The 54,764-nt window shown below is 61.1% G+C and carries 59 protein-coding genes and 1 pseudogene (1 of these 60 running past the window's edge); 34 read left to right on the forward strand and 26 right to left on the reverse strand.

The window, feature by feature from the left end:
- Positions 1-79: 79 nt before the first annotated feature.
- From speB to J2Y83_RS06890, 5 genes are all read left to right on the forward strand, one after another.
- Positions 80-1,054, forward strand: coding sequence for an agmatinase (gene speB / locus J2Y83_RS06870; RefSeq protein WP_253394029.1), 975 nt, complete (start codon positions 80-82; stop codon positions 1,052-1,054).
- A 67-nt stretch (positions 1,055-1,121) separates the two neighbouring features.
- Positions 1,122-1,979, forward strand: a complete 858-nt coding sequence (locus tag J2Y83_RS06875; RefSeq protein WP_253394030.1) for a transporter substrate-binding domain-containing protein — start codon at positions 1,122-1,124, stop codon at positions 1,977-1,979.
- A gap of 30 nt (positions 1,980-2,009) precedes the next feature.
- Positions 2,010-2,684 (forward strand): amino acid ABC transporter permease, encoded by a 675-nt coding sequence (locus tag J2Y83_RS06880; RefSeq protein ID WP_253394031.1) that lies wholly within the window; start codon positions 2,010-2,012, stop codon positions 2,682-2,684.
- The gene (locus J2Y83_RS06885) at positions 2,681-3,346 is read left to right on the forward strand and encodes an amino acid ABC transporter permease (RefSeq protein WP_253394032.1); all 666 of its coding nucleotides are present in this window, start codon (positions 2,681-2,683) and stop codon (positions 3,344-3,346) included. Before J2Y83_RS06880 ends, J2Y83_RS06885 begins: the two co-directional genes overlap by 4 nt.
- A complete protein-coding gene (locus J2Y83_RS06890; RefSeq protein WP_301294908.1) occupies positions 3,343-4,128 on the forward strand; it encodes an amino acid ABC transporter ATP-binding protein in 786 nt (261 codons plus the stop codon). The genes J2Y83_RS06885 and J2Y83_RS06890 overlap by 4 nt, the downstream gene beginning before the upstream one ends.
- A gap of 92 nt (positions 4,129-4,220) precedes the next feature.
- On the opposite strand, the gene J2Y83_RS06895 is transcribed toward J2Y83_RS06890, so the two are convergent.
- Together J2Y83_RS06895 and J2Y83_RS06900 are read right to left on the reverse strand one after the other, a co-directional pair.
- Positions 4,221-5,873, reverse strand: coding sequence for a methyl-accepting chemotaxis protein (locus J2Y83_RS06895; protein ID WP_253394033.1), 1,653 nt, complete (start codon positions 5,871-5,873; stop codon positions 4,221-4,223).
- Positions 5,874-6,059: 186 nt separating this feature from the next.
- Positions 6,060-6,848, reverse strand: a complete 789-nt coding sequence (locus tag J2Y83_RS06900) for an EAL domain-containing protein (protein WP_373423729.1) — start codon at positions 6,846-6,848, stop codon at positions 6,060-6,062.
- Positions 6,849-7,151: 303 nt separating this feature from the next.
- Between J2Y83_RS06900 and J2Y83_RS29675 the strand changes: the two genes are divergently transcribed.
- Positions 7,152-7,493 (forward strand): helix-turn-helix domain-containing protein, encoded by a 342-nt coding sequence (locus tag J2Y83_RS29675; protein WP_367399734.1) that lies wholly within the window; start codon positions 7,152-7,154, stop codon positions 7,491-7,493.
- 243 nt (positions 7,494-7,736) lie between these two features.
- On the opposite strand, the gene J2Y83_RS06905 is transcribed toward J2Y83_RS29675, so the two are convergent.
- Positions 7,737-8,675, reverse strand: coding sequence for a LysR family transcriptional regulator (locus J2Y83_RS06905; protein ID WP_253394034.1), 939 nt, complete (start codon positions 8,673-8,675; stop codon positions 7,737-7,739).
- A gap of 158 nt (positions 8,676-8,833) precedes the next feature.
- On the opposite strand from J2Y83_RS06905, the gene J2Y83_RS06910 reads away from it, so the two are divergent.
- The 5 genes and pseudogenes from J2Y83_RS06910 (at position 8,834) to J2Y83_RS29780 (ending at position 14,648) form a co-directional block, all read left to right on the forward strand.
- On the forward strand, positions 8,834-10,153 hold the full coding sequence (locus J2Y83_RS06910) for an MFS transporter (RefSeq protein ID WP_253394035.1): 1,320 nt from the start codon (positions 8,834-8,836) through the stop codon (positions 10,151-10,153).
- 13 nt (positions 10,154-10,166) lie between these two features.
- Positions 10,167-11,396 carry a Zn-dependent hydrolase gene (locus J2Y83_RS06915; RefSeq protein WP_253394036.1) on the forward strand — a complete coding sequence of 410 codons (1,230 nt, stop codon included), beginning with the start codon at positions 10,167-10,169 and terminating at the stop codon, positions 11,394-11,396.
- An 88-nt stretch (positions 11,397-11,484) separates the two neighbouring features.
- On the forward strand, positions 11,485-12,510 hold the full coding sequence (locus J2Y83_RS06920) for a histone deacetylase family protein (protein ID WP_253394038.1): 1,026 nt from the start codon (positions 11,485-11,487) through the stop codon (positions 12,508-12,510).
- 512 nt (positions 12,511-13,022) lie between these two features.
- A pseudogene (locus J2Y83_RS29775) lies at positions 13,023-13,790 on the forward strand (MCP four helix bundle domain-containing protein); the annotation flags it as partial.
- Positions 13,785-14,648, forward strand: coding sequence for a methyl-accepting chemotaxis protein (locus J2Y83_RS29780; RefSeq protein WP_373423734.1), 864 nt, complete (start codon positions 13,785-13,787; stop codon positions 14,646-14,648). The pseudogene J2Y83_RS29775 and the gene J2Y83_RS29780, both read left to right, overlap by 6 nt.
- Positions 14,649-14,684: 36 nt before the next feature.
- Here the strand turns inward: J2Y83_RS29780 and J2Y83_RS06930 are convergent, their stop codons facing one another.
- On the reverse strand, positions 14,685-14,894 hold the full coding sequence (locus J2Y83_RS06930) for a cold-shock protein (RefSeq protein ID WP_253394042.1): 210 nt from the start codon (positions 14,892-14,894) through the stop codon (positions 14,685-14,687).
- Positions 14,895-14,963: 69 nt separating this feature from the next.
- Positions 14,964-15,176, reverse strand: coding sequence for a cold-shock protein (locus J2Y83_RS06935; protein ID WP_017848713.1), 213 nt, complete (start codon positions 15,174-15,176; stop codon positions 14,964-14,966).
- Between the two features lie 268 nt (positions 15,177-15,444).
- On the opposite strand from J2Y83_RS06935, the gene J2Y83_RS06940 reads away from it, so the two are divergent.
- Positions 15,445-16,347, forward strand: coding sequence for a LysR family transcriptional regulator (locus tag J2Y83_RS06940; RefSeq protein ID WP_253394044.1), 903 nt, complete (start codon positions 15,445-15,447; stop codon positions 16,345-16,347).
- Here J2Y83_RS06940 and J2Y83_RS06945 read toward each other — a convergent pair.
- Both J2Y83_RS06945 and J2Y83_RS06950 read right to left on the reverse strand, forming a co-directional pair.
- Positions 16,339-17,097 (reverse strand): substrate-binding domain-containing protein, encoded by a 759-nt coding sequence (locus J2Y83_RS06945; RefSeq protein WP_253394046.1) that lies wholly within the window; start codon positions 17,095-17,097, stop codon positions 16,339-16,341. The two genes, J2Y83_RS06940 and J2Y83_RS06945, sit on opposite strands and share 9 nt — an antisense overlap.
- Entirely contained in the window at positions 17,094-18,401 is a 1,308-nt protein-coding gene (locus J2Y83_RS06950) for an MFS transporter (RefSeq protein WP_253394048.1), read from the reverse strand. Before J2Y83_RS06950 ends, J2Y83_RS06945 begins: the two co-directional genes overlap by 4 nt.
- A 198-nt stretch (positions 18,402-18,599) precedes the next feature.
- Here J2Y83_RS06950 and J2Y83_RS06955 point away from each other — a divergent pair, with 198 nt between their 5' ends.
- Positions 18,600-18,746 (forward strand): hypothetical protein, encoded by a 147-nt coding sequence (locus J2Y83_RS06955; RefSeq protein ID WP_253394050.1) that lies wholly within the window; start codon positions 18,600-18,602, stop codon positions 18,744-18,746.
- Between the two features lie 127 nt (positions 18,747-18,873).
- Here the strand turns inward: J2Y83_RS06955 and J2Y83_RS06960 are convergent, their stop codons facing one another.
- Complete coding sequence (locus J2Y83_RS06960) at positions 18,874-19,053, reverse strand: hypothetical protein (RefSeq protein ID WP_253394052.1); 180 nt, start codon at positions 19,051-19,053, stop codon at positions 18,874-18,876.
- A gap of 128 nt (positions 19,054-19,181) precedes the next feature.
- Here J2Y83_RS06960 and J2Y83_RS06965 point away from each other — a divergent pair, with 128 nt between their 5' ends.
- Positions 19,182-20,105 carry a LysR substrate-binding domain-containing protein gene (locus tag J2Y83_RS06965; protein WP_247402885.1) on the forward strand — a complete coding sequence of 308 codons (924 nt, stop codon included), beginning with the start codon at positions 19,182-19,184 and terminating at the stop codon, positions 20,103-20,105.
- A gap of 55 nt (positions 20,106-20,160) precedes the next feature.
- Positions 20,161-20,523 carry a 5-carboxymethyl-2-hydroxymuconate Delta-isomerase gene (locus J2Y83_RS06970; protein WP_253394054.1) on the forward strand — a complete coding sequence of 121 codons (363 nt, stop codon included), beginning with the start codon at positions 20,161-20,163 and terminating at the stop codon, positions 20,521-20,523.
- Between the two features lie 47 nt (positions 20,524-20,570).
- Here J2Y83_RS06970 and J2Y83_RS06975 read toward each other — a convergent pair whose 3' ends face one another.
- The 4 genes from J2Y83_RS06975 to J2Y83_RS06990 all read right to left on the reverse strand — a co-directional run bounded on the left by J2Y83_RS06975 (position 20,571) and on the right by J2Y83_RS06990 (position 26,132).
- Complete coding sequence (locus J2Y83_RS06975) at positions 20,571-21,506, reverse strand: LysR family transcriptional regulator (RefSeq protein ID WP_253394056.1); 936 nt, start codon at positions 21,504-21,506, stop codon at positions 20,571-20,573.
- 137 nt (positions 21,507-21,643) lie between these two features.
- Positions 21,644-22,831, reverse strand: coding sequence for a cyanate transporter (locus tag J2Y83_RS06980; RefSeq protein WP_253394058.1), 1,188 nt, complete (start codon positions 22,829-22,831; stop codon positions 21,644-21,646).
- Between the two features lie 236 nt (positions 22,832-23,067).
- Positions 23,068-24,510 carry an aldehyde dehydrogenase family protein gene (locus tag J2Y83_RS06985; RefSeq protein WP_253394060.1) on the reverse strand — a complete coding sequence of 481 codons (1,443 nt, stop codon included), beginning with the start codon at positions 24,508-24,510 and terminating at the stop codon, positions 23,068-23,070.
- Complete coding sequence (locus J2Y83_RS06990) at positions 24,507-26,132, reverse strand: 5-guanidino-2-oxopentanoate decarboxylase (protein WP_253394062.1); 1,626 nt, start codon at positions 26,130-26,132, stop codon at positions 24,507-24,509. The genes J2Y83_RS06985 and J2Y83_RS06990 overlap by 4 nt, the downstream gene beginning before the upstream one ends.
- 113 nt (positions 26,133-26,245) lie before the next feature.
- On the opposite strand from J2Y83_RS06990, the gene J2Y83_RS06995 reads away from it, so the two are divergent.
- Positions 26,246-27,118 (forward strand): LysR substrate-binding domain-containing protein, encoded by an 873-nt coding sequence (locus tag J2Y83_RS06995; protein ID WP_253394064.1) that lies wholly within the window; start codon positions 26,246-26,248, stop codon positions 27,116-27,118.
- A gap of 61 nt (positions 27,119-27,179) precedes the next feature.
- Here the strand turns inward: J2Y83_RS06995 and J2Y83_RS07000 are convergent, their stop codons facing one another.
- Entirely contained in the window at positions 27,180-27,794 is a 615-nt protein-coding gene (locus tag J2Y83_RS07000; protein ID WP_253394066.1) for an NAD(P)-dependent oxidoreductase, read from the reverse strand.
- A gap of 34 nt (positions 27,795-27,828) precedes the next feature.
- Positions 27,829-28,695, reverse strand: coding sequence for an MBL fold metallo-hydrolase (locus J2Y83_RS07005; RefSeq protein WP_253394068.1), 867 nt, complete (start codon positions 28,693-28,695; stop codon positions 27,829-27,831).
- A 105-nt stretch (positions 28,696-28,800) separates the two neighbouring features.
- Here J2Y83_RS07005 and J2Y83_RS07010 point away from each other — a divergent pair, with 105 nt between their 5' ends.
- Complete coding sequence (locus J2Y83_RS07010) at positions 28,801-29,706, forward strand: LysR family transcriptional regulator (protein ID WP_253394070.1); 906 nt, start codon at positions 28,801-28,803, stop codon at positions 29,704-29,706.
- A 99-nt stretch (positions 29,707-29,805) separates the two neighbouring features.
- Entirely contained in the window at positions 29,806-29,988 is a 183-nt protein-coding gene (locus J2Y83_RS07015) for a hypothetical protein (protein ID WP_253394072.1), read from the forward strand.
- Positions 29,989-30,013: 25 nt separating this feature from the next.
- On the opposite strand, the gene J2Y83_RS07020 is transcribed toward J2Y83_RS07015, so the two are convergent.
- Positions 30,014-30,901: a helix-turn-helix domain-containing protein gene (locus J2Y83_RS07020; protein ID WP_253394074.1), complete on the reverse strand. Its 888-nt coding sequence runs from the start codon at positions 30,899-30,901 to the stop codon at positions 30,014-30,016.
- A gap of 189 nt (positions 30,902-31,090) precedes the next feature.
- On the opposite strand from J2Y83_RS07020, the gene pobA reads away from it, so the two are divergent.
- Complete coding sequence (pobA, locus tag J2Y83_RS07025) at positions 31,091-32,275, forward strand: 4-hydroxybenzoate 3-monooxygenase (RefSeq protein WP_253400353.1); 1,185 nt, start codon at positions 31,091-31,093, stop codon at positions 32,273-32,275.
- Between the two features lie 65 nt (positions 32,276-32,340).
- Positions 32,341-33,858: an MDR family MFS transporter gene (locus J2Y83_RS07030; protein WP_253394076.1), complete on the forward strand. Its 1,518-nt coding sequence runs from the start codon at positions 32,341-32,343 to the stop codon at positions 33,856-33,858.
- Between the two features lie 9 nt (positions 33,859-33,867).
- Here the strand turns inward: J2Y83_RS07030 and J2Y83_RS07035 are convergent, their stop codons facing one another.
- Entirely contained in the window at positions 33,868-34,707 is an 840-nt protein-coding gene (locus tag J2Y83_RS07035) for a cache domain-containing protein (RefSeq protein ID WP_253394078.1), read from the reverse strand.
- Positions 34,708-34,758: 51 nt separating this feature from the next.
- A complete protein-coding gene (locus tag J2Y83_RS07040; RefSeq protein ID WP_253394080.1) occupies positions 34,759-35,532 on the reverse strand; it encodes a transporter substrate-binding domain-containing protein in 774 nt (257 codons plus the stop codon).
- 409 nt (positions 35,533-35,941) lie between these two features.
- On the opposite strand from J2Y83_RS07040, the gene J2Y83_RS07045 reads away from it, so the two are divergent.
- The 5 genes from J2Y83_RS07045 to J2Y83_RS07065 all read left to right on the forward strand — a co-directional run bounded on the left by J2Y83_RS07045 (position 35,942) and on the right by J2Y83_RS07065 (position 40,599).
- Complete coding sequence (locus J2Y83_RS07045; RefSeq protein WP_253394082.1) at positions 35,942-37,312, forward strand: glutamine synthetase family protein; 1,371 nt, start codon at positions 35,942-35,944, stop codon at positions 37,310-37,312.
- A gap of 101 nt (positions 37,313-37,413) precedes the next feature.
- The gene (locus J2Y83_RS07050) at positions 37,414-38,013 is read left to right on the forward strand and encodes a class I SAM-dependent methyltransferase (RefSeq protein ID WP_253394084.1); all 600 of its coding nucleotides are present in this window, start codon (positions 37,414-37,416) and stop codon (positions 38,011-38,013) included.
- Between the two features lie 122 nt (positions 38,014-38,135).
- Entirely contained in the window at positions 38,136-39,269 is a 1,134-nt protein-coding gene (gene rnd, locus J2Y83_RS07055; RefSeq protein ID WP_253394085.1) for a ribonuclease D, read from the forward strand.
- Positions 39,266-39,559 carry a YcgL domain-containing protein gene (locus J2Y83_RS07060; RefSeq protein ID WP_017848744.1) on the forward strand — a complete coding sequence of 98 codons (294 nt, stop codon included), beginning with the start codon at positions 39,266-39,268 and terminating at the stop codon, positions 39,557-39,559. The genes rnd and J2Y83_RS07060 overlap by 4 nt, the downstream gene beginning before the upstream one ends.
- A gap of 107 nt (positions 39,560-39,666) precedes the next feature.
- Positions 39,667-40,599: a D-2-hydroxyacid dehydrogenase gene (locus J2Y83_RS07065; RefSeq protein WP_253394086.1), complete on the forward strand. Its 933-nt coding sequence runs from the start codon at positions 39,667-39,669 to the stop codon at positions 40,597-40,599.
- Between the two features lie 51 nt (positions 40,600-40,650).
- On the opposite strand, the gene J2Y83_RS07070 is transcribed toward J2Y83_RS07065, so the two are convergent.
- Positions 40,651-41,244, reverse strand: a complete 594-nt coding sequence (locus J2Y83_RS07070; protein WP_253394087.1) for a nitroreductase family protein — start codon at positions 41,242-41,244, stop codon at positions 40,651-40,653.
- A gap of 153 nt (positions 41,245-41,397) precedes the next feature.
- Here J2Y83_RS07070 and J2Y83_RS07075 point away from each other — a divergent pair, with 153 nt between their 5' ends.
- A complete protein-coding gene (locus J2Y83_RS07075; protein WP_110624195.1) occupies positions 41,398-41,847 on the forward strand; it encodes a YcgN family cysteine cluster protein in 450 nt (149 codons plus the stop codon).
- 13 nt (positions 41,848-41,860) lie between these two features.
- Positions 41,861-43,081: a hypothetical protein gene (locus J2Y83_RS07080; RefSeq protein ID WP_253394088.1), complete on the forward strand. Its 1,221-nt coding sequence runs from the start codon at positions 41,861-41,863 to the stop codon at positions 43,079-43,081.
- Between the two features lie 69 nt (positions 43,082-43,150).
- Here J2Y83_RS07080 and J2Y83_RS07085 read toward each other — a convergent pair whose 3' ends face one another.
- The 4 genes from J2Y83_RS07085 to J2Y83_RS07100 all read right to left on the reverse strand — a co-directional run bounded on the left by J2Y83_RS07085 (position 43,151) and on the right by J2Y83_RS07100 (position 45,331).
- Positions 43,151-43,501, reverse strand: coding sequence for a YgaP family membrane protein (locus J2Y83_RS07085; protein WP_253394089.1), 351 nt, complete (start codon positions 43,499-43,501; stop codon positions 43,151-43,153).
- Positions 43,502-43,569: 68 nt separating this feature from the next.
- A complete protein-coding gene (locus tag J2Y83_RS07090; protein ID WP_247406491.1) occupies positions 43,570-44,037 on the reverse strand; it encodes an RNA methyltransferase in 468 nt (155 codons plus the stop codon).
- 172 nt (positions 44,038-44,209) lie between these two features.
- The gene (locus J2Y83_RS07095; RefSeq protein WP_003210675.1) at positions 44,210-44,584 is read right to left on the reverse strand and encodes a YajD family HNH nuclease; all 375 of its coding nucleotides are present in this window, start codon (positions 44,582-44,584) and stop codon (positions 44,210-44,212) included.
- Positions 44,585-44,644: 60 nt separating this feature from the next.
- On the reverse strand, positions 44,645-45,331 hold the full coding sequence (locus J2Y83_RS07100) for a spermidine synthase (RefSeq protein WP_247406490.1): 687 nt from the start codon (positions 45,329-45,331) through the stop codon (positions 44,645-44,647).
- A gap of 78 nt (positions 45,332-45,409) precedes the next feature.
- Between J2Y83_RS07100 and J2Y83_RS07105 the strand changes: the two genes are divergently transcribed.
- The gene (locus tag J2Y83_RS07105) at positions 45,410-45,688 is read left to right on the forward strand and encodes a hypothetical protein (protein ID WP_253394091.1); all 279 of its coding nucleotides are present in this window, start codon (positions 45,410-45,412) and stop codon (positions 45,686-45,688) included.
- A gap of 48 nt (positions 45,689-45,736) precedes the next feature.
- Here the strand turns inward: J2Y83_RS07105 and J2Y83_RS07110 are convergent, their stop codons facing one another.
- Positions 45,737-47,791, reverse strand: coding sequence for a S9 family peptidase (locus tag J2Y83_RS07110; protein WP_253394093.1), 2,055 nt, complete (start codon positions 47,789-47,791; stop codon positions 45,737-45,739).
- Between the two features lie 21 nt (positions 47,792-47,812).
- Here J2Y83_RS07110 and J2Y83_RS07115 point away from each other — a divergent pair, with 21 nt between their 5' ends.
- Genes J2Y83_RS07115 through J2Y83_RS07125 form a run of 3 tightly spaced genes read left to right on the forward strand, consistent with a single transcriptional unit; the run spans position 47,813 to position 49,707 of the window.
- A complete protein-coding gene (locus tag J2Y83_RS07115; RefSeq protein WP_247406487.1) occupies positions 47,813-48,346 on the forward strand; it encodes an MFS transporter in 534 nt (177 codons plus the stop codon).
- A 30-nt stretch (positions 48,347-48,376) separates the two neighbouring features.
- Positions 48,377-49,153, forward strand: coding sequence for a class II glutamine amidotransferase (locus J2Y83_RS07120; protein ID WP_105696746.1), 777 nt, complete (start codon positions 48,377-48,379; stop codon positions 49,151-49,153).
- A gap of 11 nt (positions 49,154-49,164) precedes the next feature.
- The gene (locus J2Y83_RS07125; RefSeq protein ID WP_017848756.1) at positions 49,165-49,707 is read left to right on the forward strand and encodes a DUF2937 family protein; all 543 of its coding nucleotides are present in this window, start codon (positions 49,165-49,167) and stop codon (positions 49,705-49,707) included.
- 79 nt (positions 49,708-49,786) lie between these two features.
- Here J2Y83_RS07125 and J2Y83_RS07130 read toward each other — a convergent pair whose 3' ends face one another.
- Complete coding sequence (locus J2Y83_RS07130; RefSeq protein ID WP_253394095.1) at positions 49,787-50,701, reverse strand: LysR family transcriptional regulator; 915 nt, start codon at positions 50,699-50,701, stop codon at positions 49,787-49,789.
- Between the two features lie 175 nt (positions 50,702-50,876).
- On the opposite strand from J2Y83_RS07130, the gene J2Y83_RS07135 reads away from it, so the two are divergent.
- The 3 genes from J2Y83_RS07135 to J2Y83_RS07145 are packed head-to-tail and all read left to right on the forward strand — an operon-like array spanning position 50,877 to position 53,229.
- Entirely contained in the window at positions 50,877-51,617 is a 741-nt protein-coding gene (locus tag J2Y83_RS07135) for a 5-oxoprolinase subunit PxpA (RefSeq protein ID WP_253394097.1), read from the forward strand.
- Positions 51,614-52,318, forward strand: coding sequence for a 5-oxoprolinase subunit B family protein (locus J2Y83_RS07140; RefSeq protein WP_253394099.1), 705 nt, complete (start codon positions 51,614-51,616; stop codon positions 52,316-52,318). Before J2Y83_RS07135 ends, J2Y83_RS07140 begins: the two co-directional genes overlap by 4 nt.
- Complete coding sequence (locus J2Y83_RS07145; protein ID WP_253394101.1) at positions 52,315-53,229, forward strand: biotin-dependent carboxyltransferase family protein; 915 nt, start codon at positions 52,315-52,317, stop codon at positions 53,227-53,229. The genes J2Y83_RS07140 and J2Y83_RS07145 overlap by 4 nt, the downstream gene beginning before the upstream one ends.
- Before the next feature lie 138 nt (positions 53,230-53,367).
- Here J2Y83_RS07145 and J2Y83_RS07150 read toward each other — a convergent pair whose 3' ends face one another.
- Together J2Y83_RS07150 and J2Y83_RS07155 are read right to left on the reverse strand one after the other, a co-directional pair.
- Positions 53,368-54,546 carry a vWA domain-containing protein gene (locus tag J2Y83_RS07150; RefSeq protein ID WP_253394103.1) on the reverse strand — a complete coding sequence of 393 codons (1,179 nt, stop codon included), beginning with the start codon at positions 54,544-54,546 and terminating at the stop codon, positions 53,368-53,370.
- Positions 54,547-54,557: 11 nt separating this feature from the next.
- Positions 54,558-54,764 carry the 3' portion of an AAA family ATPase gene (locus J2Y83_RS07155; protein ID WP_253394105.1) on the reverse strand. It continues 639 nt past the right edge of the window, so the window shows 207 of its 846 coding nt (coding positions 640-846); the start codon falls outside the window, past its right edge — the gene reads right to left on this strand; its stop codon occupies positions 54,558-54,560.

Raw genomic sequence — 54,764 nt, forward strand, 5'->3', positions numbered from 1 at the left:
GTCGACAACTTGCATTGTTGCTCACCAGGAGCGAGGCACCGGCTCCCTCAGCACTTGAACACATCGCCTAGGAATTTCCATGCAAGAAAAGCCATTTGCACCTGCAACCGGGACTGTGATCCCCCGCTATGCCGGCATCGCCACATTGATGCGCTTACCCTATACAGAGCTGACAGACCCTCGTATCCATGAAGTCGACATCGGTTTAATCGGCGTGCCGTGGGATGGCGGAACCACCAACCGGCCCGGTGCTCGACATGGCCCAAGGCAAGTCCGGGACATTTCTACCATGGTGCGCAATATCAACCGGGCCAGCGGCATCAACCCGTTCTCGCTGTGTGCCTGTGCTGACTTGGGTGACACGCCGGTCAACCCGATTGACCTGGTGGACTCACTTAATCGCATTGCCGGTTTCTACGACCAGGTCGTGCAAGCCGGCATTGCGCCGCTGTCCGTAGGTGGCGACCACCTTGTCACCTTGCCAATCATGCGGGCCCTAGCCAAGGACGGCCCCATTGGCATGGTGCATTTCGATGCCCACACCGATACCTGGGATCGCTATTTCGGCGACTGCAAATACACCCATGGAACGCCGTTCAGAAGAGCAATCGAAGAAGGCCTGCTGGACCCTAAGCGAACGGTGCAAATCGGTATTCGCGGGGCCCTGTACAGCGACGCCGATAACGACTGGGGCGCCCGGCAAGGTATCCGGATCATCGACATCGACGAGTTCCAGACCATGGGCGTCGAGAACGTTATCAAAGAGGCCCGAAGAGTCGTCGGCGACGGTCAGACCTATGTGTCATTCGATGTCGACGCCTTGGACCCAGTGTACGCCCCAGGTACAGGTACCCCCGAAATTGGAGGGCTTACAACTCTGGAAGCACAACACCTTATTCGCGGGCTCAGGGGCTTGAACCTGATCGGAGGCGACGTTGTCGAGGTCTCCCCACCGTTCGACGCCAGCGGCAATACCGCCCTGGTCGCATCCACGTTGCTATTCGAAATTTTGTGCGTACTGGCTGACAGTCTTGCCACTCGGAATGCGCGCTAAACGGAGCTCAGGCACAGCCTGAGGCATTGAGTTCGATGACGTTATCAATGAGCGTTTTACATCACCCATGGAGCTTTTTATGAAAACTTTCCTACGCTTCACGGCACTTTCCTTGATGGGCGCCATTGGCCTTGGCCTCTGCACCCAAAGCTATGCACAAACGCCCGATCTGCTTGAGCGCATCAAGGCCAAGAAAGAAATAGTGATCGCCACCGAAGCTCGTTACGCCCCGTTCGAATATATCGAAAACGGTAAAATCGTCGGCTACGACGCCGACTTGATGCGCGCCGTCATGGCACAGATCCCGGATGTCAAAGTTAAGCAATTGGACCTACCATTTCAGGGCTTGCTGCCCGGCCTGGACACCAAGGCGTTCGATATCGTGGTGACCGCCATCACCATCAATAAAGAACGCGCCAGCCACTTTTCGTTTACCTCGCCAGTGGCCATTTCCATGACCGGGTTACTAGTCAAAGAACGAGACAGCACGCTTAATGCTGCCGTCGACCTTGACAACAAAACCGTTGGTTCGCAAACCGGCTCGGTACAGCTGCAAGCCTTGGTCGCACTCGACAAGCAACTGAAGGACAGCGGCAAGCCTGGCTTTAAAGCCATCAAACAATACGTCAGCTTCGACGAGGCTTATGCCGACCTTGGCTCAGGGCGACTCGACGCAGTGGCGCAATCGGTGGCCAACCTCGGCCCACTGCTCAAATCGCGCCCAGGCCTATTCAAGGTGCTCCCGGGTTCAATAGGTGAACAAAGCTACTTCGCCTGGGCGGCCCGAAAGGATGCCGACAGTGAAACCCTGGTCAAGTTGTTCAACGACGGCATTGCTCGCGCATCGGCAGATGGCACCCTCAAGCAACTGCAAACGAAGTGGTTCGGTAGCACCATGGACATTCCGTCCAGCGTGACGCCCTGAGTCCATAGCCCATATCATCAGGTAGCCGACATGAATCTGACTGATCTTATCGCCCGATGCGTAGCCTATGCACCGCAACTGTTAGAGGGTGCGTTCACCACGCTGATGTTATCGGGGGTGGCCGTTGTCTGCGGGTTCTTTGCCAGCATCCTGATTCATACCCTGTCCACCCACGGTTGTCGCCCGATCGTTTGGGCGACAAAGGCTTATATCAGTGTGTTTCGTGGCACACCGGTGCTCGCGCAACTGTTGGTGCTCTACTACGTGCCGTCGGCGCTGGGTTTGAGTTTTCCCGGCATCGTCGTCGCGGTCATCGGGTTGACACTGAACACAGCGGCTTATCAGTCGCAAATATTACGCGCCGGCTTCCGATCAATCCCGCAAGGGCAAATCGAAGCGGCACTGACCTTCAACCTGACGCGCCGCCAGCGACTTTGGCACATTGAAATCCCGCAGGTCGTCGCTTCGACGCTTCCGGCGCTCATCAGCGAAATGATCGACATCGTAAAGGCCTCTGCCGTGGTCTCGGTAATCGCCGTGACCGACCTGATGAGGGTCGGCCAGCAACTGTCCTCGTCTAGCTACCGACCACTGGAGGTTTATACCCTGACGGCCGTCTTCTACCTGGTCATTACCTCGTTGCTATCGCTGGCCGGGTACTGCTTCGAACAACGAATGATGCGTCGTAATGGAGCTCAAGGATGAATGTCATCAGCCCCGAAACCATGGAACTGCTGTGGCGGTATGTCAACGCTATGCTTGTGACCCTTGGGGTCAGCTTGCTTGCCGCATTCATTGGCATGGTCATTGGATTCACCCTCAACGCCTTGCGCATTTGCTATGCACGTCAGTTGAGCATTCCTTACCGATTGCTGGTGTGGCTCATACGTGGAACACCCTACTTTTCACAGCTGATGATTGTCTATTTCGGCTTGCCTGTGATTGGCCTCACCCTGAGCGCCGCGCAAGCAACGGTAGCCTCCCTAGCACTTTACTCGGCGGTCTACTTCGCGGAAATCTTCCGTTCTGGTTGGAACAGCATCGCGCCGGGTCATCTGGAAGCCGCTCAAGCCTTCGGTATTAACCGCTGGCAGTCCCTGCGTCATATCGAAATGCCCCAGGCGCTGATTTTCGCGCTGCCGCTGTTGGGCAATCAGACGGTCCTTGTCATCAAGGAAAGCGCCGTGGCGTCTGTCATCACGCTGCCCGAACTGACCATGACTACCGGAGAAATCGTGTCCTCCACCTACAACTACGTCGGCCCCTACGCACTGCTGATCCTTGGCTATTGGCTACTTGCCCAAACCATTGCGTTGGCAGTGCGCGGCTGCGCAACCTTCGTGACCTCACCGCAGAGAACCCTATGACCCTACCCATCTTGCAACTGCGTACTGTTGGCAAGTCTTATGGCGCAGCCCGCGTTCTCAAAGGTGTTGACCTGGACGTCAAGCGCGGCGAAATCGTTTCACTCATAGGTCCCTCCGGCTCCGGAAAAACCACCTTGCTGCGCTGCATCAACTTCCTGGAGGCTTATGATGAAGGTGAAGTCTGGATCAAGGGCCAGTTACTCGGTTACCACTCCAAGGGCCGCACGCCGCGGGACCGCGACAGTGAAGGCGCGATTGCCGAAGTGCGTCGTCCGGTCTCTATGGTCTTCCAACAGTTCAACCTATGGCCCCACATGACCGTGCTGGGAAATGTTGCCGCCCCTCTGGTGTTGGCCAAGAAAATCAAAAAGACCGAGGCACACCGTCTGGCGGGTCTTGCCTTGGAGCGCGTTGGCTTGGCGGCCAAGGCTGATGCCTATCCTGCGCAATTGAGTGGAGGTCAGCAGCAACGAGTCGGCATTGCCAGAGCACTGGCCATCGAACCGGAAGTTATGCTCCTCGACGAGCCCACTTCAGCGTTGGACCCAGAGTTGGTCGAAGAAGTACTCAGCGTGATTCGTGGACTTGCACACGATGGCATGACAATGGTCATGGTCACCCATGAAATGAGCTTTGCCGCGAAAATCTCAGACCATGTGGTGTTTATGGAATCCGGACGAATCGTCGAAGCCGGGCCACCCGCGCAGTTGTTTGGGAAGTCGGCCACTCCACGCATTCAACAATTTTTAAAGCCCTGGCTTGACCGCAGCCTCTCTATCTAACATATCGCACTACAATAAAAAGGCGATCCGAGATATTGGATCGCCTACAAAACGGACTATAGCTGTCTTGCCCTTAAACCGGTCCTAGGTCATCAGATTTGAAATCTTTCTAGTTGTTGTCTCAACGTGCCACCAAGCTTTGCCAGATTAGTGCTAGATGCGGCCGTCTGCTCGCTCGAGGCGGCAGACTGGTCTGAAATATCACGAACACGGGTTACACTGCGACTGATCTCTTCAGCCACTGCGCTTTGTTCTTCTCCCGCCGTCGCAATCTGTCTCACCATTTCCTGAATATTGCTAATCATTGTGGTGATGACCGTTACAGTAGCGTCTGTGTCGGATATCTGAATCACAGCTTTATCGGTAAGGCCTCGACATGCTTCCATCCGTTCAACGGCTTCCCCTGAAATGACTTGTAAGCTGGCAATGAGCGTTTCAATCTCTTGGGTGGCGCCTTGTGTATGCTTGGCCAGGTTGCGTACTTCATCAGCTACCACTGCGAAACCACGACCCGCTTCGCCAGCCCTGGCCGCTTCAATTGCAGCATTTAGAGCAAGAAGGTTGGTTTGATCAGCTACAGACTTGATTACATTAAGCACGCCGCCAATATGCTCACTCTCCTGCTTAAGTCGAAGCATAGCAGTAGCCGTGTTCGAGACCTCTATGGCCAGATGCTCAATCTGAACTACCGCTTGCTTGGCCATTATTCCGCCTGTCTGCGCCTGTTGATCGGCTGTCGCTGCTGCATTGGCCGCACTCTCGGAATTATGCGCAACTTCCATTACAGTGGCTGCCATTTCATGAATTGCCGTAGCAACCTGATCAATTTCCAAGCGTTGTTGACTAACCCCTACACGGGTTTGCTCCGTTGCCGCTGATAGTTCCTCCGCAGAACCTGATATCACGTTGGATGAGCTATGAACCTCACTAATTAGCCTGCTGAGGTTGGATTGCATTTGGCCAAACGATGCAAGCACGCTTCCAGGTTTAGCTGCTTTAGTTTCAGCAATGGCTCGAATATCGCCGGAGGCGATTCGCTGGGCAATACCGGAAAGGATTGATGGCTCCGTTCCTAATGCTCGGTCCAGTCCGCGAGTGATTACAAGTGTAAGGGTTAATGCGATTGTTGCAGCAATGAGACTAAAAATAATCAATTGATTGCGTTGCAGTTCATACTCTTCCTGCGAATGTATTATATTGGCTAGGCTGGTCTTTTCCTCAAGCTCAATAAATTGAGTGACAATCACAATCAGTTTCTTGAGGAGTGGTTCGCAATCGTTGTTGATTTTTACAATTGCCGATTCGTTGTCCCCCTTCAGCGCTAGATCGACAATATTTAAAGCGACAGGCCCGTATAAAGCCTCTATCTGTTGAATGTTGGAAATTAAACGTTGAGCATCGACTTTTTCTTCATTAGGCGACATGCCATCTACCGATGTGGTCAGCTCGCGTAATAATGCACCCACTCGTTGGTGCGCATTGTGTACAGTATTTTTTTCATCGGCTCGAACGGTAGGGGAGTTTGTTATAACCAGGTTTCTTGCCGAAATAGCTCGTTGTTGAGCCGCCAGTAATAATTCTGAAGAAAGCTCTTTTCGCTTGCCGATACCATTAATGTAACTGGAAAATCGACTGTTGGAGTCGCCAAGTGAAAGAATGGAGATTGCTGAAGTCATCAGAACAAGTAAAAGCAATAAGCCAAAGCTGAGGCCCAGTTTGGCTTTTACGGAAAAGATATCTTTCATTGTCTAAAATCTGCATTGGTTTTAGTGGTGTATTTTTTCGAAAGTTGTGCCTGTGTGATCAGGGAGGGTCGTTACTTTCAGTATGATCAGTTTCGACGATATTACTGAGTTTAGACATTAAAAAGACCTTGCGAAGTCTGAATTTTGATCAGTCCTCGATAATATTATTGACGTGCCGCGAGTAATTTAGTTTTCTTTAAGCCAGTTATTTATGTGTGAATGATGCATGGGGCGCGAAAAGTAATACCCTTGGACAAAAAAACAACCTAAATTAATCAAGGTTTCCAACTCCTCGCGAGTTTCCACTCCCTCGATTATGCATTCAAGTTGCATGTCGCTACTCAAGGCAACTAGAGATTTTACGATTTTGTAGCTGGTCGGGTTTTTATTAATGCCAGTGACAAAGGTTCGATCTATTTTTATTTTAGTGAACGCTAACGAAAGTAATTGGCTGAGACTGGAGTACCCAGTGCCGAAATCGTCAAGAGCAACACCGCAACCCAACTGACAGAACCTATCAATAGTATGTTGCACTTGAACAACATCCTGCATGATAGCTGTTTCGGTTATTTCCAGGTCCAGGCGCCGGGCGTCAAAATTGCTGACCTCAATAATGTCGACTATTTGTCTGGCGACTTTTTCTGAAGCACAGTCGTGTGTGGACAAGTTAAAAGAAAGGCAAATATGGGCGGGCCAATGAGAGGCAATCATCAAGGCCTTGCCAAGCAGATGAGCGGTCAAGCGATTTATTAGGCCGATCCGCTCGGCAATCGGAATGAATTGGCCGGGAGGGACGTCACCTAGCTCTGGGCTGCTCCAACGTGCCAATGCCTCGAACGCTACAGTCCGCCGGCTACGCAAATCAATCACTGGCTGAAAAACCAGGCTGAATTCGTGCTCAATATCGACCTGGCGCAACGCCTGTTCGATCATGCCTTGTCGTATCAGTTGTTGATTATGGGAAGGTGTGAGCATAAACGTGACTCCCCGGTTACCCAACCATAGGCAATAGGAGCCGTTTTTTTCGACCTGTAATGACAAATACACGCTTGGTGCTTCCCAAGCGCTGACGGCTGCCGGGACCAAAAATCAATCGCATTTTCCTGCAGGCATAATTTTCGGCGTCCATGGGAAAATTCCTTAGCAATTCAACATCGTTCAGATAGTCAAAAAATGACTATACTGAAATTGGCTAGAAAATAATAGCAATCTAGCCTTTTTATGATCTTCCTGGGGAGGTGATTAGGTGTAAGCATTTGATTTTAAGTGATATTTCCCATGAAGCAGAGTGCCACTATCAGTATAGGCAAGCGAATCAAGCACTTACGACTAGACAATAAATGTACACAGGCTGCGCTTGCTGAAGCATTGGGGTGCGAGTCGATGACAGTGAGTCGTTACGAGAGGGGCGAATACGCCCCAAGCATTGAGATGTTGGAGCGAATCGCTAACGTCCTGGGCGTGGGACTGGATGCTTTTTTCACGAACCGGGATCACGCTGAACCAACCACAGCGAACCTTCGCCACTGCCTATGCGACATTGCCTATCAGGCTGATGAAACGTCGCTGAAGGAAATTCTTGGCGCCGCAAAAAGGATCCTGAAAAATCGAATGCAATAGACGTACTCGGTTCAATTCACCTAATAGCGAATACGCTCTTTTCAAGTTTGATCTTGGCAGGTGTGATAGATGTCATTAATTTGCAAAGCAAAGAGCAATTGTTTCAACGAACAGAATTTGCATTGACGAGGAAGGAACTTACAAAATCCACCGAAGCCCAGCATAAGCAAGCCAAGGCTTTATTGGGCTCCTCTGCGAGAGTCGTCTGGTCTCTCCGTCAGGTAAATCGCTAAATACATCCGACTACCGCACCAGACGAGCCAAAAGACTGTCGATAAATACCGTTTCCGCCCGACTCATCTTCTGCTCCCGGTGCCACAGCACGTGGATATCCACATCTGCGATCCCCTCATCCGGCGGCAAGCGCCAGAGCAGCCCGTTCTGCACATCTTCGGCCACCACGTGAATCGGTAGGCAACCCAGGCCAAACCCGGCAATCACCAGGCGGCGCACTTCTTCGAGGCTGGATGACGACGCCACGATCCGCCCGCTGAAGCCCTGTTGGTCACGGAATATCGTCAATGGCGAGAGCATTCCGCCGATCTGGTCACTGGTAAAACTGACGAAGTTCTCCGACTGCAAATCCCCTTCGGCCAAACCGCGACGCCCGAACAGTGGGTGGTGTTTTCCGCAGAAAAAACCATAGCGTTGGTGCAGGAACAGATGCTGTTCCAGGCGCGGCTGTGGCCGGCGGTTGAGGCTCAGGCCCAGGGTGGCGGTTTTTTCCAGCAGGGCAGCGACGATGTCGGAGCTGCGCATCACCTCAACGTCCAGCTCGACCCGCGGATGTTCGCGGTGAAAGTCGGCCAGAAAGTCATCGAAAGTGTCGGAGTTGATGCGGCTGATCATCAGTAGGCGCACCTTGCCAATCACTTCATCACCGGGTTTTTGCAGGGCGTTGCTCATCTGCGAGACCTGGCCATACATCTCGCCGGCGATGGCGAAGATCTGTTCGCCGGCCTCGGTCAGTACGAAGCGCGGGCCACGGCGCGCGATGAGTTGGCAGTCGAGTTGCTCTTCCAGGCGTTTGAGGGCCTGGCTGATGGCTGGCTGGGTCAAGTGCAGGCGCGCGGCAGCGCGGCTGATGCTCAGTTCCTGGCCAATGACGCGGAAGGTGCGCAGCAGGTTCCAGTCCAGGCGGTCGTTGAGCAACGGATGAATATCGCGGCGGGTTTCGGGCATGGTGCGGCTCAATAATAAGCAGGATTTATAATTGGAATAATAAATAGAAAATTGACTAATTATAGAGCCGCGACGATAAATCACCCTCAACAAGCGCCATCAGAGCGCATGCGTTCGACCTTTCTCCTGCCAAAAAAATAACCAAAGGAGCCAGCCCCATGAAGCCTTCCGCTTCGCCCCAGCCTCGCCGCGCTGCGGCCGCCGCGTTCATCGGCACGATGATCGAGTGGTACGACTTTTACATCTACGCCACCGCCGCCGCGCTGGTGTTCGGTCAGCTGTTTTTCCCTTCCGAAGATAAATTGTTCAGCACCATGGCTGCGTTCGGCACCTTTGCCGTGGGTTTTTTCGCGCGACCGTTGGGCGGCATAGTGTTCGGGCATATCGGCGATCGGATCGGGCGCAAGAAGTCGCTGGTGATCACGCTGGTCATGATGGGCGTGGTCACCGTGTGCATCGGGCTGTTGCCGACCTACGCGCAGATCGGCGTCGCGGCGCCGGTCCTGCTGGTCTTGTTGCGCATCGTGCAGGGCATTGCTGTCGGTGGCGAGTGGGGTGGGGCGGTGTTGATGGCCGGCGAGCATGCGCCAAAGGGGCGGCGTAATTTCTTTGCCTCCTTTGCCCAGTTGGGTAGCCCGGCGGGGTTGATCCTATCGCTGCTGGCGTTCAGCGCGGTGACCCGTTTGCCCGAAGAAGACCTGCTCAGTTGGGGCTGGCGCCTGCCGTTCCTGGCCAGTGCCTTGCTGTTGATCGTTGGCCTGGCGATTCGCCTGGGGGTGAACGAGTCGCCTGAGTTCCTCGAAGACAAAGCCTTGGCCGAAAAGGCGCGGGTGCTCAAGCCGGACCAGGCCCCGGTGATCGAAGTATTGAAAACCGCCTGGCGCCCGCTGCTGCTGTGTATCGGTGCCAATACCCTGGGCATCGCCGGCGTGTATTTCACCAACACCTTCATGATTGCCTACAGCACTCAGCAATTGGGCCTACCGCGTTCGTTGATTTTGGAATGTCTGTTCGTGGTCGCCATCATCCAGTTCTGCGTGCAGCCCCTGGCGGCCTGGGTCGCGGAGAAGGTCGGCGCCACGCGTTTTCTCTGCGCGATGACCGTGCTGGCGATGGCGTCACCTTACCCAATGTTCGCGCTGGTCAGCAGCGGCCAGGCGCCGTTGATCATCCTCGGCATCGCCCTGGCGGTGGTGTGCATGGCCTCGTTTTATGCGGTGATCGCAGGCTTTGTCAGCGGCCTGTTTGAAACCCGTGTGCGCTACACCGCGATTTCCCTGGCCTATCAGGTGTGCGGTGCGCTGGCCGGTGGCCTGACGCCGTTGATCGGCACCTGGCTGGCCCACGAATACCAAGGCCAGTGGTGGCCGATGGCAGTGTTTTACAGCCTGATCGCGGCGGTCTCGCTGGTGTGCGTATTGGCCTTGTCGCGCCGCCACGCCACCGCCCACCGCCTGGAAATGGCCCCTGGCGTTTAATGGAGCGGGTGCAATGTTGAAGATTAAGGGAGAGCGTCTATGGGCCAGCCTGATGGCCATGGCCGAAGTCGGCGCGACCGCGCGCGGTGGTAGCTGCCGCCTGGCGTTGAGCGCCGAAGACCACGCCGGTCGCGAGCTGTTCAGCCACTGGTGCAAGGCCGCCGGGCTGACCCTGAGCGTGGACGCCATCGGCAACCTGTTCGCCCGGCGTGCCGGTACGGATAAGGACGCCGCGCCGGTGATGATCGGCAGTCACCTCGACACCCAGCCCGAAGGCGGGCGCTTCGACGGCGTCTACGGCGTACTGGCCGGCCTGGAGGTGATGCGCAGCCTCGACGACCACGGCATCCAAACCCGCAAGCCGCTGGAAATCGCGGTATGGACGAACGAGGAGGGCGCCCGTTTCACCCCCGCCATGCTCGGCTCCGCCGTGTTCACCGGTACGTTGGCGCTGGACCAAGCCCTGGCCACCACCGATGCCGACGGCGTCAGCGTGGCCGACGCCTTGCGCATGATCAGCTACCACGGCGAGCGTGTTTTGGGCGGGGCGGTGGATGCGTATTTCGAAGCCCACATCGAGCAAGGCCCGATCCTCGAGGACAACGCCAAGAGCATCGGCGTGGTCAGCGGCGGCCAGGCGATTCGCTGGCTCGACGTGCAGGTCGAAGGGATGGCCGCGCATGCCGGCACCACACCGATGCCGCTGCGCAAGGACGCACTGTATGGCGCCGCGAAAATGATCCAGGCCCTGGAATGCCTCGCCACGGATTTCGCTCCCCAGGGCCTCACCACTGTCGGCGAGTTGAGCATTGCCAAGTCTTCGCGCAACACCATTCCCGGTTTGCTGACCTTCACCGTCGACCTGCGCCATCACCGCGACGCCGACATTGAGGCGATGGAGCAGCAGGTCAGGGCGCGCTTGCAGGCCATCGCGCGCAAGCGCGGCCTGAGCGTCACCATCAGCCCTCACTGGATCAGCCCGGCCACGCCGTTCGATGCCGAATGCGTGGCTTGCGTGCAAGCGGCGGTGGACGCCTTGGGTTACAGCCAGCAGCCCATTGTCAGTGGCGCCGGCCATGATGCGATCCACCTTGCGCGTTATTGCCCGACGGCGATGATCTTCATTCCCTGCGTCGGCGGCCTCAGTCACAACGAAGCCGAAGATGTACTGCCCGAGGACGTGCGCCAGGGCGCCGATGTCTTACTCAACGCCGTGTTGAAACGTGCCGGCCACGCCAACTGACCACCTCATTCTGGAAGGCTGAAGACGATCCGCTATGGGCGCAGGCAAGTCAGCACCCACAGGCACCGTGCTCACTCAGGAGATTCCCATGCAAACGTTTTTCCACCCCGAACAACTCCTGCATCATCCGCGCAGCTACTACTCCCGTGGTCAGATGCGCACGCCGCAGGAAGTCCCCGAGCGCGCCCGCAACCTGCTGCTGGCCGCGCAAACCCTGGGCTTTGAGATCGTGTCACCCGAGGACCAAGGTCTTGAGCCACTGCTGGCCGTACACGGCGCGTCCTACCTGGCCTTCCTACAGGAGGCTCACCTGCGCTGGAAGGAAATCCCTGAAGACTGGGGCGACGAAGTCATGTCCAACATCTTCGTGCGTGAGCCCAACGCCCTGCGCGGCATCCTCGCCCAAGCCGCGCGCTACCTGGCGGATGGCAGTTGCCCGGTCGGCGAACTGACCTGGCGCTCGGCCTATTGGTCGGCCCAAAGCGCCGCCGCCGCCGCCAAGGCCGTCCTCGATGGCGCGCCCGCCGCCTACGCGTTGTGCCGCCCGCCCGGTCATCACGCGCGCTTCGATGCGGCGGGTGGCTTCTGCTACATCAACAACGCGGCAGTGGCGGCGCAGGCGTTGCGCAAAGGCTTCCAGCGCGTCGCGGTCCTGGATACCGACATGCACCACGGCCAGGGCATTCAGGAGATTTTCTATGATCGCGACGACGTGCTCTACGTGTCGATCCACGGCGACCCCACCAACTTCTATCCCGCTGTCGCCGGTTTCGCCGACGAGCGCGGCAACGCGGCCGGCGAAGGCTTCAACCTGAACCTGCCGACGCCCCACGGCGCCAGCGAGGCGGTGTTCTTTGAACAACTTGAACTGGCCCTCAAGGCGCTGAAGGACTTTTCTGCGGATGTGCTGGTGCTCTCCCTGGGCTTCGACATCTACGAACTGGACCCGCAAAGCAAAGTCGCGGTGACGCGGGACGGGTTTGCGCGGTTGGGTGAGTGCATTCGTGGGCTGGGGCTGCCCTGTGTGATCGTGCAGGAGGGCGGGTATCACCTGGAGACGTTGGACAGCAATGCGCAGGCGTTCTTCAGTGGCCCGCAGGCTTGGGCGAAGTAACCGGATATGAGCCTTGCGGAGGTGTGATATCTTTATGCCATCATGTGTCGTGACGATCACGGAGGATGGTATGAAGAAGCTGTTATTGGTCGGGGTATTGGTGGTGTTGGCGTTTAGCCCGTTTATTGCGGCGGCGTGCCCGAAGGGGACGCATCCGGTTGGGGGCACGGGGTCGCATCACAAAGGCGGGACTTGTCAGTAGTTGATGGCTCGACAAGGCGTGTGAAGTCGCGGTTCGAGCGTCAACCCCGTGCGGGTGCGCTTGAGGGCGGTTGACCGATGCCCGCAGCGAAAAGCCTGCTGAACCGAGCGTTCTGCAGGCTTTTTCGTTTCGGATGGAGAGATCAGGTTCTTTCCCGTGCAGGGATTTTTCCGCATACGCAAATCTCCCTGTAACCCTGCATGACTGATCGCAGGCGCACGCGGGGAAATGGATGACGTCTCTAAAGTCCTGATCCTTGCGGCCGAAATGCTCTTGTATGACATCTGATCACTAATAAGAGCCTCGAAAAATGTCCTTACGTCGCCTGTCCATCGCCCGTCGCGCGGGCCTGGGTTTTGCTTTGATTGCTTTGCTTGTGGCCATACTCGGGTTTTTTGCGCTCTCGAACATGGCCAGCATTCGTGAAAGTGCGGTCCAGGTTGAGCGCGGGCTGGTGCCTAAAATGCGTCTGGTCTCGGATATCCGCGAGATCATGTTGCGCATTCGCACGATCTCTTTGCGTATGGCGCTGGACCCGAACCCGGCAAGCATCCCGCAATACCGCAGCCAGATGGACACGCGCAGCCAGGACCTGAGCAAAAAGCTGGCCGACCTCGATGCTGTGATCGACAGCCCCGAAGTCCGCATGTTGTATGAGCAGTTCCAGGTCTCGCTGCGCCAATACCAGCAGGGCCTGGCCCGGTCGTTTGCGCTGGCCGACCAGCAGCAGGGCGCTGAGCTCAACAAGTTATTGCTGGTGGACATGAAAACCGTGGTCGACGGCTCCGGCGCCCAGCTCAACGCATTGGCCGACTACTACAACGCGCAGATCAGCCAACAGGGGCAGGCGGCCGAGGCGCAGTACGGCCGTTCGCGCACGATGGTCTTCGGCTTTGTGCTCCTGGCCGCCTTGAGTACCGTGGCGCTGGCGTGGCTGCTGACGCGCAGCATCGTCGGCCCGCTGAGTCATGCGGTGCGGGCGGCGGAAAACGTCGCCCGTGGCGATCTGACCGAAACGGTGGCGGTGACCGGCGACGACGAAGTGACTCGCCTACTCGTGGCTCTCCAAAGTATGCAAGCCAGCCTGCGCGGTACCTTGCAACTGATTCGCCAGTCGGCCGGGCAGTTGGCGTCGTCCGCTACCGACCTGAACGGCATCACCGATCAAAGCAGCCGCAGCCTGCAAAAGCAGACCGCGGAAATCGAGCAGGCCGCCACCGCCGTCAACGAGATGACCTCGGCGGCTGACGAGGTGGCGCGCAACGCGGTGTCTACCTCCGAGTCCACGCGGGTGTCCAATGAAACGGCGCGCGAAGGCCAACATCGCGTGGGCGAAACGGTCAGCGCCATTCAAGCCTTGAGCAGCAACATCGGCGAAACCTCGACCCTGGTGCAACACCTCGCCGAGCAGTCGCGGGATATCGGCAAGGTACTCGACGTGATTCGCTCCATCGCCGAGCAGACCAACCTGCTGGCCCTCAACGCTGCCATCGAAGCGGCACGGGCCGGGGAATCCGGACGCGGTTTTGCGGTCGTGGCCGACGAAGTGCGTGCCCTGGCGCACCGCACCCAGCAATCGACCCTGGAAATCGACCAGATGGTCAGCGCCATGCGCGCGGGTTCCGACCACGCACTGACCTCGATGCAGTCGAGCACTGCACGCGCCACCGACACCTTGGCGTTGGCGGAAGGGGCCGGCGGTGCCTTGAGCCAGATCACCGATTCCATCGATCAGATTCACCAGCGCAATCTGGTCATCGCCAGTGCCGCCGAGGAGCAGGCTCAGGTCGCCAAGGAAGTTGATCGCAACATCGTCAACATTCGCGACCTGTCGGCGCAATCGTCTTCCGGCGCCGGGCAGATCAATGGCGCGAGTCGGGAACTGGCGCAACTGGCGGTCGCGCTGAACGAGGCGGTGGCACGCTTTCAACTGTAGTGAAATGCGTCGAGAGTGGCGGCGCGCAGGATGGCGCTAATTCAGCGTCGGTTCTTCCACAATCTCAATATTGACCGCTTGCCACTCGCCCCCCGGCCCCCGTTCCACTTCGTAAGTGACGGTTTGCCCCTCGCGCAGCACCCGACCGCCCCGGGCGGTGCTGCTGCGAAAGAACACGTCTTGCGTATCGTGGACGGCAGTTTCGCTGCTGATGAAGATTGCAGTCTGTGGAGTCTTTCTGGACATGGCCGTTCTCCATTTTCAGTGCAATACATGGCCCAGGGTGGGCGGGGGGCGCGGTGAGTCGCAGGCTTATCAGCTGATCAATTGGACTTTGTCCGCCTGCATGCCTTTTTCCCCTTTTACCGTTTCGAAGCTGACTTTCTGCCCTTCTTTCAATGATTTGAATCCAGTGCCCTCAATCGCCCTGAAGTGTACGAACAGGTCAGCTCCGCTATCCGGAGTGATGAACCCATAGCCTTTTTCATCGTTGAACCACTTCACCGTGCCGTTCTGTCTGTCGCTCATTGTTCGTATCCTCTAAACCCTGATGTCCTACTGCGCACCGACGCAGTGCGACATGCTTAATAAAAGCCCCGCGCCAGCCCGTCGTCAACACGGCGTTAGACCAGCGGTACTGTCATTCTTGACAGGTTCGCAGGCCGTCGAAACGCGCCATGCTGCGCAGTTTCATGCGGAAAACCCGGAGTGTTCGGGCGGCTGTCCCTGCGCGCATGGCGCCCTGTCATCGCCCATACGATAATGCCGGCATCCCGATCCCCATTGGCCATCCTCCGTGATCATCAACTTCGACCTCAACGACCTCCAAGCCTTCCGCGCCGTAGTAGACAAGGGTAGTTTTCGCGCCGCCGCCGATGCCATCCGGATCTCGCAGCCGGCGCTCAGCCGTCGCATCGAAAAGCTCGAAACCGCCCTCGATGTGAAGTTGTTCGAACGCACCACGCGCCGAGTCAGCCTGACCATGGTCGGGCGCGCCTTCCTGCCGCAGGTCGAGCGCATCCTCGACGACCTCGACATCGCCCTGATGGGCATCAGCAACGTCGCCTCCACGCGTATGGGCGACGTGACCATCGCGTGTGTGCCGTCCACCGCGTATTACTTCATGCCTCATGTGATCTCGGCATTCCACAAGCTGTACCCCAAGATTCGCCTGCGGGTGCTGGATGCCAGTGCCGGCGAGGTGTGCAACGCGGTGGAAAGCGGCGAGGCAGATTTCGGCGTGAGTTTCAGCGGCAGCCTGGCCGATGAGGTGGAGTTCGAATTGCTGTTTCAGGAACGTTATGTGCTGGCCTGCCGCCGCGATCATCCGCTTGCCGAGCGCGCCAGCGTAAGCTGGGCCGAGGCCTACGAGCATGACTACATCACGGTGGACAAAACCTCGGGCAACCGTTTCCTGCTGGACCAGGCCCTGCGCGGGGTGCGAGTGAAAAAACCGAGCATCTGCGAGACGCACCACGTGACCACGATGCTCGGTTTGGTGGAGGCGGGGCTGGGCGTGGCGATGGTGCCCTCGATTGCCATGCCGGGCTCTGAACACTCGACTCTGCTGAGTGTGCCGCTGGAGGAGCCGCAGGTGATGCGCAATGTGGGTTTGATCAAGCGCCGCGGGCGCACGTTGCCGCCGGCGGCGCTGGAGTTGGAGCGGTTGGTGCGGGAGCTGCCGTATCGGTCAGCGTGATACCGAGTCCAGGCCGGTGGATTGCACCACCGGTTGCGCCTCGGGCGAGGCGAGGTACTGCAGCAGCGCCTTGGCCTGCGCCGGGTGTTCGGCGTTGACCGGAATGCCCGCCGCAAAGCGCGTCACCGATTGCACGTCTTCGGGGAGCTTGCCGACGTAAGTCACCCCCGGTACCGGCAACAGTTCCGCGACCTGCTGCAAGCCCACCTCGTAGTCACCCTTGGCGACCTGTTCGGCCACGGGGAGGCGTTCGATCATGCTGCCCTTGGCCGGCATGCCGAGTTTTTTGAACAGTTCCTTCTCGACATACACGCCGCTGGCACTGTCCGAATACGCCACGGACTTGGCCTTGAGCAACACCGCTTTGAGTTCGGCATCGGTGTCGATGGCCGGTTTGGCCGCGCCTGCTTTCACCACCAGGCCGATCCGCGAATCCGCCAGTTCCACGCGGGACGCTTTGTCGACTTTGCCTTGTTTGATCAAGTCATCCAGGGCGTAGCCGACCATGATCACCACATCGGCGTGTTCGCCACGGGCCAGGCGGTTGGGAATCGCTTCGGGCGCCTTGCCCATCGACGGGCCGAGGACGGTGTCGAGGGTGTCGCCGCTGCGCTGGGCGTATTGCGGGCCCAGCAGTTTGTAGGCAGCGGTGAAGCCACCGGAGGTCATCACCTTGAGCTGTTCGGCCTGGGCCGTCAGCGCCAGGGCGCCGAGGGCGAGGGCCGCCAGGGTGTTCAACAGCGCTTTCATTGCGCCGCTTCCGGCATTACCTGCCCACGGGTGTTGGCCCGGTGATACAGCGCGAGGGTCGAGCACAGGGCGCACAGGGCGGCGAACATCAACCAGTAAGCCGGCGAGGCCTTGTCGTCGGTGATGTGAATGAACCAAGTCGAGATCGCCGGGGTGAAACCGCCAAAGATCGCGGTCGCCAGGCTATAGGCCAGGGAGAAGCCCGCCACGCGCACTTCCACCGGCATGATTTCGGTCAGCGCCGGGATCATCGCGCCGTTGTACATGCCGTACAGGAAGGAGAACCACAGCAGGGTTTCGAGCATATGCGCAAAGCTCGGTGCGTTTACCACGTAGGACAGCGCCGGATAAGCCGTAAGCACCGTCAGCGCGGTCATCGCGACCAACACCGGTTTGCGCCCGAAGCTGTCACTCAGGCTACCGCCGATGGGCAGCCAGACAAAGTTCGATACGGCCACCAGCAAGGTCACCAGCAACGCATCGGACGTGCTCAGTTGCAGCACGGTCTTGCCGAAGGTCGGCGCGTACACGGTGATCAGGTAGAACGCAGTGGTGGTCATGGCCACCATCAACATGCCGCCGATGACCACGGACCAGTTTTTCGCCAGGGTCGCCAGCACTTCACGCATGCTCGGGCGATGCTTGCGGTTGGCGAACTCTTCGGTTTCCTCAAGGTTGCGCCGCAGCACAAAGATGAACGGAATGATCACGCAACCGACGGCGAACGGAATACGCCAGCCCCAGTCGGCCACAATCGCCGGTTCCATCCACACGTTCAGGCCATAACCCAGCGCGGCGGCGACCACGATGGAGATCTGTTGGCTGCCCGATTGCCAACTGGTGTAGAAGCCCTTGCGGCCGGGGGTGGCCATTTCTGCGAGGTATACCGACACCCCGCCCAGTTCCGCACCGGCCGAGAAGCCTTGCAGCAGACGGCCGAGCAACACCAGCGCCGGTGCCCACAGGCCAATGGTGTGATAACCCGGCACCAGCACGATCAGCAGCGTGCCGCTGGCCATGATCGACAGGGTCACGATCAACCCTTTGCGACGACCGACATCGTCAATGTAAGCGCCCAGGATTACCGCACCCAACGGACGCATCAGGAAGCCCGCGCCGAATACGGCGAAGGTCATCATTAATGACGCAAACTCATTAGCGGCGGGGAAGAACGCGGCAGCGATGTAGGTGGCATAAAAGCCGAACAGGAAGAAGTCGAACTGTTCGAGGAAGTTGCCCGAAGTAACGCGGAATACTGCACCCACTTTCGAACGGGCAGAGTCGGGTCGGGTAGGGCTTGTCATGGTTTTGTGTCTCCAGCGTTCTTTTTAAAGTGCTTGTTTCGCTTAGGACTGAGGATAGTGGCTGACACATTTAGAAATGAAAAGTGAGTAATTTGGATGCATTGATGCGTTTTGGTTATCAATTTCGGCGCAGGCACATTGTGCGTTCCTTGTTCTATGCTTGCAGGCGTAACCAACTTTTTACGGCCGGGGGTGCCTATGACTGACGAACAGAAACAGCGGGACGAGCGGGAGCGGGAGCAACGTCGGCGGCGATTGGAGGAAGAAAAGCCGCAGACCTGGAAGCATCCCGAGGACGGCACGGAGCTTTCGGAGCGGGATCAGGAAATTCCGCTGAAACCCTGATGCCCCAAGTGCGGAGCGGGCTTGCTCGCGATTGCGCTGTATCCGTCAGCCAATCGAGCACCCTGTGTGGGGTTGCTGACCCTGGCGCTGCGTTTGCGCCCGGAACAGCCGCCGGCCCCTCGGGGGGTTATGAGACCAGCAACGAAATAGGATAACCCGACGCCAACACCAGATACGCCACCACCGCCGCCAGGCACAAGCCGACGAATACCCGCAACAAAGTGCGGGCGGTGGGGTGCGCGATAAACTGGATGACCCAGATACAGAACCCGGCCAAGAGGGTGGCCGCGGCGAGAGTGACCAGCACGAGAGTGTTCCTGCGAGCTTGAAGAGCTGATTTATAGTCGCAAAGCCGTCTATTGAACAGAGTGCGCATAGACGCAGCTCCTCGGGCTTTCTAAACTGCGGCTTGTCGTGGGGAAAGGGCGGGCATCGATGAATCGCAATGAATTACGCAAGGCCGACATCAACTTGATGGTGGTCTTCGAAGCACTGATGCTCGAGCGCAATGTGACGCGGGTGGCGGAGAAGTTGTTTCTCGGCCAACCGACCATCAGTTCGGCGCTCAACCGGTTACGCACCTTGTTCAACGATCCGCTGTTTATTCGCGTCGGCCACCGCATGGAACCTACCGCGCGGGCCGAGGAAATCATCCTGCATCTGTCGCCGGCCCTGGACTCGCTGTCATCGGCCCTGAGCCTGACCCACGATTTCGACCCGTCCGTCAGCACCATGACCTTCCGTATCGGCCTGTCCGATGATGTCGAGTTCGGCCTGTTGCCGCCGTTGCTGCGCGCCTTGCGCCAGGAAGCGCCGATGGTGGTGTTCGTGGTGCAGCACGTCGACTACTGGCGGATTCCCGATCTGCTGGGGTCCGGTGATATCACCGTCGGCATCACCCAGACCCGTGGCCTGCCGGCGAATGCCAAGCGCAAGTTGCTGCGCCATATCCGCCCGCGCTTGTTGCGCGCCGACGCGTCCGACCGGCCGCTGACCCTCGATGAATATTGCGCGCGGCCCCATGTGCTGGTGTCCCACACCGCCAACGTGTCCGGGTTTGCCGATGAGTGGCTGGCGGAAATCGGGCGCAAGCGCCATGTGGTGTTGTCGGTGCCGCAATACAGCGCGCTGCCGGCACTGCTGGCCGGCACCGACCTGATCGCCAGCCTGCCGGACTACACCGCCGAAGCCATGACGCTGTCGGGCAACCTGTTTTGTGAGCCATACCCGTTCGAGACACCGACCCTGGATTTGTCCATGGTCTGGCTCAGCCATGTGGACACCGACCCTGCCGAGCGCTGGATGCGTTCGCGGCTGGAGGCGTTTATGAGCGACCGCGACCTGGTGAAAAAGGTCTGATGCTTTTATCCGTGGTATATCTGGGAATCTTCCTACGGTTACTTCGGAGACTCCCATGCCACACCTGCACCTGGAATACACCGCCAACCTGACGCAACTGGACGCCGATAAGGCCCTGTTGCGTCTGAACCATGCGTTGGTGGCCTCCGGTCAGTTTGGCGCCGAATTCGATATCAAGAGCCGTTCGCTCAAGGTCGACAGTTTTCGCGTGGGCACCGCCATGACCGCCCGGGGTTTTGTCGCCGTGCGCCTGGCATTGCTCAGCGGGCGCTCGGCGCAGGTCAAGAAGCAGTTATCGGAAAGCCTGCTGGCCGTGGTGCAAGAGCTTGGGCCGTGGCCGGAGGGGGTGCAGGTGCAACTGAGTGTCGAGTTGCTGGATATCGATCGCGATTCCTACAGTAAGGTCGCGATTGGTTGAGCGCTTCCGTCCTTCACAACCCTGGCGCTCTACGTCGATGCGTGAGGTCAGAGTAATCCCTGTTCAGCGCAGACTTTTACCACCTGCTCCCTGAACCAGGTATTGGCGCTGTCCTGTTCACTGGTTGCGTTCCACTGCATGTCCAGGGTGAACCCCGGCAACCCGTTGGGCGCCTCGCAATAGCCGAACACTGCGGCGGGTGCCAGCAGTCTTTGCACACGGCGGGGCAGGGTGACGATGAAGTCGGTGCCGGCGATCATCTTCAACGCGGCGCTGTAGCTGTTGGCCCGGGCGACCACTTGGCGCTTGTGGGCCTGGCGCGCCAGCCAGCCGTCGATCATGTTGGTGTCGGAGGTCCACGGCGTGGGGAATACGTGGCGTCGCTCGACGAAAGACTGCAGGCTGAACGCCGCCTCACGGGGCGCTGCACGTTTGTCGAAGACACACACCAGGTCGTCTTCGAGCAGCATCTGGGTCTTGAAGTCTTTATGGGCGCGGTGAAAGTGCGGGCCAAAGCAAATCACCAGGTCGAGGCGGCCTTCGCGCAGGTCGACGGCGGGGATCTCGGTTTCCAGCTTGCGCACATTGACGATCACCGGCAGGTCGGCGCGGTCGAAGTTTTTCAACAGGCGCGGCAGGATCAACTGCTCGAAATACTCCGGGGCGCACACGTTGAAGCTCACGGCCTTCTGGGTGGGGTCAAAGGCCTGGCCACCGGCGTGGCACAGGTTGATGCTTTCGAGGATTTTCTGCACATGGCCGTACATGGTGCTGGCCTTGTACGTCGGACGCATACCCGCCCGCGTGTTGATAAACAGCTCATCCTCGAAACTGGTGCGCAGCTTCTTCAAGCTGTAGCTCACGGTCGACTGGCTGACGAACAGCGTTTCTGACACCTCGGTAACGCTGCTCTGGTCGTAGACGGCGATAAACACCATCAAATCCTGCATATCGAGCTTTCTGAGCAAGTTACTGTTTAGCATCCATTCCATCCGGTAAGCCTTGGCACTGTGACAGCGCGCGACAAGGGTAGAAGATTAACGGAACGGGCGTGCCAATAGAAAGCTCTGTAGGGTGTTTCTATGTTTTGTGTGGGACAAAAAGTGTTTGCAACACGACGTCAGCGAATGTGCTCCGCGTAATGCTTCGGATCGAAGCGCGTGACGATCAGCAGCATCACCCCGATCACCGCCGTCAGCGACCACCATGCCCATTCGAAACTGCCCAACTGATCGCGGATCATCCCGGCGATCAACGGCGACAGGCCGGCAATCAGGTAGCCGATGCCTTGCACAAACGCCGTCAGGCCACCGGCGCGGCGCGGGTGGTCGAGGTGGTCGAGGGACAGGATCAAACTCATCGGGAACAGCCCGCCGATGCCCAGGCCCAGCAGGCAGGGCCACAGCAAACTCAGGTATTGGGGCGCCAGGATCAGCCCGCAGAAACCGAGGATGATCAGCACCAGCAACACCGCCACCACTGCGCGTTTATCCTGGCGACGGTTAGCGATGGCCGGGGTCACCAGGCCCGAGATGACTTCCATCGCGGTGAGGAAACCCAGGAGCAAACCGGCATGCTGTTCGCTCCAGCCTTGTTCGACGTAGTACGGCGCCAGCCACGCCAGGACGCAGGTGTAGGAGGCTGTACCGAGGCCAAAAAAGATCGCCAGCAACCAGGCGCGGCCATTGCCGAAAAATCCTTCCTGCTTGTCAGAACCGACCTGGGGCAAGGCGGGCAGCGCCGCACGCTGGGCGGACCAGAAGACCAGGGCGAGCAAGGCCAGCCCTGCCCAGATCGCCAGGCCGATGCGCCAACTGCCGGTCTGCACCTGCACGAACGGCGAGAACGACGCCGCCAGCGCCGCGCCGCCCATGATCGCCGTGACGTACAAACCCATGAACAATGAAACGTTGGCGCTGAAGCGTGACTTGATCAGCGCCGGCATCACCGCCTGGATCATCGCGATGCCAACCCCCGCAGCGATCGCGCTGACGATCAACTCCAGCGCCGAATCGAGGAACAACCGCGACAGCGTCGCCACGCCGATCACCAGCAGCGACACCGCGATGCTGCGATGTTCGCCGAAGCGCTTGGCCAGGCCCATGCCGAAAAACATCGCCAGGCCCATGGCCATGACCGGCAACATGGTCAGCAACGCGGCGCTGCTGAAACTCAACGGCACCTCGCCGCGAATCGACGCTAACAACGGCCCTACGGCCGCCATCGACGGGCGCAGGTTAAGCGCGACCAGCACGACGCTGATCATCAGCCAGACGGCGGTGGTGGATTTTGCGTGAACGTTTTCCATGGGCCAGCCTTGAGTGAACAAGGGCGAATCAGGCCACGCACGGGGAGCGGGGGCAAATGAGAAAGTTGCAGGGGCTATCTAAAAAACGCAGTTAACTGAAATACCGCACATCAAAATGTGGGAGGGGGCTTGCTCCCGATAGCGGTGGTTCAGTCAAAGATGCTCCAACTGAATGAGTGCTATCGGGGGCAAGCCCCCTCCCACATTGGTCCACATTCCACAGGGAGGCTGCGTCGTCAGTTAGACCGGATCACGTGCTTGATCTCCTGAAACGCCGCCAACCCCCACGGGCCTAGCTCGCGGCCGATGCTGCTCTGCTTGTAACCGCCCCACGCCGTTTGCGCGAAGATCACCTGTGGCGCGTTGATCCACACCATGCCGGCCTGCAAGGCATTGGCCACGCGTTCGGCGGCTTCGCCGTTGCGGCTGACCACGCTGGCTACCAGGCCGAAATCGCTGTCGTTGGCCAGGGCGATGGCCTCGTCTTCCGTGGTAAAGCGGCGTACACACAGCACCGGGCCGAAGATTTCTTGCTGCCACAATGCGCTGTCCAGCGGCACGTCAGTGAACAGCGTGGGACGAATGAAATAGCCTTTCGCCAAGTGCGCCGGGCGCTCACCGCCGCACAGCAAGCGGGCGCCGTCCTGCACGCCGCGCTGGATATGCGCCAACACCCGTTGGTACTGGGCGTGGTTGATCAGCGCGCCCATTTCCACGTCTTCGGCAAACGGGTCAGCGACGCGAATCCCTTCAACCCGCACGGTCAAACGCTGCAGGAATTCATCCGCGAGACTGTCCGCCACCAGCACGCGGCTGGTGGCGGAACACATCTGCCCGGCGTTGAAAAAGCCGCCACCACAGGCCAGCTCCAGCGCCAGGTCGAGGTCGGCATCTTCCAACACCAGCAGCGAGGATTTGCCCCCCAGCTCCAGGCTCACGCCCTTGACGGTTTCGGCGGCGCGTTGCATCACCTGCACGCCCACCGCATTGCTGCCGGTGAAGGAAATCTTCGCCACGCGAGGCGCCGCTGCCAATGGGGCGCCCACGGCCAGGCCGGTGCCGCAGACGAGGTTGAACACCCCCGCCGGGAAGCCGGCCTCGGCGATGATCCGCGCCAGTTGCAATTCCGCCAGCGGTGTCACTTCCGACGGTTTGAGCACCACGCAACAGCCGGCGGCGAGGGCCGGGGCGAGTTTCCAGGCGGTGGTGACCATGGGGAAATTCCACGGCACGATCAGGCCCACCACGCCGCAGGGTTCGCGGCGCAGGCGGGCGCTGAAGGCGTCACAGGGCAGCACCACCGCACGGTCTTGCTCGGCGTCCAGCGCCTCGGCGAGACCGGCGTAGTACTCGAAGGTGGCGATCACGTCGTCGACATCGATACCCGCTTCGAACAACGGTTTGCCGCTGTTGCGCGCCTGCACGCGCATCAACGGCTCACGCTGTTCGCTCACACCTTGAGCCACTTTGCGCAGCAGGGCGCCGCGCTCACGCCCGGTGCTTTGCGACCAGCCGATAAACGCCGCGCTGGCGGCGTCGACCGCCTCGGCCACGGCGCTCGCATCGCCGACGCTGACCTGGGCCAACGTCTCCTCGGTGGCCGGGTTGATCACCTCCAGCACGTCATGGCCGGCACGCCACGCACCATTGATATACACACCGTTCATGACTGCGCTCATACCGCCACCTCCTGCATCCAACGTTGCTGGTCGATTTCAATCAGCGTCGGCCCTTGGCGATCAGCGGCAGCCCGCAAGGCAACGCGCAGCGAGTCCACGCCCTGGATGCGCTCGGCGGCGCAACCGAGGGCTGTGGCCACGCCGATAAAGTCCGGCGTGTAGATGTCGACGCCGACCGGTTCGATGGCCCGGTTGAGCATGTACTTCTTGATCTCCTCGTAGCCCTGGTTATTCCACAGCAGCACGATGATCGGCGTGCGTGCTTCCACGGCGCTGGCCAGTTCCGGCAGGGTGAATTGCAGCCCGCCGTCACCGATCAGGCACACCACCGGCTGGCCATCGCCACGCCCCAACCAGGCGCCGATGGCTGCAGGCAGGGCGTAGCCCAAGGTGCCGTAGCCGGTGGAGGCGTTGAACCAGCGGCGCGGGTGGTCGAGGTTCAGGGTCAGGTTGCCGCTGTACACCGGCTGCGTGGAGTCGCCCACCAGCACCGCATTAGGCAGTTCCTCCAGCACGGTGTGGAGGAAGCGGGTTTGCGCACGGGTGGCGGCGTCCCAGGTCGGCGTTAATTCGGCCCACAGGCGGGCGACGCGTTGAGCGCCCCAGGCGCTGTGGCGAGGCGCCAGCGGCAGGCGCTGGAGCTCGGCGAGCAAGGCCTCGGCGGCGATCTGTGCGTCGGCCACCAACGCCAGTTCGGGCGGGTAATTGCGCACGGTTTGGTCCGGGTCGATATCGATGCGCAGCAGCGCTCCGGGAATCTCGAAGCCGCCGGCGAAGGTCACGTCGTAGTCGGTCTCTGCCAGCTCCGTGCCGATGGCCAGCACCACATCGGCCTCGGCGACCAGGGCGCGGGTGGCGAGCAGGGTCTGGGTCGAGCCGATCAGCAACGGGTGGGCTGCGGGCAGCATACCTTTGGCGTTGATGGTCAGCGCCACGGGGGCGCCGAGGGTTTCTGCCAGGCGGGTCAACGCCGCGGCTGCCGCGATGGCGCCGCCGCCGGCCAGGATCAATGGGCGTTTGGCGGCGGCGAGTCGTTGGCTCATCTGCTTGACCGCCGACGGTGCCGCACCGGCACGCGCCACGCTGACGGGTGAAGTGCCGAGCAATGCATCGGCGTTTTCCACCAGCACATCCAGCGGGATTTCGATGTGTACCGGGCGCGGCCGCCCCGCTTGGAACAGCGCGAACGCCCGCGCCAGCACGCCGGGCAATTGCGCTGCCGACATCAAGGTGTGGGAGAACGCCGCCACCCCGGCGATCAGCGCGCTCTGGTTCGGCAGCTCATGCAACTTGCCGCGCCCGCCGCCCAACTGGCTGCGCGACTGCACGCTGGAGATCACCAGCATCGGGATCGAGTCGGCATAGGCCTGGCCCATGGCCGTGGTGATGTTGGTCATGCCGGGGCCGGTGATGATGAAACACACGCCGGGCTTGCCACTGGTGCGTGCATAGCCATCGGCCATAAAACCCGCGCCCTGTTCGTGGCGCGGGGTGACGTGGCGGATGTTCGAGCGCGCCAGGCCGCGATACAACTCCACGGTGTGTACTCCAGGGATACCAAACACCTGGTCCACGCCGTAGCTTTCCAGAAGGTTGACCAGTACTTCGCCGCAGGTCGCCATACATGTCGCTCTTATTGTTGAGGTTGGGCGGTATTGGACCGGCTGGCCGGTAGCGGCAACAATCGATAAAAAGTCATACTAGCCATGTCCTCACGTCATGGCTGCTTGCTCCTATGAAACGCCTCCCGCCGCTGCCTGCGCTGCATACCTTCTGGGTCACCGCCCAGTGTTGTAACTTCACCCGCGCCGCCGAGCAGTTGCACATCACCCAGGGTGCGGTAAGCCGGCAGATCGCCGGGCTGGAAAGCCATTTGGGCTACGCGCTGTTCCTGCGTCAGGCGCGGGGCCTGAGCCTGACCGAAGAAGGCCGCGAGTGGTCGCTGCGGGTGCAGCAGGTGTTCGGCCTGCTCGGTGACGCGCTGGAGCAGATCGGCAGCCGCCGCGACACCCTGCAGCTCAAGGCCTCCACCTGCGTGATGCGCTGGCTGCTGCCGCGCTTGATGCAATGGCAACGGGAACGCCCGGATGTGCCGGTGGAGCTGACCACGACCGTGGCCTACAGCGTGGACTTTCGTCGCGAGCAGTTCGATGCAGCGGTGATCTATGCGCCCAGCGCGGAACAATCGGCCGAGGCTCGGCATCTGTTCGATGAACAACTCACACCGGTCTGCGCGCCGGCTTTACGCGACCGTCTGAGTACGCCTGCGGACCTGCAGCAACAGGTGCTGCTGCACCCCACGCGGGACGAACGCGACTGGGCGTTGTGGCTGGAGGCGGCGAAGACGCGCTTGAGCAATGTGAGCCAGGGCCACCATTTCGAGACGCTGGATCTGGCCATGACGGTGGCGTCCCAGGGCTCAGGTGTGGCGATTGGCGACAGTGCGTTGATTGGCGAAGACGTGAAGGCGGGGCGGTTGGTGGCGCCGTTTGAATTGCGGGTGCCGACGGGGATGGGCTATTACCTGGTGTATCCGCCGGGGACGGCCCCTTCGGCCGGGCTTGAAGCGCTGATGGATTGGTTGGTCAACCAGGCGCAACAGGCGTAGCGCTGAAGATCCACATGGGGGCGCCGGCAAGCCAGCGCCCCCATGTTTTGATCGCGTTGGCTCAGTAACCGACGGTGAAACGCTGGCGCGAGTGCTTCGGTGTTTCCACTTCATCGAGCATCGCGATGGCGAAGTCGGCGAAGCTGATCCAGCTGCGGCCTTCGTGGCTCACCAGCAAATCATCCTGACCCAGGCGGAACGTGCCGGTGCGCTCGGTTTCAACGAATTCGGCCGACGGCGACAGGAAGGTCCAATCCAGTTCCTGCTCCTGACGCAACGCCTCGAGGAACGTCGCGCCGGCACTGGCTTCTGCCTTGTACGCTTGCGGGAAACCCTCGCTGTCGATCACCCGAGTGCCGCCCGGCAGCAGCAGCGAGCCCGCGCCGCCTACCACCAGCAGGCGTTTCACTGCGGCTTTTTTCACCGGGCCGATCACCGCACTGGCGGGCAGGGTGGCGAAGTGCGCCGCGCTGATCACCACATCGCTGCCGCTGATGGCCTGTTGCAAGGCCTCGGCATCCAGTGCATCGACCTGTTTGACGCTGACGCCAGGGCGCACGGCAAGTTTGTCGGTGTTACGCGCGATGGCGATCACGCTATGCCCACGCCGCAGCGCCTCTTCCAGCAGTTGACTACCGGCACGGCCAGTGGCCCCAATGATTGCGATCTTGCTCATGACGTTCTCCAGTACGGTTAAGGTTTGAAACGCTTCACCACTTCATTTCGCCCTTGGCGACTTTGGCGCTCAGTTCCAGCGAGCTTTCGTCGGCGAGGGTCGGGTAACGCTTTTTCATTGCCGCGATCAGGGCGGCGGAATCCTTGGCCTTGGCGGTTTCTTCGGCAAAGGCCTTGATGTAGTCGGCGGTAAAGGCCACGGATTGCAGCGACGGGCTGCCGAGGAAATGCCCCGGAACCACCGTGCGCGGCTTCAGCTCGGCGATGCGTTGCAGGCTGGCCAGCCAGTCTTTATGCGACTGCGCGCTCTGAGTATCGGCCATCCACAGGTGGATGTTGTCGGCGACGACCACACCGCCGACGACGGCCTTGATCGATGGAACCCACACAAAGCTGCGATCCGGCTGCGGGCCGTCCAGGCCGATCACTTCCAGGTGTTGGCCTTCAAGCGTCAGGCGGCGGCCGTCGAGCACCTGCGGCACGATGGTTTTGCCTGGCTTGTCGGCGCCCATTTTCGGGCCCCAGAACGCCAGTTTGCCGACGACGGTCGCGTTGATATGGTCGACCACCGCTTGCGGGGCCAGCACCTTGGCGTCGGGGAATGCGGCGGTCAGGGTGTCGAGGCCGAAGTAGTAGTCCGGGTCGCCGTGGCTGATGTAGATGGTGGTCAGGTGTTTGCCGCTGGCGCGGATCTTCTGCACCAGTTGTTCGGCCTGGCTTTTACCGAACTGCGCGTCGACCAGGATCGCGTCTTTCGCGCCGCTGACCAGCACCGAACTGACCGGAAAGATCGCGGCTTCGCCGGGGTTGTACACGTCGAGGGTCAGCTCGGTGGCGGCGGCCTGGGCGGCGAAGGCCAGGGCGGCGGTCGCCAGGGTCAGGCGCTTGAGAGTGGAAAACATCGGGCAGCTCCGGCAATCGGTAAGGGATGCACAGAGCTTAGTTGCACCAAACACAACAAAAAATGCGATGCTGGGACATAGTTTGTTTCTAAAATCGGGCAGATCATGGATCGTCTTCAAGCAATGCGCGTGTTTGTGACGGTGGTGGATTTGGGCAGCCAGTCCGCCGCCGCCGACCATCTGGACCTGTCGCGCCCGGTGGTCTCGCGCTACCTGGCCGAGCTGGAAGACTGGGTCGGTGCGCGCTTGCTGCATCGCACCACGCGCAAGCTGAGCCTGACGGCCGCCGGCGGGGAAACCCTGCCGCGTTGCCGGCAATTGCTGGAATTGTGCGGTGACATGCAGGCCGCCGTCCGCGAGCCGGATGACGCACCCCGTGGCCTGTTGCGCCTGAGTGTCAGCACCTCGTTCGGCCTGGCGCAGTTGGCCGAGGCCATCGCGGAGTACGTCAAGCGCTACCCCTTGGTGACGGTCGACCTGCAGATGCTCGATCGCACGGTCAACCTGGTGGATGAGCGCATCGATCTGGCGATCCGCACCAGCAATGACCTGGACCCCAACCTGATCGCACGGCGCCTGACCGTCTGTCGCTCGGTGGTGTGCGCGACCCCGGCCTACCTGCTTGAGCATCCGGCGCCGCACAAGGTCGAAGACCTGGCGCGGCACAACTGCCTGACCCACTCGTACTTCGGCAAAAGCCTGTGGCATTTCGAGGAAGGCGGCGAGCACGTTTCGGTGCCGATCCACGGCAATATCACCGCCAACGAAGCCAGCACGCTGTTACGCCTGACGCTGGCCGGGGCCGGGGTGGCGATGTTGCCCAGTTATCAGGCCGGGGAGCACATCCGCCGTGGCGAACTGGTGCGCCTGCTGCCCGCGGCCGAGCCGCGGCAGATGAACATCTACGCGGTGTACGCGTCGCGCAAACACATGCCGTCGGCGCTGCGCAGTCTGCTGGATTTCCTGGTGCAGAGGTTTCCGGAAACGCCGGAGTGGGATAGGGGCCTGTGACCCGACATACAGATGTTGAATGGCGTCCAATAATGGCAACTCGCCCTGACTGACCTATGCTTTAAACAGCGTCACGTAGATCCTTCAGAGGTCTGTGCCATGACCGTCAAAACCAGAAAGTACCTGATGATCTTCACCCTCTGCGCCTTAGCCAGCGCGCTGTACGGCACTGCCGCCTATCGCGTGGAGCAGACCCGGATGCAGCCGAGCTTTGCGATCAGTTGCAATCAGGACCAGAACCAATGCATTCCGCACACCGGCAGTTTCAGCGCGTTGCGCTAAATGGCCTACAGAGGACGATCCCACTTTAACCCTGGGGTGTGTCGGCCTTGAGGTGCTCGCGAAACGCCTTGGGCGAAAACCCGACCCGTCGGCGGAACAGCCGCGAGAAGTTGGTCGGGTCGGAAAAGCCCAGTACCTCGGACATTTCATTGATGGTCATGCTGGTGTAGGTCAGCAGGCGCTTGGCTTCCAGCAATTGGCGGTCATGCATGATCTGTAGCGCAGGTTGCCCGCCCAATTCCCGACACGTGCCGTTCAGGTGTGAGACCGAGATGCCCAGCTTGTGGGCCAGGTCTTCAATCTTCGGGTGTTCGCGATATTGCTGCTCGACCAATTGGGTAAAGCGCCGGAAATATTCTTGCCCGCGCGGTGCCCGTGGGTGACGGCGCTGGATCGCCTGGCGGCTGATCCACACCAGCAGTACGCTGACCAGGGCGTGCATCATCATGTCCCGGGCCGGCTGTTCATCGGCGTATTCGTCCTGCAGGCGGGAGAACAGGCTGTGCAGGTAGTCACGGTCCTTGCCTGCCGGGTAAGTGCCGAGCGCCTGCAGGCCGTCTACCGTCGCGCCCAGTTGCGCTTGCAGATGGCTGACCAGCGGTGCCGCCAGGGTCAGCACGTAGCCTTCGACCTCTTCAGCAAACCGAAACCCATGCACACATAGCGGCGGCAGCACCTGCAAGGTCGCTTCGTTGAGGGTGGTGCGCTGGCCTTCGATTTCCAGTTGCGCCTGGCCTGTGTGGACGTACAGCAACTGGCACAGATCCGCGTGCCGGTGGGGCTGGATTTCCCACTGGTAGTCCCGGCTGCGTCGGGAAATCGTTTCGCAGTGCAACAAATCCGGCGTCGGCCATTGCTGGTTTTCCCCATACAGCTTGAACACCGGAATCGCGGAACTGGCAGTTTTAGTCATAGTTTCAATCCGATACTCAGGCAAGTGGTTCGGTAATCGCCCCGATTGGCAAAAAGCGCAGGCTTTGGCGCAGTTTTCACCTTCTTATAGCGGCCACTCAAGTGAAAAATGTCAGCAACAAGATCAATGACAACTCTTTCACCTTATCCGTTCGGGTGAATTTTTCGGGCCATAAAAATAATGAAAACGCTGAAAACTCAAGTCGCCATCATCGGCGCCGGTCCCTCGGGACTTCTGCTCGGCCAACTGCTGCATCAGGCCGGTATCCAAACCCTGATTCTAGAGCGCCAAAGCGCCGATTACGTGCTGGGCCGCATCCGTGCCGGCGTGTTGGAGCAAGGCATGGTCGACCTGCTGCGCGAGGCCGGCGTCAGCCAGCGTATGGACGCGGAAGGCCTGGTCCACGATGGCTTCGAACTGGCGCTCAATGGCCAATTGACCCACATCGACCTCAAGGCGCTCACTGGCGGTCAATCGGTGATGGTCTACGGCCAGACCGAAGTGACCCGCGACCTGATGGCCGCACGCGCCGCCGCAGGTGCCGTCACCTTGTATAACGCCCGTGAGGTGCAACCCCATGGGCTCAAAACTGATCAACCCTGGTTGACGTTCGAACATGAAGGCGAAACCTTTCGCCTGGAGTGTGACTACGTGGCCGGTTGCGACGGTTTTCACGGTGTCGCCCGTCAATCGATCCCGGCCGAATCGCTGAAGGTCTTCGAACGGGTGTATCCCTTCGGCTGGCTGGGTATCCTGGCCGACACGCCGCCGGTCCATGATGAACTGGTGTACGCCAAGCATGCGCGTGGGTTTGCCTTGTGCAGCATGCGTTCGCCGACACGCAGCCGTTACTACCTGCAAGTACCCGTTGAGGAGTCGGTCGACGCGTGGTCGGACCAGCGTTTCTGGGATGAACTGAAAGTGCGCCTGCCGAGCCACCTGGCCGAACAGTTGGTGACCGGGCCGTCGATCGAAAAAAGCATCGCGCCGCTACGCAGCTTCGTGGTCGAGCCGATGCAGTACGGGCGTTTGTTCCTGCTGGGGGATGCGGCGCACATCGTGCCACCCACCGGGGCCAAGGGCTTGAACCTGGCGGCGAGCGACGTGAGCACGCTGTTTCGGATCTTGCTCAAGGTCTACCGCGAGGGGCGCGTGGAGTTGCTGGAGAAGTATTCGGAAATCTGCCTGCGGCGGGTGTGGAAGGCCGAACGGTTTTCCTGGTGGATGACGTCGATGCTGCATCAGTTTCCCGAGGCGGACGGGTTCAGCCAGCGCATTGCCGAGAGCGAACTGGCGTACTTCATCAACTCCCACGCCGGGCGCACCACCATCGCGGAAAATTACGTCGGGCTTCCTTACGAAGCTATCGAATAGCCTGCTATCGTATCGAGCATCCCCGCAGGTCGCCTTTTCCTGCGGGCCTTGCTCGAAGGTTTACCGTGACTCAACTCAATCAACCCACCCCAGCCGTGCCCGCCGTGCGCAGCATCCTCGTCTCGTTGATGATGGCGATCTTCCTCGGTGCCTTGGACCAGACCATTGTCGCGGTGTCCATGCCGGCCATTTCCGCGCAGTTCCACGACGTCAACCTGCTGGCCTGGGTGATCTCCGGCTACATGGTGGCGATGACGGTGGCGGTGCCGATCTACGGCAAGCTCGGCGACCTGTACGGGCGGCGGCCGATGATGCTGATCGGCATGGGCCTGTTCACCCTGGCGTCGCTGTTCTGTGGCATGGCGCAAAGCATGGAGCAACTGGTGCTGGCGCGGGTGCTCCAGGGCATCGGCGCCGGTGGGATGATTTCGGTGAGCCAGGCGATCATCGGCGACATCATCCCGCCCCGCGAGCGCGGCCGCTACCAGGGCTATTTCAGCAGCATGTACGCGGTGGCCAGCGTGGCCGGGCCGGTGCTGGGCGGTTATATGACCGAGTACCTGTCCTGGCGCTGGGTGTTTTTGATCAACCTGCCCTTGGGCGCCGGTGCCTGGTACGTGGCCCATCGCACCCTGGTCGGGCTGCCGTTGCCACAACGCAAGCCGATCATCGATTACCTCGGTACTGTGCTGATGATCATCGGCTTGAGCGCCTTGTTGTTGGGCATCACCGAGATCGGCCAGGGCCATTATTGGCGCGATGATTCGGTGCTCGGGCTGCTGGCCTGCGCGCTGGTGGCGCTGAGCATATTTGTCTGGCATGAGCGGCGTGCGCGGGAACCGTTGCTGCCGATGCACCTGTTCGCCAACCGCAGCGCGGTGTTGTGCTGGTGTACGATGTTTTTCACCAGTTTCCAGGCGATTTCCCTGACGGTGCTGATGCCCCTGCGCTTTCAGACGGTAACCGGTTCCGGCGCCGACAGCGCCGCGCTGCACCTGCTGCCACTGGCGATGGGCTTGCCGATGGGCGCCTACTTTGCCGGGCGCATGACCTCGGTGACCGGGCGCTATAAACCGCTGATCCTCAGCGGCGCCGTGTTGAGCCCCTTGGCGATTCTCGGCATGGCCTACAGTGCGCCGCAGGCGTTGGGGCTGACGGCAATGTTCATGTTGCTGTGCGGCATCGCTGCTGGCATGCAGTTCCCGACCTCGCTGGTGGGCACACAGAATTCGGTGGACCAGCACGATATCGGCGTCGCTACCAGCACCACCAACCTGTTCCGCTCTCTGGGCGGGGCGGTCGGGGTGGCGTGCATGTCGGCGTTGTTGTTGGCGCTGTTGCAGGACTCCAGCTTTGCCCACTTGGCCAACGGTGCGCTGGTGGCTGAGGGCGGCTCCGGCAACGTCCTGCTCGACGGCCTGAACGCGGCCCCAGGCCCGGCGCAGGACGCCCTGCGCGGGGAACTGGCGGTGACGTTCCGGCATTTGCTGATGGTGAGTGCGGCGGTGTCATTGCTGGGGCTGGCAGCGGCGATTGCGATGCCTAATCGCGTGCTGCGCGGTCGGGAAGACAACGCCAAGTAGCTGGCATGATCAGGGGCTGTAGTACCCGACCGCGACCATGAAATGCCCGATTTTACGCACATATGCATGCTTGCGCTCGACCTTGCCGGTCACCGGGTTTTTCCAGCGGTACTTGTACTCACCCTGGTCTTGCTCCGCCATCAGCTTGAGGATCGGTTCGCCCACCGGCTTGCCGTCCGGGTCCTTGACCTTGCTGAAGTCAGTGTTGATCAGCCGCAGGTTGGTGCCATGGGCGACATAGCGCTGGGTATCGAGGTCCACCACAAACACGTAGAGATCGTCCTGCAGGAAACCGCCCTGTAATGAGTTGATCGCCTTCAGCGTGCCCGCTTCATCCTTGACCAGCGCCTTGACGGCCTGGTTCCGCAGCGCCCGCGCCTGTTCCGGCGTAGCCCGTGGCAGGTAATAGCCCACCGCCAGGATGCGCTCGCCCACGCGCTGATAAAACACATGCTTGTGCTCGATCTTGCCGTCGTTCCAGTTCTGCCAGCGGTAGTCGGCCTGCTGGATGCCCTGGCTTTCCGGCACCTTGAGCGCGTCCTTGAACGACTGGCGCAAATCCGGCCCCAGCACTTCGGACACATCGCGGCCGATCAACGCGGAGGAGGGCCCGCCGCTGGCCAGCAACACGCCCTGGGTGTCGACCACGAACACATAGCGGTCATGGTCGACAAACTCGCCCTGGCGGCTGAAGGCGGCGAAGGCCTTGTCGCCATTGCTCTGGTAGTAGGCCAAGGCTTTCTCCAGCAGGGCCTTGGCCGCCTGGGCGTCCTCCTCCGGCAAGGTGGCGGCGTGTACCTGGCTGAAACCCAACAGCAGCAGCCAGGTGAATCGGAGCAGTCCCTTCATTATCCGTGCCTCGTTCTTATTAGGTGTGAGCACAGCGTAGACGGCTACGGCTCAGGGCGCTGCCAGCCATTGATTGACGATGCCGTCGTACACCCCGGTGGCCACGTTCAGGTGCAACCACTGGTCGACGTAACTTTTCCAGGCCACATCGTCGCGGGGCAGCAGGAAGGCTTTTTCGCTGTACTGCATCTGCCGCTGCGGGTTGACCGCGCACAGCCCCGGCTTGAGTTTCTGCTGGAAGCGCGCCTCGCTGGCGTCGGTGATCATTACATCGGCCTTGCCCGCCAGCAGTTCGTCGAAGATGCTCACGTTGTCGTGCAGGCGTATCTGCGCCTGGCCCAGGTGCGCCCGGGCGAACACTTCATTGGTGCCGCCCGCCGGCTCGATCACCCGCACCTGCGGCTGGTTGATCTGCTCGACGGTCTGGTAGCGTTGCACATCGGCGCAGCGCACCAGCGGGATCTTGCCGTCGACCCCGAGGGACTGGCTGAAGAAGGCTTTTTTCTGGCGTTCCAACGACACCGAAATACCGCCCACGGCGATGTCGCAGCGTTGCGCGAGGAAGTCCGGCATCAGGGTTTTCCAGGTGGTCGGCACCCAGGTGATCGTTGCATTGAGGCTCTTGGCCAGGGACTCGGCCATGGCGATATCGATGCCCTCGTAGCGGCCATCGGCACGCAGGGAGGTGTAAGGCTTGTAGTCGCCGGTGGTGCAGACGGTGAGCGTGCCGCTGTCGAGCACGGTGTCCAGGCGCGAGGGGGCAGTGTCCGCCAGGGCGGGCGTCGCCAGGCTCGCCAATACACACAGGGCTAAGGGAGCTTTCATGCGGTCGAGTCCTTGGCATGATCGGGCGGCCATTATTTCCAGCAAGATGGCAGAGTGGCAAGGACGGCGAATGTTTAGCCAACGTGTAACCAAACTCCGGCAACCCTGAATTGACCCACCTGAGCCAGCATGTGACGCTGCCGGGCAACTCCACCACTGTGATTCGCCCATGGACGGTTGCCCCGACGCTTACCCCGAGACACTGCCTGGCGTCGTTGCGCCGAGCGGTGTGGCGGATGTCGAGGCGTTACCCTCTGCGCTGGCTTTCTGGGCCCTGTTCCACTGTCGACATGCGCGCCCACCAGATACCTCTCTCCTACGTTGATCTATCCGATGGATGACGCGCACCTGCGCGCATCCGCCCGGCGGCGCCTGTGTGCCTGCCTGACGCAAACGTATGAGAATTGCCATGAGTGTTTTTGCCAGCCTGCACGAAGCCCACTCTTTCCTTGAGCAGAACCCGGACATCGAGATGTTCGAGCTGTTTATCCTCGACAACAATGGCGTGCCGCGCGGCAAGTTGCTGCATCGCGACGAACTGCTGGCGGTGTATGAAAGTGGCCGCCCGCTGCCCAGCACCATCCTTGGCCTGACTATCCACGGCGATGACGTGGAAAACTCCGGGCTGGTGTGGGAGGTGGGCGATATCGACTGCCGCGCCTACCCGATCAGCGGCAGTTTGCAGCGCATGCCGTGGCGGCTGATGCCGACGGCAGCGGTGCAAGTCAGCATGCACCCCACCGAAGGCTTGCCCGCCAGCGTGGCCGACCCGCGGCATGTGCTGGCCAGGGTGATCGACGGGCTCAAGGCCGACGGTTACTACCCGGTGATGGCCGCGGAACTGGAGTTCTACCTGCTCGACCAGAAACCCGACAGCAACGGCCGCCCGCAACCGGCACGCGACATGGACGGCGGCCGCCCGCGTGCGACCCAGGTCTATGGCCTGCGCGAACTGGAGCAGATCGAGCCGTTTCTCGCCGACCTTTACAGCGCCTGCAAACTGCAAGGCATTCCGGCCCGCACGGCGATTTCCGAATACGCCCCGGGCCAGGTCGAAATCACCCTGGAACACCGCGCCGACGCGCTGCAAGCGATGGATGAAGCGGTGCGCTACAAGCGCCTGGTCAAAGGCGTGGCGCACAAACACGGGATGACGGCGTGCTTCATGGCCAAGCCGTTCGACGACCTGGCCGGCACCGGCATGCACATGCACGTCAGCCTCGCGGATGCCGAGGGCAATAACCTGTTCGCCAGCGAGGCCGCCGACGGCACGCCGCTGCTGCGCCAGGCGGTGGGCGGCATGCTCAGCACCTTGCTCGATTCGCTGCTGATGTTCTGCCCCAACGCCAACTCCTATCGCCGCTTCCAGACCAACAGCTACGCGCCGCTGGCCGCCACCTGGGGCGTCGATAACCGTACCGTCAGCCTGCGCGTGCCGGGTGGTCCGGCGCAGTCGCGGCATATCGAACACCGCCTCTGCGGCGCCGACGCCAACCCCTATCTGGCGGCAGCGGCTATCCTCGCCGGTATCCACCGCGGCATCCGCGAACAACGCGACCCCGGCGCCCCGGTGGAAGGCAACGGCTACGCCCAGGCCAACGCGTTACTGCCCACCGACTGGCTCACCACCCTGCGCGCATTGGAAGATTCCAACTGGGCACGGGAGGCGTTCGGCAGTGAGTTCCTCGGGGTGTATCTGGCGGTGAAACGTGCTGAATATCGGCAGTTCATGGGCGAGGTGGGGGAGCAGGATTGGCGCTGGTATCTGCACTCGGCGTGAGTGGAATGGCAGGGGTGGAGTTTTCGACCTTTTTTTCACGTTGCAGTGGGTAAGCTGCGAATCAAGGTCGTTCACTACCGTTCCACTCATATGAGTCCGTGATGTCGTCACCACCACTTTCTTCCATCGAGATTGAATACGCCGAGCGCTGTGACCGCGAGCACGCCAGGATTTGCGGCGATACGCACCCGCCCGGGTTGCGTCGGCGTCTGGCGGCGTGGCGCGACGGGCGGCTGGTGCGCAATGCCCTCAAGGTTGCCGGCGAGCCCGGTTTGGTCCTCGACCTGGCCTGCGGCTCGGGGCGCTTCTGGCCGGTGTTGGCCGAGCACGTCAACCGGGTGATCCTCGCCTCGGATAACTCCCAGGACATGCTCGACCACGCCCGCACCCACCACCCGACGTCGCTGCTCAAACGGGTCAAGACCTTTCAAGGTTCGGCGTTTTCCATCGGCCTGTCGGCGAATGCGGTGGATTGCATTTTCTGTCTGGAATTGTTTCGCCATGTACCCAGCAGCGAAGCGCGCCAGGCGCTGCTGCAGGAGTTTCATCGGGTCAGCCGCGACACGGTGATTGTGTCGGTCGCGTCTCATACGCCGGTGGAGGACGAGTTCCGCCAGGCGGGCTTCGAGGTCCTGAATTACCAGGAGTTCATCCCCGGCTCCAGTGTGTGGCGTGTCTACGTTCTGCGTAAGACGGGATAACTCCCATCGGTCGGACTATTCTTCACGCGCTGTCGGAGTTTTCATGATTGCGTGTGCACTGCGGATGCTCGCAAGTCCCTTCCGCGATATATACTGCGCGCCATTCTTCAAGGGAGAGCCGTGTGGCCATCGATATTCACTGGATCTGCGACAACGATAGCCTCGGCCAGCATTGCGCCGAATGGCAGCAGTTGCCATTCGTCGCCCTCGACACCGAATTCATGCGGGTCGACACCTTTTATCCCATTGCCGGGCTGATCCAGATCGGTGATGGCGTTCGCGCTTACCTGATCGACCCCCTGACCATCGACAACTGGCAACCGTTGGCCGCTTTGCTGGAAAACCCGGCCGTGATCAAAGTGGTCCACGCCTGCAGTGAAGACCTGGAAGTGTTGCTGCGCCTGACCGGCAGCCTACCAGTGCCGTTGTTCGACACCCAACTGGCTGCGGCTTACCTGAACCTTGGGTTCTCCATGGGCTATTCGCGCCTGGTGCAAGCCGTGCTCGATATCGACTTGCCCAAGGGCGAAACCCGCTCCGACTGGCTGCAGCGCCCATTGTCCGAGACCCAGGTGAGCTACGCCGCCGAAGACGCGGTCCACCTGGCCGAGGTCTACATTCGCCTGCGCCCGCGGCTGTCGGACGACAAATACGCCTGGGTCCTGGACGACGGTGCCGAACTGGTGGCCAACCTGCGCCGCGAAGTCGACCCTTACGAGGTGTACCGCGAGGCCAAGCTGGCGTGGAAACTGTCCCGTGCCCAACTCGCCGTGCTGCGTGAACTGTGCGCCTGGCGCGAGCAGCAAGCGCGTGCCCGCGACCTGCCGCGTAACCGCATCATTCGTGAACACTCGCTGTGGCCCCTGGCCAAATCCCAGCCGGATAACCTCGCCGCCCTGGGCAAAATCGAAGACATGCACCCGCGCACCGTGCGTCAGGATGGCCAGTTTCTGCTGGACCTGATCAAGCGCGCCGGCAGCGTGTCCATGGACCAATGGCCGCCCGCCGTGGCTGAACCGCTGCCGGTGGATGCCGCTGCGCTGATCAAGCAACTGCGCGCCTTGGGCCAGGCGCAAGCCGAACGCCTGGACATGGCGCCGGAACTGATGCTGCGCAAGAAAACCCTCGAAGCCCTGGTCAAAAGTGGCTACCCCGATGGGCCTTATAAACTGCCAGACTCGCTGCGTGGCTGGCGCCGCGAGTTGATGGGCCAGGCGCTGCTCGACAGCCTGGCCACTGCCGGAGAACAGCCTTGAAACGTATTTGCTCCATCTATCGCAGCTTGAAACGCAACGAAATGTACCTCTACGTGCTGAAAAGCGATGCCCTGGAGCGCGTGCCGGAACCCTTGATGGAAGCCTTCGGCAAAGCCCATCACGCGTTCGATATGGTGTTGACGCCTGAGCGCAAGCTGTCGCGCGAGGACATTGCGGTGGTCCTGGAAAACCTCGAAAAGCAGGGCTACCACCTGCAAATGCCACCGGCCGAAGATGAGTACATCGAACACTTGCCCGAAGAGCTGCTGCGCCGCAACGACCCGATGTGATCGCTCAGTGCCCTGTCCTGGGCGCATTTTTCCATGGAATCGTATTAATGGACGGTGGCCGTAAGGATGCGGGCGGCCGTCTGCATTGTTTTTGAAAGGTTTGAACCATGCGTGTTCTGATTGCTGAACAGGATCACCCGCTCTACGCTCGGTTGTTGAGCGAAGCGGCACCGGACCTTGAGGTGTTGACCAGCGGCGACTCGGCCGAACTGTCGCGCCTGGCCGCCGATTGCCCGGTGTGGCTTGGCCAGCCGGACCTGCTGGCCACCCTGTTGCGCCAGGGGCACCACCCACAATGGCTGCAATCGACCTGGGCCGGCGTCACGCCGCTGCTGGCCGAAGGCTTGCCCCGCGACTATCGGCTGACCCGTGCGGTGGGGATTTTTGGCCAGGTCATGGCGGAATTTATCCTCACCTACATGCTGGGCCATGAACGCGAAGTGTTGGCGCGCCTGGTCAGCCAGGTCGAGCGCAAGTGGGACAGCCGCATGGGCCAGAGCCTCGCCGGGCGCACCGTGTTGATCGTCGGCTGCGGTGATATCGGCCAACGCGTGGCGCAGTTTCTCGTGCCGTTTGGCGTCAAGCTATATGGCATCGCCAGCCAGGCACGCGAGCAGGCACCGTTTATCGAAGTGGCCGGGATCGATCAACTGGGTCGGCTGGTGGGCGAAGCGGACTACGTGATCAACCTGCTGCCGAACACGCCGAACACCCACGACCTGTACGACGCGGCGTTGTTCAAGCAGTTCAAGCCGAGCGGGTTGTTCATCAACGTCGGCCGTGGCGTCGCGGTGGTCGATGCCGATCTGGTCGAAGCCTTGAAAGAAGGGCATCTGGCCGGTGCGGTGATCGACGTGTGTCGCCAGGAACCGTTGCCGCAACGCCACCCGTTCTGGACCGCCTGGGGCTTGCTGCTGACCGGGCACAGCTCGGCACCGACCTCGCCGCCGATGATGGTGCAACTGTTTCTGGAGAACGTGCGCGCGTACCAGGCCCAGCAAGCCTTGCGCGGTGAAGTGGATTTCGAGCGCGGCTACTGACACCGCGCCGAACCGCAGGTGGGGGCTGGCAAGCCAGCTCCCACGTCAGTCCTAGAGACTGAAATCGCCTTGCGACACCAGCTCGCTCAACGGCTTACGCGGGCTTGGCGTCTCACGGCCTTGCAGGTACTCCGGCAAGGTCGACTTGTCGCCCAGCTTGCCGATCGCGACCGCCGCATGCAGCGCATAACCCTGTGGAACCTTCAGCTCCTTGCGCGTCAGTTCCTGATCGAAGCCGGCCATGCCATGGGTGTACCAGCCGCTGAGGCTGGCCTGTAGCGCGAGGTAGCCCCAGGCCGAACCGGTGTCGAAGGTGTGCCACAGGGCTGGGGTTTCTTCGCTGGCGCCGGGGGCGATGAAGTCGGTTTTCGAGGCGATGATCACCAGGGCCGACGCATGCTGCGCCCAGTTGCGGTTGAATTCGTTCAACAGGCCCAGGAAACGCTCCCAGTCCGGCGTGTCCCGGCGCGCGTAGAGGAAACGCCAGGGCTGCGAGTTATAGGCCGATGGCGCCCAGCGTGCGGCTTCGAAAAAGCTCAGCAGGGTTTCCTGCGGGATGCTCTCGCCGGTGAAGGCGCGGGGCGACCAGCGGTCAGTGAACTGGGGGTTGATCGGGTAATCGGCAGCGCGGGGGTTGGTGCTCATGGGCAGTTCCTGATTGTCAATTCGGCGCCCAAAGCTACTGCGCCCCCGCTAGACTGACAAGTCTTGTAACACCGCCAGTCGTAAGCGCTTGGCCGCAGTGGTCTTGGGCACTAGACTGACGGCCTTTTCACCTACCGATACTGATGTAGAGCCATGGCCGCCAAAGTCGAACCTTTCTGGATACGCAAAACCCTTGAACACCTCGATCAGGAGGAGTGGGAGTCGTTGTGCGACGGCTGTGGCCTGTGCTGCCTGCAAAAGCTCGAGGATGAAGACGACAACAGCGTCTATTACACGCGCATCGCCTGCAAACTGCTCGACCTGAAAACCTGCCAGTGCACCGATTACCCCAATCGCCGCGCGTCGGTGCCCGACTGCATCCAGCTCACCCCGGGCCAGGCCGACCAGTTCAAGTGGCTGCCGCCCACCTGCGGTTACCGCCTGGTCAGCGAGCGCAAGGACTTGCCGCTGTGGCATCACCTGGTCTGCGGCGACCGTGACGCCGTGCATCACGAACGCATTTCCCAGTCCGGACGCATGCTCGCCGAAGGCAGCGTGCCCGAAGACGACTGGGAGGATTACCTGATCTTCCGCGCGGGCTGAACAAGGAGTGAGCATGAGGGGGCTGACCCAACTGGCGGCGAGCCTGGTGTTGCTGGCGCTGAGCACGCCGGCGTGGTGCGCGAAGAAAGTCGACCTGGACTATCACGTCAAACTGCTGCCCCAGAGCGATCAGGCGCTGGTGCGCGTGAGCCTGTCCCAGGGCTCGGCGGTGCGCAGCCTGGATTTCGATTTGGGCCGCGACGGTGACTACAGCGATTTCCAGGCCGACGGCCAATGGAAAGTCAGTGGCCATCGCGGCCTTTGGCAACCCAGCGCCGACAAGGCCAGCCTGACCTACCGTGTACGCCTCAGCCATGCGCGCAAGCCGGGTGCCTATGAAGCGCGGATGACGCCGAGCTGGGCGCTGTTTCGCGGGGAAGACCTGGTGCCAGCCGCGCGCCTCGACCAGCAGGACGGCGTCGAGCTGGTCTCGCGCCTGGTGTTCGAGCTGCCAACCGGCTGGAAAAGCGTCGAAACCGCCTGGCCGCGTATCGGCAAGCACGCCTTCCGGATCGACAACGTCTCGCGCCTGTTCGATCGGCCCACCGGTTGGATGCTCGCCGGTAACCTCGGCAGCCGCCGGGTGCGCCTGGGGGAAACCGACGTCACCGTGGCCTCGCCCAAGGGCCAGGCCATGCGTCGTATGGATGTGCTGACGTTGCTGACCTTCGTCTGGCCGCAGGTGGAAGCCGCGTTCCCGCGCCACCCCGCCAAGTTATTGATCGTCGGCGCCAGCGACCCGATGCGCCGTGGCGCGTTTTCGTCACGCGACTCGATCTACCTCAACAGCCGCACGCCGCTGGTCAGTGAAAACGGCAGCAGCCCGCTGATCCGCGAAGTGGTGCAAGCCATCGCTCGCTTCAACGACCATGACACCAGCGACTGGATCAGCGAAGGCCTGGCGGAGTATTACGCGATCGAACTGCTGCGCCGTGGCGGCGGGATCACCGACGAGCGCTATGCGGCGATACAGGCGCGGCTGACCCGCGAAGGCAAGGATGTCACCACCTTGCGCGGCGAGCACGTCAGCGGCGCAACCGTGGCGCGGGCGGTGGTGGTGATGCAGGAGCTGGATCGCGAGATCCGCGTGAAAACCCACAATAAGCGCTCCCTGGACGATCTCGCGCAAGCGGTGATGCGGGCGAACAGCGTCAGCACCCCAGAGTTTGTGCGACTGGCCCAGAGCATTATCGGTGAGTCGTCGGTGGTGCTGGACTCCAAGCTATTGCGCTGACCCTGAATAAAGGTGGGAGGGGGCAAGCCCCCTCCCACATTTGGATCGCCAACAGGCAGAAGACTTGGCTCAGCCGGTGGTTTTTGCGGCCTTTTCGGCGGCCACTTGCGCCTTGGTCTTCAGTTTTTTCAACTCTTCACCGGCTCGCTCGATTTTCGTGCGCAGGCTGTTCATTTCCTGGCGACCCTGTTCCAGCTTGTCCTTGAGCGAACTGTGCCCGGTCACCCCACGCGTCAGCGCCACGCCGCCAATCGCCACTTGGAGCAGCCCGAAAATCCCGCCACGGCGCAGGCCTTTGCCGACCATGATCACACCGCCGGCCACCGAGCCGATGCGCTCCCAGCCGTGTACGTTTTGCGTGGGGCGGGCCTGGCGTGGGGTGGATTCAATGACAGGTCGCAGGGTTTTGCTGTCGCTCATGATCGGTCTCCAACAAGGGCTAGTGATACGCAACTGACTGTGTGCAGGCGCCGGATGTTCCCGAAAAATCAGTACTTGGGGCCAGAGCGGGTGTTATTGCCCTTGGCCATGCGGTCGTAGAGCACCACGTTGACGGTGGCGGCGAGGTTCATGCAGCCGGTGGTCGGGATGTACACCACGTCTTCACACCAGTCGCGGATCTCTTTGTCGAGGGAGCCATCTTCGGGGCCGAAGATGTACAGCGCGCGGTCGGGGTGGGTGTATTCAGGCAGCGGGCGGGCGCCTTCCACCAGTTCGACGGCGACCGGGATGCAGCCCAGCGGCAGGATTTTTTTCAGGTCATCGATGCCGATCAGCGGAATGTCGTGGTGGACCTTCTTGGTGTCGGTGATGAAATCCCGGGCGCGCTCGTAGCGCTTGCCGGTGTAGAACACCGAGGCCACGCCGTAGCAGCCGGCGGCGCGCATCACCGAACCGACGTTTTCGGGGGATTTGGGGTTATACAGACCGATGCAGCTGTAGCGTTTATTGCCCACGGGGAAGGGTGCCTTGGAGAAAAGCGGCGATTATACGGGTGTGGTCGGTATCAAGATATGTGTTGCTTGTGAGGCCGCCATCGCGGGCAAGCCCACTCCCACCGGGGGAATGCATTCCAAAGGTGGGAGTGGGCTTGCTCGCGAAGACGGCCGGGACAGGCAGCGACGAGCTTCAGTCGTCCTTCTTCATCAACCCTGCCAACGCCGCAAACGGGTTGTGCGTGGCCTTGGCGATCGTCGGGCTGCTGGTGGAGCCTTCGCCGAAGTACTGCTGGTCGGTGTAGCGCGAGTGCTCGTTGTCGTGGCAGTAGAGGCACAGCAACTCCCAGTTGGAGCCGTCCTGGGGGTTGTCGTCATGGTTGTGGTTGCGGTGGTGCACGGTCAGTTCGCTCAGGCGCTTGCCGGCGAATTCACGGGCGCAGCGGCCGCACACGTGGGGGTACATTTTCAGGGCTTTGTCGCGGTAGCCCATTTCCCGGTCGCGCTGGGCATCGGCGAGGATGCGGTCGAGCTTGGCGGTGTGGGAGGGCGGGTTGGTCGAGCTCATCATGGCTCCTGTCTTTGGGTGGGTCACGGATAAGGTTGATTCTAGCCAATCGCGGCGCAATTAGCCCTTGAGCTTTTCCGCAATCCAGATGGTGTGCCGCGTGCCCTTGTTGCCATGGGCGAACACCTGCACTTCTTCGGCCTTGAAGCCGGCCTTGCGCAGCTTGTCGCTGAACAGCTTGTCGGCGCTGGCCGACCATACCGCAAGCACGCCCTTGGGGCGCAAGGCCTTGGCGCAGGCGGCCAGGCCACCGGCGGAGTAGAGCCAACTGTTGGCTTTTTGCGTGAGGCCTTCGGGGCCGTTGTCTACGTCGAGCATGATCGCATCAAAGCCGTGGGGCTCGGCTTGCAGCACCTTGGCCACGTCTTCCATGCGGATCACGGTGCGCGGGTCAAGCAATGGGCGCCCGGCTTTTTCGCCCAAAGGGCCACGGTTCCATTCCACGACGCCGGGCACCAGCTCCGCCACCACCACTTCGGCGGTCTTGCCCAAGTGCTTGAGGGCCGACGCGAGGGTAAAGCCCATGCCCAGCCCGCCGATCAATACCCGCGAACCGGGGCGGCCGGCGACTTTGCGACAAGGAATTTCCGCCAGCGCGTCTTCGGAGCCATGCATACGCGTGTTCATCAACTGGCCGCCGTCGCCGCCCTGGATCTTGATGACAAAATCCTCGCCGTATTCGAACAGGCACAAAGCACCGCCGTTGTCGGGGATCGGAGTGGTATCCAGCAGAACGAAACGTTTCATGGAGATCTCATTGGGAAGGGCATTCTTGCGCGGTTGGGAGTAGCCTTACGACATTCCGGTCAGGCCATGGAGCCATCGATGAAGTGCAGCATTCTAACGGTCATTGTGTTGGGCGCGCTCGCATTGGGTGTGGCGCAGGCTCAGGAGTTGCAAACCGTACCGGTCGCGCCGGCGCCAACCCCTGGCGCGCCGGGCACGCCCACCCCGACGCTGTATCCGCAAGTCACCCCGCCGGCCGTGCCCAAGACGAACGGCTCGCCGCCGTTGGTGCCCATCGTGTTACCTGCGCCACCGAAGGACCAGACGGTCCCCGGTTTACCGCCAAACGACAGCAAGCCAAAGACGCCCGGCGGTTAACGCTGTAGGGCGCTCCAGTGTTCAGGCGGGACCACCGTATTAAAGTTGCTAAACCAGCCCCAGCGCCTTGAACACAAATGCATATTCGAGTGCTACGTCACGTAATCCCTGGTAACGCCCGCTCATGCCGCCGTGGCCGGCCCCCAGTTCGGTCTTGAGCAGCAGCAGGTTGTCGTCCGTCTTGGTGTCGCGCAGCTTGGCCACCCACTTGGCCGCTTCCCAGTACTGCACGCGGCTGTCGTTGTAGCCGGCGATCACCAGCAGGGCCGGGTAGGCCTGGGCGCGGACGTTTTCATACGGCGCATACGCCTTGATGCGTGCGTAGACCTCGGGCTCTTGCGGGTTGCCCCACTCGTCGTACTCGGTGACGGTCAGCGGCAGGTCCGGGTCGAGCATGGTGTTGAGCACGTCGACAAACGGCACTTCGGCAATCGCCGCCTGGAACAGCTCCGGGCGCTGGTTGAGCACCGCGCCGATCAACAGGCCGCCGGCGCTGCCGCCGCTGATGACCAGCTGTTTGGCGCTGGTCAAACCCTGTGCAATCAGGTGTTCGGCACAGGCAATGAAGTCGCTGAACGTGTTCTGTTTGTGTTCCTGCTTGCCATTGCGGTACCAGGCTTCACCCAGTTCGCCGCCGCCGCGCACATGCGCAATGGCAAACGCGACGCCACGGTCCAGCAGGCTCAAGCGTGCGTGGGAGAACCACGGATCAAGGCTCTGGCCGTAGGCGCCGTAGCCATAGAGGTACAGCGGCGTCGGCTTGCCGAGCTGGTCGCGCTTGACCACCAGGCTGATCGGCACCTGGGTGCCATCGGCGGAGGTCGCCCACAAACGCTGGCTGACGTAATCGTCGGCGTTGAACACGCCGAGTACCGGGGTTTCCTTGAGCACCTGTTGCGCGCCGCTGGCCAGTTCCAGTTGGCGCACCTGGGCCGGGCGGTTCAGCGCTTCATAGCGCAGGCGGATTTTGTCGCTGGGGAATTCCAGGCTGTTTTGTACGTAGAGGCTGTAGGCGGCGTCAGGCAATTCCACGCGGTAGGTCGGCAGACCCTGGGGATGCACTTCGATGACCGGCAGTCCGCCAATGCGCAGGCTCAAGGTCATGGCGCTGGCGTTCAGGCTCACGCCGTCGAGCATTACCTCATCGCTGTGGGGGATCAGGTTTTGCCAGTCGGCTTGGGTTGGCACGCGGCCGGTGTCGGCGGCGACGAACAGGGCGTAGTTGATGCCGTCGCGGTTGCTGCGGATAAACCATGTCCACGCACCGTCGAGTTGGCCATGGTCGACGTCATACTCGTGGTCTTCGACCCGTGGCGCCAGGCAGGTGAAGTCCAGGTGCGGCTGGTCGGCGTCCAGCGCCCAGATTTCGCTGGTGGTCTTGCTGCCCAGGGCCACCAGCAACTGGCGCTCGGAGCTGGAACGGTAGCAGTGCAGGAAGAAACGCCCGTCGGTCTCGTGGAACACTTCCTGCGCGGCGGTGCCGTCCAGGCGATAGCGGTAGAGTTTGTGCGGGCGATGGGTGTCGTCCAGCTCGCCGAAGAATAGCGTCAGGCTGTCATTGGCCCAGGTCATGCTGCCGTCGCAGTTGTCGAACGCCAGTTCGCTGACTTTGTCGGTGGCCAATTCCTTCACGTACAGGGTGTAGATCTCTTCGCCACTGGTGTCGAGGCTGTAGGCCAGGCGCTGGTGGTCGGGGCTGATGCTGAACGCACCGAGGGAGAAAAAGCCGCCGTTGGCCAACGCATTGGGGTCGAGCAACAGCTCTTCGCTGCTGTCGTCCACTTGGTTGCTGTCGTCGGCCGGGCGGCGGCAGCGATAGTGGCGGGCGTATTCGTCGCCAGCGGTGGTGCGCGTGTAATACAGGTACGGGCCCCAGGGGGAGGGCAGCGACAGGTCGGTTTCGAGGATGCGGCCCTTGATCTCTTCGAACAGGGTTTCGCGCAGCGCCTGTTGCTCGGCGAGTTGGGCTTGCTCCCAGGCGTTTTCGGCCTTGAGGTAATCCATGACTTCAGCGCTGTCACGCGCTTGCAGCCAGGCGTAAGGGTCCTGGCCTGCGGCCTTGCGGGCAATCGGGGCGGCAGTGATGGGGGTCGATGGCGGCATGGATCACTCTCTGTCTGGAGGATGGTGGCAGGCATTGCAGCCGCGACACGCAAAAGCCGTTATCATAGCGGCCTGTTTGCCTACCTTGCCATGGACACCATGACCGAGAACGACTATCTGACCGCTTGGGGCCTTTACGCCTTCGCCGCTTTGGGCTGCCTGTTGGTGTGGTGGCGCATGACCCGCTGGATCTGGCGCTGGTTGCGCGAGCCACTGCAATTACTGATGGCCGTGCTGCTGTTGAGCCCGACCGTCGTCGACCCGGTCAAGACCCAGTTCGCGCCCGCCGTGGCGATTACCGCGTTGGACCTGGTGCTCAAAGTCGGTAATAACGCCTGGCGGGCGGTCTCCGACTTGTTCATGTACACGATGATCGCTTTTGGCGTGTACCTCGTGTTTGTGTTGATACGCTGGCCCATCGAGCGCGCCGCCAAGGCGAGCCGTGAGCGCAAGGCTGCGGTCGATGCTGCCTTGGCCGCCGAGCCGGAAGAGGATGACGAGCCGTTCCGTCGCCCCGCGCCTGTGAGCGGTATGCGGGTCGAACCGCGCCTTTAACGTTGTCTGCCCTGCAGCGAGAGCCCTGGCATGTGTGAATTATTGGGCATGAGTGCCAACGTCCCCACCGACATTGTGTTCAGCTTTACCGGGCTGATGCAGCGCGGCGGGCGTACCGGCCCCCACCGCGACGGTTGGGGCATCGCCTTCTATGAAGGCCGCGGCCTGCGCCTGTTCCAGGACCCGGCCGCGAGCAGCGAGTCGGAAGTCGCGTTGTTGGTGCAGCGTTATCCGATCAAAAGTGAAGTGGTGATCGGCCATATCCGCCAGGCCAACGTTGGCAAGGTATGCCTGTCCAATACCCACCCGTTCGTGCGCGAACTGTGGGGGCGTAACTGGTGCTTTGCGCACAACGGCCAATTGGCGGACTTCAACCCACGCGCCACGTTTTACCGCCCGGTGGGCGACACCGACAGCGAAGCGGCGTTCTGCGACTTGCTCAACCGGGTCCGCGAGGCGTTCCCGGAGCCGGTGGACATCGAGCAGATGCTGCCGGACCTGATCGCCGCCTGCGCCGAATATCGCAGCAAAGGTGTGTTCAACTGCCTGCTCAGCGACGGTGATTGGTTGTTTTGCTACTGCTCGACCAAACTGGCGCAGATTACCCGACGCGCCCCGTTTGGCCCGGCGCGCTTGAAAGATGTCGACGTGATCGTCGATTTTCAGGCCGAAACAACGCCTAATGATGTGGTCACGGTGATCGCCACCGAACCGCTGACCGACAACGAAAACTGGACCCGCTACGAACCGGGCCAGTGGAGCCTGTGGCGGCGCGGTGAATGCGTCAGCCAGGGCATTACCGAGTAAGGAAGTCGACTATGTTGCTCAGCTATCTGCGGTTGGTGTTGTTTGCCATTGGCTTGTTGGTCGGTGTGCAAGTGCCGGGGTTTATCAATGACTACGCCAAGCGCGTCGAAGCCCACCTGATCGAGGCCCAGACTGGCCTGCGCGGCTTTGAATCCACCGCGCAACAGTTCTTCAATGGCGACTTGCAGGCCCTGGTGGCCCACTACCGTGCCAGCGACGACCCGGTATTTCGCAGCGATGCCAATAGCCTCGGCACGTTGTTGGATCGCCAGTTGGCGTTGGACAAGCAATTCCAGGCCATGCAAGGCCCCTGGTACATTCGCGCATTGCAGGTAGCGGTCGCGGCCGACCCGGCGATCCGCCTGGAAACCTGGAACGGTTACAGCTACCAGATCCTGCTGACCCCCGAAGCCATGGGCTGGGGCCTGGGCGGCGCGATGTTGTTGTCGTTCGGCCTGGAGTGCCTGTTCCGCTTGATCGACTGGGTGGTGTTGGGCGGCAAGCGTCTGCGCCAGAGCCGGCCGATCGAAGAGCGCGACCTCAAGGGCCTCTAACGGCCGACACAAATCCAATGTGGGAGGGGGTCCAATGTGGGAGGGGGCTTGCCCCCTCCCACATTTGGATTGAGTTCCTTCAGTTGCTCATTACCATCCGCTCTTCGCCGACTTCCTCGGCATAGCGCGCCACCACTTTCTGGCACAGCCCGACAATCTCTTCGACCAGTTCCACCCCCACGCGCCACGACACCACGACCTGCAGGTTCGGTAAGCGTTGCGCCATCGGCAGCATCACCAGTTCCCCCCGTGCCAGCTCTTCGCGCACCAACACAGGCGGCAGTGCACCAATGCCGAAACCATCGCGCAGCAAGCGGGTAATGGCCGACACCGAATTCACGCAGTTCATACGCGGTGCGGCGACGCCGTTGGCCTGCATCAGGCTCAAGACATCCTGGTGCGGGTGGGAATTTTTCGAGTAGGTGATGATGCGCTCCTGGGCCAGTTCGGCGAGGGAGGCGTAGTCGCGGTTGTAGATCGACTGGCTGGCGACGATCCAGGCCATGGGGTGGCTGGCCAGTTCCAGGCTGCGCACGGTTTCCAGGCGCAGCAGGTCCGTTTGCAGGATCAGATCGAGGAAGCCTTTTTGCAGTTGATCGCTGAGGTTGAGTGCGGTATCGGCGACCAACTCGATTTCCACCCGTGGGAAATGGTCCATCAATTCGGCGACCAACGGGCTCAGCCAGGTGTGGATCACCGTGTCCATCGCACCGATACGAATCCGCCCGACCTTGCTGCTGGTGGTCTCCAGGGACTGTTTCAAGCCCTGCATGGTCACCATCATTTGCTCGGCGTAATCGAGTACCTTCAAGCCTTCCGGCGTCAGGCTGACGCCGCGTGAGTCACGCAGAAACAGTTTCACCCCCAGTTCGCTCTCCAGCACGGCGATGCGGCTGGAGATCGAGGCCTGGGTGGTGAACAGTTTCTCGGCGGTCAGGCGGAAACTCTTGAGCTTGGCCACCCAGACGAAGGTTTCGAGGAACTTCAAATTCATGGGATCAACTTTTTCTTATGCATGGATCGGTTTTTATTAGTTGGACGCCGCACCGGGCAAACGCCAAAAATCGAGCCGTTCCACGATAAGCGTCGTTGGGGTGTCAGGACAAGTTGCGAGTCTTGTGTAAAAGATCCCACACTACAAAAAAACAAAGCCTACAGGAGCAACCCGCGTGAGCCGCCTGCTATTGAATTGCGACATCGGCGAAAGTTTTGGCAACTGGACCCTGGGTCTGGACGCCGAGGTTATGCCGTTCATTGATTGCGCCAACGTGGCCTGCGGCTTCCATGCCGGTGATCCGAGCATCATGCGCAAGACCGTCAGCCTGGCGCTCAAGCATGGTGTGCTGGTCGGTGCGCACCCGGCGTATCAGGACCTGCAAGGTTTTGGCCGCCGTTCCATGGCCTACACGCCAGAGGAAATCCACGACCTGTTGCACTACCAGATCGGCGCGCTCGACGGCATCTGCCGCGCCCAGGGCGGACGGGTTAGCTACGTCAAACCCCATGGCGCGATGTACAACGACATGATGGCCAACCCCGCGCAGTTGCGTGCGGTGATCCAGGCTGTCGCCAGTTACGGCGACCTGCCGCTGATGCTGCTGGCCACCCGTGACAACAGCGCGGCCCAGGCGCTGGGCGACGAATACGGCGTGATCCTGTGGTTCGAGGCCTTCGCCGACCGTGCTTACGACAACCAGGGCCATCTGGTTTCGCGCCAATTGCCGGGCGCGGTACACCACGATACCGAGACCATCATCCAGCAATCCGTGACCATTTCCCGTGGCGAACCCTTGACCGCCAGCGACGGCAGCCCTTTGATCCTGCGGGCCAATACCCTGTGCGTGCATGGCGATAACGCCAGTTCGGTCGCCGCCGTGCAGCGCATTCGCGAGGCGTTGAAGTGCCAATGAAGCCACGCATCGAAGTGGTGGCCATCGACTGCTTGATGGTGCGTCTGTTTGAGGTGATCGCCGAAGCCAATATGCCGTGGATGCTTGCCGCTACCCAGCGTCTGCGGCAAGGGTTTGGCGCGGCGTTGGTGGACCTGGTGCCGTCCTACACCACCTTGATGGTGCATTACGATCTCACCGTGTTGAACCCGGCCCAGGCGCGGGAATTGATCGGCCAGGCCCTCACCGACCTGCAACCCCAGGCCCAGGGCAGCGGCCACTGCCATGTGCTGCCGGTGTGGTACGACCTGAGCGTCGGGCCAGAGCTGACCTTGCTCAGCCAGCGCAGTGGCCTGGCGGTCGATGAGGTGATCCGCCGCCACAGCGCCCACGAATACCAGGTGTTCGCCCTCGGCTTTGCCCCTGGTTTTGCCTTTATGGGGCTGGTGGATGAATGCCTCGCCACCCCCAGGCTTAACACCCCGCGCAAACGCGTGGCGGCCGGCAGTGTCGGCATCGCCGAACGGCAAACGGCCGCCTACCCAGTGGTCTCTCCCGGCGGCTGGAACCTGATCGGTCGCACCCCGACCCAGCTGTTCGACCGCGACCGCGACGGTTACAGCCTGATGCAGCCCGGCGATACGGTGCGCTTCGAGGCGGTCGACCACGCCGAATTCATCAAGTTGGGTGGCGATGACACGCCGTTGGAGGCGCAGGCATGAGCGGCTTGATCATTGAGGCCAGCACCCCGCTGTGCCTGTTGCAAGACACCGGCCGCTTTGGCGTGCGACACCTGGGCGTGACCCAGGGCGGCGCGCTGGATTGGGTGTCGATGTCCTGGGCCAATTGGCTGCTGGACAACGCCCTGGATGCGCCGGTGGTGGAAATTACCCTGGGCGGTTTTACCGTGCAGGCCGAGGACTATTGCCTGCTGGCCTTGGCCGGTGCGGACTTGGGCGCCTACATCGATGAGCGCGCCATCAGCCCCGGACGCAGTTTTATCCTGCAAAAGGGCCAGCGGCTGCGCTTTACCCAGCCGTTCAGCGGCGCGCGGGCCTACCTGGCGGCGCCGGGCGGGTTTGATGCGCCGCAGGTGCTGGGCAGCTGTGCCACCGTGGTGCGTGAGGAACTCGGCGGGCTGGACGGTTTCGGCAAACCGTTGGCGCAAGGCGGGCGACTGGCCTATTCCGGCACGGGCGGTGCGATGAAAGTGTTGAGCGCAATCGCATTGCCGGCCAAGGCGCCGTTGGATGTGATTGTCGGCGCGCAGATCGGCCAGTTCAGTGGGCAGAGTCTGTTCGATGCGTTCAACACCGAATGGACCCTCGACAGCCGCGCCGACCGTATGGGCATGCGTTTGCTGGGCACGCCGCTTGAATATCAGGGGCCGTCGTTGATCTCTGAGGGGATCCCGCTGGGCGCGATCCAGGTGCCGCCGGACGGGCAGCCGATTGTGTTGCTCAATGACCGGCAGACCATCGGCGGCTACCCGCGCCTGGGGGCGTTGACGCCGTTGGCATTGGCGCGGCTGGCGCAGTGTGTGCCGGGGGAGAAGGTGCGGTTGGTGCCGGTGGTGCAGGAGACGGCGCATAGGCAGCATGTGGACTTTTTGCGGCGGTTTACCGCAGCCTGAAGAACACTGAAATCCAAATTGTGGGAGGGGGCTTGCCCCCGATGGCAGTGTGTCAGTCAATAGATGTGTGACTGATACACCTCCATCGGGGGCAAGCCCCCTCCCACATTGGATTTTCGACTTTCCTGGGATCGGGGGTTACTTGGAAAGAAACCGCATGCCTTCTTCCAACCCGCGCAAGGTCAGCGGATACATCTGATCCTCGACCAACTCCCGCACAATCCCGGTCGACGCCGTATAACCCCAGGTGTCCTTGGGGTACGGGTTTATCCAGATCAGCTTCTTGTACTTGGCCATGAAGCGCTGCATCCACACATACCCTGGCTCTTCATTCCAATGCTCGACGCTGCCGCCGGCCTGGGTGATTTCATACGGCGCCATCGACGCGTCGCCGATAAAGATCACTTTGTAATCGGCGCCGTACTTGTGCAGCAGGTCCTGGGTGGAGGTGCGTTCCGAGGTGCGGCGCTGGTTGTTCTTCCATACCGACTCGTACACGAAGTTGTGGAAGTAGAAGTACTCCAGGTGCTTGAACTCGGTCTTGCACGCGGAGAACAGTTCTTCGCAGGTCTTCACATGGGCGTCCATCGAGCCGCCGATGTCGAACAGCAACAGCAGCTTGATGGTGTTGCGCCGCTCCGGACGCATCTGGATGTTCAGCAAGCCGGCATCGCGGGCGGTGTGGTCGATGGTGCCGTCGATATCCAGCTCTTCCGCTGCACCCTGGCGTGCGAACTTGCGCAGGCGGCGCAGGGCGATCTTGATGTTGCGCGTGCCCAGTTCCACCTGGTCGTCGAGGTTCTTGTACTCGCGCTGGTCCCAAACCTTGACCGCCTTGCCCTGGCGCTGGCCCGCATCGCCGACGCGGATGCCTTCCGGGTTGTAGCCGCCGGAGCCGAACGGGCTGGTGCCGCCGGTGCCGATCCATTTGTTGCCGCCGGCGTGGCGCTCTTTCTGTTCTTCCAGGCGTTTCTTGAATTCCTCGATCAGCTTGTCCAGGCCGCCGAGGGACTGGATCTGCGCGCGTTCTTCGTCGCTCAGCGAACGTTCGAACTCCTTGCGCAGCCAGTCTTCGGGGATCAGCGCCTGCAGGTGCTCGTCGAGCTTTTCCAGACCGTTGAAATAGGCGCTGAAGGCGCGGTCGAACTTGTCGAAATGGCGTTCGTCCTTGACCAGGATCGCCCGGGCCAAGTAGTAGAACTCGTCCATGTCGGCGAAGGTCACCCGCTGTTTCAGGGCGTTGATCAGGTCGAGCAGCTCGCGCACCGATACTGGCACTTTGGCCGCGCGCATTTCATTGAACAGGTTGAGCAACATGGCAGGTGCCCTTATCGGTTACCGCGACGGCTCATGAACGCCAGGCGCTCGAGCAATTGCACGTCCTGCTCGTTCTTCACCAGCGCACCGGCCAGGGGCGGGATGGCCTTGGTCGGGTCGCGTTCGCGCAGTACCGCTTCGCCGATATTGTCGGCCATCAGCAGCTTGAGCCAGTCGACCAGTTCGGAGGTGGAGGGCTTTTTCTTCAGGCCCGGCAC

It is taken from the genome of Pseudomonas marginalis, assembly GCF_024169655.1.
Taxonomy (GTDB): domain Bacteria; phylum Pseudomonadota; class Gammaproteobacteria; order Pseudomonadales; family Pseudomonadaceae; genus Aquipseudomonas; species Aquipseudomonas paraveronii.

Bases quoted from the DNA above. Each gene is read 5' to 3' on its own strand.
- J2Y83_RS06980 (WP_253394058.1), bottom strand. From the start codon at position 22,831: ATGGAAAACGTTCACGCAAAATCCACCACCGCCGTCTGGCTGATGATC.
- J2Y83_RS06995 (WP_253394064.1), top strand. From the start codon at position 26,246: ATGAAACGCCTCCCGCCGCTGCCTGCGCTGCATACCTTCTGGGTCACC.
- J2Y83_RS07120 (WP_105696746.1), top strand. From the start codon at position 48,377: ATGTGTGAATTATTGGGCATGAGTGCCAACGTCCCCACCGACATTGTG.
- J2Y83_RS07140 (WP_253394099.1), top strand. From the start codon at position 51,614: ATGAAGCCACGCATCGAAGTGGTGGCCATCGACTGCTTGATGGTGCGT.
- J2Y83_RS07085 (WP_253394089.1), bottom strand. From the start codon at position 43,501: ATGAGCGACAGCAAAACCCTGCGACCTGTCATTGAATCCACCCCACGC.
- J2Y83_RS07115 (WP_247406487.1), top strand. From the start codon at position 47,813: ATGGTGGCAGGCATTGCAGCCGCGACACGCAAAAGCCGTTATCATAGC.
- J2Y83_RS07015 (WP_253394072.1), top strand. From the start codon at position 29,806: ATGACCGTCAAAACCAGAAAGTACCTGATGATCTTCACCCTCTGCGCC.
- J2Y83_RS07035 (WP_253394078.1), bottom strand. From the start codon at position 34,707: ATGAAGGGACTGCTCCGATTCACCTGGCTGCTGCTGTTGGGTTTCAGC.
- J2Y83_RS29780 (WP_373423734.1), top strand. From the start codon at position 13,785: ATGCAAGCCAGCCTGCGCGGTACCTTGCAACTGATTCGCCAGTCGGCC.
- J2Y83_RS06935 (WP_017848713.1), bottom strand. From the start codon at position 15,176: ATGAGCGACAGACAGAACGGCACGGTGAAGTGGTTCAACGATGAAAAA.
- J2Y83_RS06990 (WP_253394062.1), bottom strand. From the start codon at position 26,132: ATGGCGACCTGCGGCGAAGTACTGGTCAACCTTCTGGAAAGCTACGGC.
- J2Y83_RS07020 (WP_253394074.1), bottom strand. From the start codon at position 30,901: ATGACTAAAACTGCCAGTTCCGCGATTCCGGTGTTCAAGCTGTATGGG.
- J2Y83_RS07005 (WP_253394068.1), bottom strand. From the start codon at position 28,695: ATGTTTTCCACTCTCAAGCGCCTGACCCTGGCGACCGCCGCCCTGGCC.
- J2Y83_RS07145 (WP_253394101.1), top strand. From the start codon at position 52,315: ATGAGCGGCTTGATCATTGAGGCCAGCACCCCGCTGTGCCTGTTGCAA.
- J2Y83_RS07065 (WP_253394086.1), top strand. From the start codon at position 39,667: ATGCGTGTTCTGATTGCTGAACAGGATCACCCGCTCTACGCTCGGTTG.
- J2Y83_RS07070 (WP_253394087.1), bottom strand. From the start codon at position 41,244: ATGAGCACCAACCCCCGCGCTGCCGATTACCCGATCAACCCCCAGTTC.
- J2Y83_RS06900 (WP_373423729.1), bottom strand. From the start codon at position 6,848: ATGCTCACACCTTCCCATAATCAACAACTGATACGACAAGGCATGATC.
- J2Y83_RS06930 (WP_253394042.1), bottom strand. From the start codon at position 14,894: ATGTCCAGAAAGACTCCACAGACTGCAATCTTCATCAGCAGCGAAACT.
- J2Y83_RS06965 (WP_247402885.1), top strand. From the start codon at position 19,182: ATGAATCGCAATGAATTACGCAAGGCCGACATCAACTTGATGGTGGTC.
- J2Y83_RS07110 (WP_253394093.1), bottom strand. From the start codon at position 47,791: ATGCCGCCATCGACCCCCATCACTGCCGCCCCGATTGCCCGCAAGGCC.
- J2Y83_RS06985 (WP_253394060.1), bottom strand. From the start codon at position 24,510: ATGAGCGCAGTCATGAACGGTGTGTATATCAATGGTGCGTGGCGTGCC.
- J2Y83_RS06920 (WP_253394038.1), top strand. From the start codon at position 11,485: ATGCAAACGTTTTTCCACCCCGAACAACTCCTGCATCATCCGCGCAGC.
- J2Y83_RS06955 (WP_253394050.1), top strand. From the start codon at position 18,600: ATGACTGACGAACAGAAACAGCGGGACGAGCGGGAGCGGGAGCAACGT.
- J2Y83_RS06890 (WP_301294908.1), top strand. From the start codon at position 3,343: ATGACCCTACCCATCTTGCAACTGCGTACTGTTGGCAAGTCTTATGGC.
- J2Y83_RS07150 (WP_253394103.1), bottom strand. From the start codon at position 54,546: ATGTTGCTCAACCTGTTCAATGAAATGCGCGCGGCCAAAGTGCCAGTA.
- J2Y83_RS06905 (WP_253394034.1), bottom strand. From the start codon at position 8,675: ATGCCCGAAACCCGCCGCGATATTCATCCGTTGCTCAACGACCGCCTG.
- J2Y83_RS06895 (WP_253394033.1), bottom strand. From the start codon at position 5,873: ATGAAAGATATCTTTTCCGTAAAAGCCAAACTGGGCCTCAGCTTTGGC.
- J2Y83_RS07080 (WP_253394088.1), top strand. From the start codon at position 41,861: ATGAGGGGGCTGACCCAACTGGCGGCGAGCCTGGTGTTGCTGGCGCTG.
- J2Y83_RS07095 (WP_003210675.1), bottom strand. From the start codon at position 44,584: ATGAGCTCGACCAACCCGCCCTCCCACACCGCCAAGCTCGACCGCATC.
- J2Y83_RS06950 (WP_253394048.1), bottom strand. From the start codon at position 18,401: ATGACAAGCCCTACCCGACCCGACTCTGCCCGTTCGAAAGTGGGTGCA.
- J2Y83_RS07010 (WP_253394070.1), top strand. From the start codon at position 28,801: ATGGATCGTCTTCAAGCAATGCGCGTGTTTGTGACGGTGGTGGATTTG.
- J2Y83_RS06880 (WP_253394031.1), top strand. From the start codon at position 2,010: ATGAATCTGACTGATCTTATCGCCCGATGCGTAGCCTATGCACCGCAA.
- J2Y83_RS06885 (WP_253394032.1), top strand. From the start codon at position 2,681: ATGAATGTCATCAGCCCCGAAACCATGGAACTGCTGTGGCGGTATGTC.
- J2Y83_RS29675 (WP_367399734.1), top strand. From the start codon at position 7,152: ATGAAGCAGAGTGCCACTATCAGTATAGGCAAGCGAATCAAGCACTTA.
- J2Y83_RS06945 (WP_253394046.1), bottom strand. From the start codon at position 17,097: ATGAAAGCGCTGTTGAACACCCTGGCGGCCCTCGCCCTCGGCGCCCTG.
- J2Y83_RS06915 (WP_253394036.1), top strand. From the start codon at position 10,167: ATGTTGAAGATTAAGGGAGAGCGTCTATGGGCCAGCCTGATGGCCATG.
- J2Y83_RS07125 (WP_017848756.1), top strand. From the start codon at position 49,165: ATGTTGCTCAGCTATCTGCGGTTGGTGTTGTTTGCCATTGGCTTGTTG.
- J2Y83_RS06875 (WP_253394030.1), top strand. From the start codon at position 1,122: ATGGAGCTTTTTATGAAAACTTTCCTACGCTTCACGGCACTTTCCTTG.
- J2Y83_RS07050 (WP_253394084.1), top strand. From the start codon at position 37,414: ATGTCGTCACCACCACTTTCTTCCATCGAGATTGAATACGCCGAGCGC.
- J2Y83_RS07105 (WP_253394091.1), top strand. From the start codon at position 45,410: ATGAAGTGCAGCATTCTAACGGTCATTGTGTTGGGCGCGCTCGCATTG.
- J2Y83_RS07040 (WP_253394080.1), bottom strand. From the start codon at position 35,532: ATGAAAGCTCCCTTAGCCCTGTGTGTATTGGCGAGCCTGGCGACGCCC.
- J2Y83_RS06910 (WP_253394035.1), top strand. From the start codon at position 8,834: ATGAAGCCTTCCGCTTCGCCCCAGCCTCGCCGCGCTGCGGCCGCCGCG.
- J2Y83_RS07100 (WP_247406490.1), bottom strand. From the start codon at position 45,331: ATGAAACGTTTCGTTCTGCTGGATACCACTCCGATCCCCGACAACGGC.
- J2Y83_RS06970 (WP_253394054.1), top strand. From the start codon at position 20,161: ATGCCACACCTGCACCTGGAATACACCGCCAACCTGACGCAACTGGAC.
- J2Y83_RS07000 (WP_253394066.1), bottom strand. From the start codon at position 27,794: ATGAGCAAGATCGCAATCATTGGGGCCACTGGCCGTGCCGGTAGTCAA.
- speB (WP_253394029.1), top strand. From the start codon at position 80: ATGCAAGAAAAGCCATTTGCACCTGCAACCGGGACTGTGATCCCCCGC.
- J2Y83_RS06975 (WP_253394056.1), bottom strand. From the start codon at position 21,506: ATGCTAAACAGTAACTTGCTCAGAAAGCTCGATATGCAGGATTTGATG.
- J2Y83_RS07075 (WP_110624195.1), top strand. From the start codon at position 41,398: ATGGCCGCCAAAGTCGAACCTTTCTGGATACGCAAAACCCTTGAACAC.
- J2Y83_RS07130 (WP_253394095.1), bottom strand. From the start codon at position 50,701: ATGAATTTGAAGTTCCTCGAAACCTTCGTCTGGGTGGCCAAGCTCAAG.
- J2Y83_RS07045 (WP_253394082.1), top strand. From the start codon at position 35,942: ATGAGTGTTTTTGCCAGCCTGCACGAAGCCCACTCTTTCCTTGAGCAG.